Annotated in this window: 50 protein-coding genes and 4 pseudogenes (2 of these 54 only partly in view); 33 read left to right on the forward strand and 21 right to left on the reverse strand. The window is 61.6% G+C overall.

Translation table 11 applies throughout. The features are described 5' to 3' along the window. Both tesB and LMH93_RS23795 read right to left on the reverse strand, forming a co-directional pair. Positions 1-437, reverse strand: partial view of an acyl-CoA thioesterase II gene (gene tesB / locus LMH93_RS23790; protein WP_014859384.1) — the 5' portion only. The gene continues 433 nt to the left of window position 1, outside the view; the window shows 437 of its 870 coding nt (coding positions 1-437); it begins with the start codon at positions 435-437; its stop codon lies off the left edge, out of view. Positions 438-586: 149 nt separating this feature from the next. Beyond that, positions 587-1,156, reverse strand: a complete 570-nt coding sequence (locus LMH93_RS23795; protein WP_003249850.1) for a GNAT family N-acetyltransferase — start codon at positions 1,154-1,156, stop codon at positions 587-589. Positions 1,157-1,335: 179 nt separating this feature from the next. On the opposite strand from LMH93_RS23795, the gene LMH93_RS23800 reads away from it, so the two are divergent. Then, complete coding sequence (locus LMH93_RS23800) at positions 1,336-2,022, forward strand: histidine phosphatase family protein (RefSeq protein WP_003249848.1); 687 nt, start codon at positions 1,336-1,338, stop codon at positions 2,020-2,022. A 337-nt stretch (positions 2,023-2,359) separates the two neighbouring features. Here LMH93_RS23800 and LMH93_RS23805 read toward each other — a convergent pair. After that, a pseudogene (locus LMH93_RS23805) lies at positions 2,360-2,769 on the reverse strand (DDE-type integrase/transposase/recombinase); the annotation flags it as partial. Between the two features lie 133 nt (positions 2,770-2,902). Here LMH93_RS23805 and LMH93_RS23810 point away from each other — a divergent pair. From LMH93_RS23810 to LMH93_RS23850, 9 genes are all read left to right on the forward strand, one after another. Beyond that, positions 2,903-5,734: an ATP-binding protein gene (locus LMH93_RS23810; protein WP_033725392.1), complete on the forward strand. Its 2,832-nt coding sequence runs from the start codon at positions 2,903-2,905 to the stop codon at positions 5,732-5,734. After that, entirely contained in the window at positions 5,721-6,917 is a 1,197-nt protein-coding gene (locus LMH93_RS23815; RefSeq protein ID WP_003249842.1) for an EAL domain-containing response regulator, read from the forward strand. The genes LMH93_RS23810 and LMH93_RS23815 overlap by 14 nt, the downstream gene beginning before the upstream one ends. A gap of 79 nt (positions 6,918-6,996) precedes the next feature. After that, the gene (locus tag LMH93_RS23820) at positions 6,997-10,218 is read left to right on the forward strand and encodes a hybrid sensor histidine kinase/response regulator (RefSeq protein ID WP_185279952.1); all 3,222 of its coding nucleotides are present in this window, start codon (positions 6,997-6,999) and stop codon (positions 10,216-10,218) included. 64 nt (positions 10,219-10,282) lie between these two features. Next, positions 10,283-10,930, forward strand: a complete 648-nt coding sequence (locus tag LMH93_RS23825) for a response regulator (protein ID WP_003249839.1) — start codon at positions 10,283-10,285, stop codon at positions 10,928-10,930. Between the two features lie 662 nt (positions 10,931-11,592). Then, a complete protein-coding gene (locus LMH93_RS23830; RefSeq protein ID WP_185279951.1) occupies positions 11,593-12,177 on the forward strand; it encodes a fimbrial protein in 585 nt (194 codons plus the stop codon). 57 nt (positions 12,178-12,234) lie between these two features. Beyond that, positions 12,235-12,957, forward strand: a complete 723-nt coding sequence (locus LMH93_RS23835; protein ID WP_185279950.1) for a fimbrial biogenesis chaperone — start codon at positions 12,235-12,237, stop codon at positions 12,955-12,957. Between the two features lie 113 nt (positions 12,958-13,070). Continuing rightward, the gene (locus LMH93_RS23840) at positions 13,071-15,581 is read left to right on the forward strand and encodes a fimbria/pilus outer membrane usher protein (protein WP_268256892.1); all 2,511 of its coding nucleotides are present in this window, start codon (positions 13,071-13,073) and stop codon (positions 15,579-15,581) included. Positions 15,582-15,748: 167 nt separating this feature from the next. Beyond that, entirely contained in the window at positions 15,749-16,606 is an 858-nt protein-coding gene (locus tag LMH93_RS23845) for a fimbrial protein (RefSeq protein WP_230064677.1), read from the forward strand. Positions 16,607-16,620: 14 nt separating this feature from the next. Further along, a complete protein-coding gene (locus LMH93_RS23850; RefSeq protein ID WP_268256909.1) occupies positions 16,621-16,860 on the forward strand; it encodes a DUF2076 family protein in 240 nt (79 codons plus the stop codon). A gap of 94 nt (positions 16,861-16,954) precedes the next feature. On the opposite strand, the pseudogene LMH93_RS23855 reads toward LMH93_RS23850, so the two are convergent. Further along, positions 16,955-17,190: pseudogene (locus tag LMH93_RS23855) on the reverse strand (chromate efflux transporter); the annotation flags it as partial. A 230-nt stretch (positions 17,191-17,420) separates the two neighbouring features. On the opposite strand from LMH93_RS23855, the pseudogene LMH93_RS23860 reads away from it, so the two are divergent. The 4 genes and pseudogenes from LMH93_RS23860 to LMH93_RS23875 form a co-directional block, all read left to right on the forward strand. Continuing rightward, a pseudogene (locus LMH93_RS23860) lies at positions 17,421-17,945 on the forward strand (histone deacetylase family protein); the annotation flags it as partial. A gap of 148 nt (positions 17,946-18,093) precedes the next feature. Further along, positions 18,094-18,480, forward strand: a pseudogene (locus LMH93_RS23865) (NAD(P)/FAD-dependent oxidoreductase); the annotation flags it as partial. A gap of 182 nt (positions 18,481-18,662) precedes the next feature. Next, positions 18,663-19,577 carry a histone deacetylase family protein gene (locus LMH93_RS23870; protein WP_088513249.1) on the forward strand — a complete coding sequence of 305 codons (915 nt, stop codon included), beginning with the start codon at positions 18,663-18,665 and terminating at the stop codon, positions 19,575-19,577. 148 nt (positions 19,578-19,725) lie between these two features. Then, positions 19,726-20,964: a TIGR03862 family flavoprotein gene (locus LMH93_RS23875; protein WP_003249822.1), complete on the forward strand. Its 1,239-nt coding sequence runs from the start codon at positions 19,726-19,728 to the stop codon at positions 20,962-20,964. A gap of 234 nt (positions 20,965-21,198) precedes the next feature. Here the strand turns inward: LMH93_RS23875 and LMH93_RS29685 are convergent, their stop codons facing one another. The 6 genes from LMH93_RS29685 to LMH93_RS23900 all read right to left on the reverse strand — a co-directional run bounded on the left by LMH93_RS29685 (position 21,199) and on the right by LMH93_RS23900 (position 25,866). Then, positions 21,199-21,327, reverse strand: coding sequence for a hypothetical protein (locus LMH93_RS29685; RefSeq protein WP_256873205.1), 129 nt, complete (start codon positions 21,325-21,327; stop codon positions 21,199-21,201). A gap of 72 nt (positions 21,328-21,399) precedes the next feature. Further along, positions 21,400-22,731, reverse strand: coding sequence for a DEAD/DEAH box helicase (locus LMH93_RS23880; protein WP_003249817.1), 1,332 nt, complete (start codon positions 22,729-22,731; stop codon positions 21,400-21,402). A 55-nt stretch (positions 22,732-22,786) separates the two neighbouring features. Then, positions 22,787-23,707 (reverse strand): drug/metabolite exporter YedA, encoded by a 921-nt coding sequence (gene yedA / locus LMH93_RS23885; RefSeq protein ID WP_004576856.1) that lies wholly within the window; start codon positions 23,705-23,707, stop codon positions 22,787-22,789. A 139-nt stretch (positions 23,708-23,846) separates the two neighbouring features. Continuing rightward, positions 23,847-24,458: a 3'-5' exonuclease gene (locus tag LMH93_RS23890; RefSeq protein WP_070096800.1), complete on the reverse strand. Its 612-nt coding sequence runs from the start codon at positions 24,456-24,458 to the stop codon at positions 23,847-23,849. 9 nt (positions 24,459-24,467) lie between these two features. Then, on the reverse strand, positions 24,468-24,947 hold the full coding sequence (locus LMH93_RS23895; RefSeq protein ID WP_010955394.1) for a LabA-like NYN domain-containing protein: 480 nt from the start codon (positions 24,945-24,947) through the stop codon (positions 24,468-24,470). 160 nt (positions 24,948-25,107) lie between these two features. Next, positions 25,108-25,866 carry a DUF2076 domain-containing protein gene (locus tag LMH93_RS23900; protein ID WP_003249808.1) on the reverse strand — a complete coding sequence of 253 codons (759 nt, stop codon included), beginning with the start codon at positions 25,864-25,866 and terminating at the stop codon, positions 25,108-25,110. Positions 25,867-26,033: 167 nt separating this feature from the next. On the opposite strand from LMH93_RS23900, the gene LMH93_RS23905 reads away from it, so the two are divergent. After that, positions 26,034-26,690: a YciC family protein gene (locus tag LMH93_RS23905; RefSeq protein ID WP_004576859.1), complete on the forward strand. Its 657-nt coding sequence runs from the start codon at positions 26,034-26,036 to the stop codon at positions 26,688-26,690. A gap of 86 nt (positions 26,691-26,776) precedes the next feature. Beyond that, positions 26,777-27,295: a hypothetical protein gene (locus LMH93_RS23910; RefSeq protein WP_143495095.1), complete on the forward strand. Its 519-nt coding sequence runs from the start codon at positions 26,777-26,779 to the stop codon at positions 27,293-27,295. Between the two features lie 69 nt (positions 27,296-27,364). On the opposite strand, the gene hrpB is transcribed toward LMH93_RS23910, so the two are convergent. Further along, positions 27,365-29,893, reverse strand: a complete 2,529-nt coding sequence (gene hrpB, locus LMH93_RS23915) for an ATP-dependent helicase HrpB (RefSeq protein WP_230064679.1) — start codon at positions 29,891-29,893, stop codon at positions 27,365-27,367. A 115-nt stretch (positions 29,894-30,008) separates the two neighbouring features. Between hrpB and LMH93_RS23920 the strand changes: the two genes are divergently transcribed. Both LMH93_RS23920 and LMH93_RS23925 read left to right on the forward strand, forming a co-directional pair. Continuing rightward, positions 30,009-30,428 (forward strand): hypothetical protein, encoded by a 420-nt coding sequence (locus tag LMH93_RS23920; RefSeq protein ID WP_003249801.1) that lies wholly within the window; start codon positions 30,009-30,011, stop codon positions 30,426-30,428. A 22-nt stretch (positions 30,429-30,450) separates the two neighbouring features. After that, positions 30,451-31,323 carry a cation diffusion facilitator family transporter gene (locus tag LMH93_RS23925; RefSeq protein ID WP_279914138.1) on the forward strand — a complete coding sequence of 291 codons (873 nt, stop codon included), beginning with the start codon at positions 30,451-30,453 and terminating at the stop codon, positions 31,321-31,323. Between the two features lie 27 nt (positions 31,324-31,350). On the opposite strand, the gene LMH93_RS23930 is transcribed toward LMH93_RS23925, so the two are convergent. Then, entirely contained in the window at positions 31,351-32,187 is an 837-nt protein-coding gene (locus LMH93_RS23930) for a DUF6515 family protein (RefSeq protein WP_004576861.1), read from the reverse strand. A 395-nt stretch (positions 32,188-32,582) separates the two neighbouring features. On the opposite strand from LMH93_RS23930, the gene LMH93_RS23935 reads away from it, so the two are divergent. Then, complete coding sequence (locus tag LMH93_RS23935; protein WP_003249795.1) at positions 32,583-33,059, forward strand: Lrp/AsnC family transcriptional regulator; 477 nt, start codon at positions 32,583-32,585, stop codon at positions 33,057-33,059. Between the two features lie 54 nt (positions 33,060-33,113). Further along, positions 33,114-33,317 carry a DUF2788 domain-containing protein gene (locus LMH93_RS23940; protein WP_003249787.1) on the forward strand — a complete coding sequence of 68 codons (204 nt, stop codon included), beginning with the start codon at positions 33,114-33,116 and terminating at the stop codon, positions 33,315-33,317. A 114-nt stretch (positions 33,318-33,431) separates the two neighbouring features. Here LMH93_RS23940 and LMH93_RS23945 read toward each other — a convergent pair whose 3' ends face one another. From LMH93_RS23945 to LMH93_RS23960, 4 genes are all read right to left on the reverse strand, one after another. Then, the gene (locus tag LMH93_RS23945) at positions 33,432-34,064 is read right to left on the reverse strand and encodes a pseudouridine synthase (RefSeq protein ID WP_003249785.1); all 633 of its coding nucleotides are present in this window, start codon (positions 34,062-34,064) and stop codon (positions 33,432-33,434) included. Between the two features lie 6 nt (positions 34,065-34,070). Further along, positions 34,071-35,534, reverse strand: a complete 1,464-nt coding sequence (amn, locus tag LMH93_RS23950; protein WP_003249782.1) for an AMP nucleosidase — start codon at positions 35,532-35,534, stop codon at positions 34,071-34,073. 105 nt (positions 35,535-35,639) lie between these two features. After that, positions 35,640-37,292, reverse strand: coding sequence for an acyl-CoA dehydrogenase family protein (locus LMH93_RS23955; RefSeq protein ID WP_047604691.1), 1,653 nt, complete (start codon positions 37,290-37,292; stop codon positions 35,640-35,642). 211 nt (positions 37,293-37,503) lie between these two features. Further along, the gene (locus tag LMH93_RS23960) at positions 37,504-39,492 is read right to left on the reverse strand and encodes a sensor histidine kinase (protein ID WP_230064680.1); all 1,989 of its coding nucleotides are present in this window, start codon (positions 39,490-39,492) and stop codon (positions 37,504-37,506) included. 265 nt (positions 39,493-39,757) lie between these two features. On the opposite strand from LMH93_RS23960, the gene LMH93_RS23965 reads away from it, so the two are divergent. The 4 genes from LMH93_RS23965 to LMH93_RS23980 all read left to right on the forward strand — a co-directional run bounded on the left by LMH93_RS23965 (position 39,758) and on the right by LMH93_RS23980 (position 43,282). Beyond that, positions 39,758-40,555, forward strand: coding sequence for a hydroxymethylpyrimidine/phosphomethylpyrimidine kinase (locus tag LMH93_RS23965; RefSeq protein ID WP_003249777.1), 798 nt, complete (start codon positions 39,758-39,760; stop codon positions 40,553-40,555). A gap of 13 nt (positions 40,556-40,568) precedes the next feature. After that, a complete protein-coding gene (gene thiE / locus LMH93_RS23970; RefSeq protein ID WP_004576913.1) occupies positions 40,569-41,192 on the forward strand; it encodes a thiamine phosphate synthase in 624 nt (207 codons plus the stop codon). 16 nt (positions 41,193-41,208) lie between these two features. After that, positions 41,209-42,492 carry a glutamate-1-semialdehyde 2,1-aminomutase gene (gene hemL / locus LMH93_RS23975; RefSeq protein WP_003249773.1) on the forward strand — a complete coding sequence of 428 codons (1,284 nt, stop codon included), beginning with the start codon at positions 41,209-41,211 and terminating at the stop codon, positions 42,490-42,492. A gap of 244 nt (positions 42,493-42,736) precedes the next feature. After that, the gene (locus LMH93_RS23980) at positions 42,737-43,282 is read left to right on the forward strand and encodes a tetratricopeptide repeat protein (protein WP_004576914.1); all 546 of its coding nucleotides are present in this window, start codon (positions 42,737-42,739) and stop codon (positions 43,280-43,282) included. A 3-nt stretch (positions 43,283-43,285) separates the two neighbouring features. On the opposite strand, the gene LMH93_RS23985 is transcribed toward LMH93_RS23980, so the two are convergent. Next, positions 43,286-43,612, reverse strand: coding sequence for a DUF1820 family protein (locus LMH93_RS23985; protein WP_003249769.1), 327 nt, complete (start codon positions 43,610-43,612; stop codon positions 43,286-43,288). A 232-nt stretch (positions 43,613-43,844) separates the two neighbouring features. Between LMH93_RS23985 and LMH93_RS23990 the strand changes: the two genes are divergently transcribed. Genes LMH93_RS23990 through lnt form a run of 4 tightly spaced genes read left to right on the forward strand, consistent with a single transcriptional unit; the run spans position 43,845 to position 47,700 of the window. Next, positions 43,845-44,843, forward strand: a complete 999-nt coding sequence (locus LMH93_RS23990; RefSeq protein WP_230064681.1) for a PhoH family protein — start codon at positions 43,845-43,847, stop codon at positions 44,841-44,843. Next, positions 44,836-45,309, forward strand: a complete 474-nt coding sequence (gene ybeY, locus LMH93_RS23995) for an rRNA maturation RNase YbeY (RefSeq protein ID WP_003249763.1) — start codon at positions 44,836-44,838, stop codon at positions 45,307-45,309. Before LMH93_RS23990 ends, ybeY begins: the two co-directional genes overlap by 8 nt. Positions 45,310-45,334: 25 nt before the next feature. Further along, on the forward strand, positions 45,335-46,174 hold the full coding sequence (locus LMH93_RS24000) for an HlyC/CorC family transporter (protein ID WP_003249762.1): 840 nt from the start codon (positions 45,335-45,337) through the stop codon (positions 46,172-46,174). 8 nt (positions 46,175-46,182) lie between these two features. Further along, a complete protein-coding gene (gene lnt / locus LMH93_RS24005) occupies positions 46,183-47,700 on the forward strand; it encodes an apolipoprotein N-acyltransferase (RefSeq protein WP_003249759.1) in 1,518 nt (505 codons plus the stop codon). Between the two features lie 146 nt (positions 47,701-47,846). Here lnt and LMH93_RS24010 read toward each other — a convergent pair whose 3' ends face one another. Then, on the reverse strand, positions 47,847-48,608 hold the full coding sequence (locus LMH93_RS24010) for a YdcF family protein (RefSeq protein WP_185279944.1): 762 nt from the start codon (positions 48,606-48,608) through the stop codon (positions 47,847-47,849). Positions 48,609-48,742: 134 nt separating this feature from the next. Then, entirely contained in the window at positions 48,743-49,057 is a 315-nt protein-coding gene (locus tag LMH93_RS24015) for a hypothetical protein (RefSeq protein ID WP_003249755.1), read from the reverse strand. A 227-nt stretch (positions 49,058-49,284) separates the two neighbouring features. Between LMH93_RS24015 and leuS the strand changes: the two genes are divergently transcribed. The 5 genes from leuS to LMH93_RS24040 all read left to right on the forward strand — a co-directional run bounded on the left by leuS (position 49,285) and on the right by LMH93_RS24040 (position 55,528). Next, entirely contained in the window at positions 49,285-51,891 is a 2,607-nt protein-coding gene (gene leuS / locus LMH93_RS24020) for a leucine--tRNA ligase (protein WP_004576918.1), read from the forward strand. A gap of 61 nt (positions 51,892-51,952) precedes the next feature. Beyond that, complete coding sequence (locus LMH93_RS24025; RefSeq protein WP_230064682.1) at positions 51,953-52,558, forward strand: LPS-assembly lipoprotein LptE; 606 nt, start codon at positions 51,953-51,955, stop codon at positions 52,556-52,558. Positions 52,559-52,597: 39 nt separating this feature from the next. Further along, a complete protein-coding gene (gene holA, locus LMH93_RS24030; protein ID WP_230064683.1) occupies positions 52,598-53,635 on the forward strand; it encodes a DNA polymerase III subunit delta in 1,038 nt (345 codons plus the stop codon). A 351-nt stretch (positions 53,636-53,986) separates the two neighbouring features. Beyond that, positions 53,987-54,151, forward strand: a complete 165-nt coding sequence (gene arfA / locus LMH93_RS24035) for an alternative ribosome rescue factor ArfA (RefSeq protein WP_003249747.1) — start codon at positions 53,987-53,989, stop codon at positions 54,149-54,151. A gap of 60 nt (positions 54,152-54,211) precedes the next feature. Next, positions 54,212-55,528 carry a lytic murein transglycosylase gene (locus LMH93_RS24040; protein ID WP_003249746.1) on the forward strand — a complete coding sequence of 439 codons (1,317 nt, stop codon included), beginning with the start codon at positions 54,212-54,214 and terminating at the stop codon, positions 55,526-55,528. A 33-nt stretch (positions 55,529-55,561) separates the two neighbouring features. On the opposite strand, the gene LMH93_RS24045 is transcribed toward LMH93_RS24040, so the two are convergent. Continuing rightward, entirely contained in the window at positions 55,562-56,500 is a 939-nt protein-coding gene (locus tag LMH93_RS24045) for a S66 peptidase family protein (protein WP_070096421.1), read from the reverse strand. Positions 56,501-56,598: 98 nt separating this feature from the next. Beyond that, on the reverse strand, positions 56,599-57,400 hold the 3' portion of the coding sequence (gene lipA / locus LMH93_RS24050) for a lipoyl synthase (RefSeq protein WP_003249742.1). The gene runs 215 nt beyond the window's last position; only the last 802 of its 1,017 coding nucleotides appear in the window; its start codon lies beyond the right edge, outside the window — the gene reads right to left on this strand; its stop codon occupies positions 56,599-56,601.

Here is a 57,400-nt window from a genome sequence, read left to right on the forward strand (position 1 = left end):
TCGGGCAACTGGTCGGCCATGGCACGGGCCAGTTCGACTTCGGTAGGCAGGTTTTCCGGGCCGACCACGTCAGGCATCTGCGCCTGGTGCTCGAAGCCTTCCTCGTCGTACTGGAACGACGCGCTGCAGGTGAAGATGGTCTGGCCTTTCTGGATCGCCGTCACCCGCCGTGTACTGAAGCTGCCGCCATCGCGCACGCGGTCTACCGAGTACACCACTGGAAGGCTGGCATCGCCCGGGCGCAGGAAGTAGCCGTGCAACGAATGCACATGGCGCGCGTCCTCGACTGTCTGGCTGGCAGCCGACAACGACTGGCCCAGCACTTGGCCACCGTAAAGCTGGCGGAAGCCCAGGTCCTGGCTACGTCCACGGAACAGGTTCTCCTCGATGGATTCGAGGCTCAACAGGTCGACCAGGTCGTCCAACACATGACTCATCGGCGGTTCTCCGTAGGAGCGAGCCTAGCTCGCGATGCGCCGCCCGAGCGGCGCTCGATTTCACAGGCGCTGAACGTGTTACGGGCAAGCGCCTTCCAAGTAGGCAAATGATACAGCGTTTGTCATTCGCGCCGGGCATGGCAGTGCATTCAGGCGCGCAGGGTGCGCTCCCAATGCGCGCGATCGATCCGGTACAGCACATGCGGGCGCAGCGGGTGGCCGATGGGCAGGCGGGGGTGCTCGAAGCTGCCGTGCAGGTCCTGCTGCATGCCGATGGCTTGCATCACCTTTTGCGACGGCAGGTTGCATTCGCTGGTGAACGACACGACCTCCTCCAGGCGCAACTGGGCAAAAGCACAACGTAGGCAGGTCCACGCCGCTTCGCTGGCAAAGCCCAGGCCCCAGTGGCGACGTGCCAGGCGCCAGCCGATCTCCACCGCCGGGGCAAAAGGCGCGTCGAAGTTGACATTGAGCAACCCGGTCATGCCGATGAACGCGCCACTGTCCTTGCGCTCCAGGGCCCACAAACCAAAACCGTATTCATTGAAATGCCCACGCACGCGGCCGATCAACGCAGCCGCCTCAACGCGCGTCAGCGGCGCCGGAAAGTAGCGCATCACCTGTGGGTCGGCGCACAGTGCGGCGAACTCGCGCAAGTCATCGTCATGCCATTGGCGCAGCACCAGCCGTGCGCTTTCCAGTTCGAGGATGGGGGTCATCGGGCCTGCTCCGGTTTACCGCCTTGCAGTTTACAGCGTAGGCGCGGGCGCGGGTTTCACCCAGCCGGCAGCCGCCAAATGCAATTTTCACACGCCCTTCACCGGCCCCCGACAGGCCGCTTGGCAGGATGCCGCCATCCACCACCCCGCCAGCCGCGGCACTGCCAACGGAGCAACGCATGCTATCGAGCAACACCCTGGGGCACCCCGCCATTCATGCCCGGCGCAAGCGACGCCTGACTCGCAACGCCGTCGGAGCCGCCCTGGGCCTGTGCATGGTCGTGGCGGCGTTGACCACCTGGCTGGCGACGAGGACGCATATCGTGGACCTTGGCAACGAGCAACAACTGAGTGACAGCGGCCTGCTGCAGGACTGGGCCGACGGTGCGGTGATCGTGATGATCCGCCACGCCGAACGCTGCGACAGCGCCCCCGGCCCCTGCCTGGACGACCCCACGGGGATCACCCTGAGCGGCAGCCAGGCCGCTGCCCGCGTGGGCCAAGGGCTGCACCAGCTGGGCCTGAACAAAGCCGACCTGCTCAGCAGCCCGAAACTGCGCACCCGGCAAACCGCACACTTCATACTGGGTCAGGCGGTGGCCAGCGAGGACTGGCTCGAAAGCTGCGACAGCCAGTTCGCCAACGAAGCGCTTGCACACAAACGCGCGGGCCACAACCTGGTGCTGGTGACTCACAACGGCTGCATCGACCACTTTGCCCGCCAGCAGCACGTTGCTGGCGGCGAACGTCAAAGCAACTATGCCAGCGCCCTGTTCGTATCGGTGGATGGCAATGGCAAGGCACGCATCCTGGGGCGCTTGAACGAACCGGACTGGCAACGGGTATTGGCCAGCGCCGCAAAGTAATTCAGGCCACCGCAATCCTGTGCAGGCGATTGAGCAGCAAAGCTGGCCCGGCCATGGCAAGATCAGTACCGGGCCCTGATTACGACCTCGACCATGCCGTCTGAACCGCTCCAACCGGACACCTGGACAAGACAGTAAAGTGACGTGGCGTCAGGCCCTTCTTGGGTCACACGTATCGGCAAGGCGGTCACCTTGACGTGCAGTGTTCCCGGATGGTCGACAGGCCCAGGGAAAGACACAAGGGTCGATCGAAGTGTGGGTCAGGCCACCCGGGACACTCCACGTCCAGATCATCCATCATCGGTCTATCGCTGTGTGAGTCAGACCCTATGGAAACACTGGCCAGTACATTCTTACTGTCTGAATAAATCATCACTTGCTGCTGTGGCTTGCGTCGCCAAACGGCCATCAACATCGCGTCGATAGCCAGGTCGCTGCACACCCTTGGCTTCATTGACCAACCAATTACTTGGTGTGAGAACAGATCCAGTACTACCGCTAGGTAGAGCCACCCTTCATAGGTGCGGATGTAAGTGATTTCTGTCACCCAGACCGTGTTCGGCTCACTGACCTTGCACTGCCGCGCGAGGCGGTAGCCGTACACACCTCCGCTTTCCAGCCAAGCATGTTTGATCAAGCCAAGCAGACGTTGATCTTCTTTTGCTCGGGCAGATTGAGGCTCGGTCAGCCAGTGTAGTAGCCGCTGGGGTGCACCTTGAGGGTTTGGCAAAGGCGCCGCACCGGGTAGCCATTTACGCGCCTAGCGCGGTAGATCTGCTAGCAAGAGTTTTTGGGTCGGTTGGAACACGTTCACTGGGGCCATTCAACGATTAAGAATTGTCTGATGTCCGATTGCCGGCTATCCGCACAAAGTTGGCTAATGCGATTAAAACGTTACCTTCTGCACATCAACCCCTTACTGTCCAACCCCGAAGCGGCCCGGCGGTTGCTGCGATTGTTCGCCATCGTTTTATCGATCGGTATCTTGAGTGGTGTCTACAACTTTTTGCTGTTCACCTTTAACAACGACATCTCCCAACGTCGTGGCTACATGAGCAGCGCGATTGCCGAAGCCCATGCATTCTTCACCAACCGCGAAGCCTTGCTGGAAAGCCTGAGCCTGTCGGCTGTACGCAAGGAGCAACAAGCCAAGCCATTGGTCTACCTGCCTTCGAGCGAAGAAATCCACCTGCAGCTGGGTAGCAGCCCCAACAACCTGTGGAGTATCTGGCTGACCAAACGCATGCGCAGCTATATGCAAGACAAGCAAGTCAGCCTGCTATACGTAGGCACCGGTGCACAAGCCCAGGTCAGGCGGCTCTTTAATGCAACAGCTGAGGTGCCCGAACTCTCTGCCGCCATGCTTGAACAACTGCATGTACTCAAGAATCGTGCAGCCGCGCCACTGAGCGAGTTGTGGTTGACTGACCACAATGAGCAACGCTCGCACCTGTACATCTTCATTCGCCTGGACGAACGCGCCCCCGAGTCCGGCTGGCTGGGCCTGGAAATGGATACGCGTGAGGTATCCAGAGCCTTGAGTGATCATAGCGCCGGTGCGTTCATGATGCTCAATGCCGATGGCATGCACGTGTTCAGCAACAATCCGCAGGAGAGCCTGAACCAGAGACTGCTCAGCCCCCAAGGCGAAAACTTCTTTGGCTTTATCGGCAACGGCCTGATGCCCGATCACCTGGTGATCCGCAAACACCTGAAGTCTTCGGACTGGCAACTAGTGTACTCGATCGACCTGCTGGCAGTGCTGGGGGGCTTGTGGAAACAATTGCTCGGATCACTGCTGTTCTGCCTGTTCAGCATCACCCTGATAGTGCTGTTGATGCGCCGTTTCGAACAGCGCTTGATCGCCCCGGCAGTCCATCGCATTGAAGCCTTGATAGAAAGCGAAGCGTTCAGCCGTGACGTCATCGAGACCGCCCCGGTCGCGTTGTGCGTTCTGCGTCGCAGTGACGGCAAGGTGGTGCTGGAAAATCATCTGGCCCAACAATGGTTAGGTGAAGGCCTTGAGCGTGATGTGCTGTGTGCCGGCTGGATCCGCGACGCCTTCGACTCGGTCGATGCCAACTGCAGCGATTACTTTGAAACGGCCGATGGCCGCCACTTGCACCTAAGCAGTGCGCCCACCCGCTACAAGGGCGAAGACGTGTTGTTCTGCGCCTTCAGCGACATCAGCACCCGCAAGCAGGTGGAAGCTGCGCTGGAGGAAGCGCGGCAATCGGCCGACGCGGCCAACGAAGCCAAGACCCTGTTCCTGGCCACCATGAGCCACGAAATCCGCACGCCCCTGTACGGCGTCCTGGGCACCCTCGAGCTTCTGTCCCGCACCCGTCTCGACGGCCAGCAGAAAGACTACCTGCATGCCATCGAAGGCTCTTCGGCAACACTCTTGCAACTGATCTGCGACGTCCTGGACGTATCGAAGATCGAGGCTGGCCAGTTGATTCTGGAAGTGAGCGAATTTTCACCACTGGAACTGGTGCACGAAGTCGTCCAGAACTATAGCGCCGCAGCAACCAGCAAAGGCCTGCAACTTTATGCCTGTCTCGACCCACACCTGCCTGAACGACTGATTGGTGATGTCTCGCGAATCCGCCAGATCCTCAACAACCTGCTAAGCAACGCGGTGAAGTTTACCGATTGCGGGCGTGTGGTACTCAGGGTCCGCTTGCTGAATTGCGAAGGCGAACGATCAGGCCTGTTGTGGCAAGTTTCGGATACTGGCAAAGGTATTGCCGAGAAGGATCAAGCCTACATTTTCGAGCCCTTCTACCAGATCGAAGGCAATACTCATGTAGTCGCAGGAACCGGGTTGGGACTGCCCATCTGCCAACGCCTGACGCAATTGATGAACGGTCATATGCGCATGGTCAGTGAACCCGGCCTGGGCAGCAGCTTCACCTTGACCTTACCGCTGGAAGTCGCCTTCGGCACGAGTGACACAACCGTGCCGCACAGCTTGTTGGCCGAAATCATCTACATCGTTTCACCGATTCGCGAACTGGCAGAGTCTATCGCTGGCTGGCTGCGCCGCTGGGGGGCCCGAGCGCAGATCGGCTGCCCTGCCGAGACCTGCGCAACCCGTACTCAGGTATTACTTGAGCTGCACCCAGGCCGCGTCGAGCAACACCTGCAGCCGGACTGGCCAGGTCCACGGATCCTGATCAGCAGCAATGGCTGCAGCGAACCCCGGCATGAAGACGGTATCTGGTGCGTGAATCTCAACCACCTGAATGCTATTTACCAGGCTGTCAGCCAGGCCCAGGGACTGAGGGCTACCACAGGCGATGAACACACAAAGCCGCAGGAGATGCGACAGCTTGACCTGCGCGTGCTGGTCGCCGAAGACAACATCATCAATCAGCTGATTCTCAAGGGTCAGCTCGAAGAACTCGGATGTACCGTCGTGCTGGCCAGCGATGGCGATGAAGCGCTGCAGCACTGGAGGCCTGGCCGGTTCGACGTCGTCCTGAGTGATGTGAACATGCCCCGTATGAATGGCTATGCCTTGGCCAGAGAACTGCGTCGACAAGGCTGCCTGGCGCCGATCATCGGTGCGACGGCCAATGCAATGCGCGGCGAAGAAGAATTATGTCTGGCCGCCGGCATGAACCGTTGTCTGGTCAAACCTTTTGCATTGCAAGCCCTGTTCAACTGCCTGGCGCCCTATCAAGGAATCACCCGTGAAGCCCTATAACATTCTGATTGTCGAAGATCACCCGTTTCAGCGTATGTACCTGCAGCACCTGTTAAGCGAACTGGGTGAATTCAATCTGGAGTGCGCACGGGACGGCAACGAGGCGCTGCAGCGCCTGCAACAACGTGACTTCGACTTTGTGCTGACCGACCTGTTGATGCCCGGCATGGATGGTGTGCAGTTCATCCAGCGTCTGGCCGGGCTGCGTTGTAAACCTGACCTGGCAATCATGAGCGCCGCCTCTCGACGTATGCTGATGGCGGCCAGCCTGGTCGCCAAAAATCTCGGCGTCGATGTGATCGGACTGATCTCCAAGCCCGTGTCGCCTGGCGCCCTGCGTAGCGTGACCGAGCAACTGCGGCGCAAGCATCAAGTCGCTGCGCAAGCCGCTGCTGCCCCGATCGCCGAGTTTGACCGCCAGACCCTGCTCCAGGCCCTTAACAGCCGTGCTTTTCAGGCCTGGTTCCAACCCAAGAAATCTTTGCACAGCGGTCGTATCGTCGCTGCCGAAGCCTTGGTGCGCTGGATGCATCCTGAACAGGGGGTGTTATTGCCCGGCTCGTTCCTGCCTGCACTGAAAGCGTTTGGCATGGAGGAGCGCTTGCTATGGCTGATGCTCAAACAGGCCATGGATGCCCAGGCCCGCTGGCGCGAACAGGGCTATGACATTCCGGTGTCGATCAACCTGCCCACCCACCTGCTCAATAGCCACGACCTGGCGGACCGTCTGCTGGAGTTTGTCCTCCATCATCAGGGTATACCCGGCAAGCTCTGCTTCGAACTGATGGAGAGCTCTACGCCAGAAGACCTCAGCAACTTCTACGCCGGGGCCTGTCGCTTGCGCATTAAAGGTTTCGGCCTGTCTCAGGATGATTTCGGCCAGGGTTACAGCTCCTACCTGAGCCTGGTGTCGGCGCCGTTCACCGAGCTGAAGATCGACCGCGCACTGGTCCAGGGATGTCATCAAAACGAGAACATGGCCTCAGCCCTGGCCAGCATTGTCGCCCTGGGGCGCAAGCTCGGCCTGACCGTGGTGGCCGAAGGGGTGGAAACCTCCCAGGAGCTTGCCCTGTTGCGCAAAATCGACTGCCATCAGGCCCAGGGCTTTCTGATTTCCCACGCTGTGTCACCAGATCAGTTTCAGCAACTCTTGAACCTTGATGGGGCGGCGACTCTTTATTGATCTGCCCCCAACCCTCGACCACTATTCAGAGATAACATTCATCGGATATCGGTATTTTAAGGCCCTGCGGACACTGTTCATGAAGCAAAACAACGCCTCACTGGAAAACCTCACCCGCAGTTCATTACGCCTGAACAAAGGGGTGATGATTCTGCTGGTATTGGCGTTGCTGCTGGTCGGCACCAGCTTCTGGTCGATCCAGCGCCTGGTCGAAGAACACCATGACACGGTGCGCTTTCATTTTGCCCGCCTGCTGGAAAACATTCAGGAGCAGGAAGCCTTTTTGAAAACGCTGGCTGCGCAGGGGACACAGCTGTCTGACGAAAGCCCACAGGTGCATTTGCTTTCACCCTTGCCGAACGAGGGACCAAACATTTACCAAGGACAGGCGTTCTCGTTCTCATTACCCTTCAGCGTCAAACTCGACAAGGACAAAGTTGTTGCTCATGAACACCCCAAGATCTTTGGCCTGGGGGCAAACCTGGCAGACCTCTACAGTACGTTCTGGTCAGCTTCGCACTTCCCTTCACCGCAAGTGTTTCTGTTCGGGCCACACGATAGCTACGACATTACCGTGCCTGCGACCGGACGTTCACGCGGCAAGATGATGAACATCAACGAAAGTTTCGTCGATGTGTTCAACACCGTCCGGGCTCGCACACCGCAAGACAGCCAATACTTGATGAACAACGGGATCGATTGGCGAAGCTATGTCGAAGTGCCCGACCGCACAACACCTGCGCGCTTGTTGGCGTATGTCAATCTCCAGTCCAAATCCGAACAGGCGCAGGTCAAGGGGAGCGACGCCCGCCGTATTGCGGCCTCGCTGCTCGACCTGTCACAGATCAACGACTTTGAACGCATCATGGACTGGATGGTGTATGACCGCTTCACCCTGATTGCTCCGGCCGGTGAAGTACTGATTGGCATTCAGCGCCCGGAATCACATCTGCACGAGGGCGTGAACCTCAAGCCAGAAGGTCTGGTGTTCAAGCTGGTCAACCACGACGGTCCCGGCTGGGCGGCCATCTACACCATCAGCTTCAAAAGTTTTTTCCGCTACGCATTCTGGTCACTGACCACCTTGCTGCTCTCGCTCCTGGCCATCATCGGCCTGGGCTGGCTGGCCAGCCGCTGGTACAAGAAACAGGTTATCCTCCCCGCGCGCCAGGCCCACGCAAGCATCGCCGAGAGCGAGGCTTTCAGCCGCGTGGTGATCGACACCGCGCCGACCGGACTGTGCGTGGTGCGCTGCGCGGACCAGCAGATACTGCTGGAAAACCAGCGGGCCCAGCAATGGCAAGGCACCGCCGCACTGGTCAAAGCCCTGAATCTTCAACAGGACAACGCTAATACCGCAGAGCACGATCTGGAAATCGACGGACGTCACCTGCAAGTCGGCTTCGTCGCTACCCGTTATCAGGGCCAGGACGTGCGGCTGTATGCCTTCAACGACGTCACACGGCATGTCGAAGATGCCCATGCCCTGGAACACGCCCGGCGCGCCGCCGATGCCGCCAACGAAGCCAAGACCCTGTTCCTGGCCACCATGAGCCATGAAATCCGCACACCGCTGTACGGCGTGTTGGGCACTTTGGAACTGCTTGGCCTGACCCCGTTGGAGCCACGCCAGCTGGCTTACCTCAATACCATCCAGCGTTCTTCGGCCACCCTGTTCCAACTCATCAGCGATGTGCTGGATGTCTCCAAGATTGAATCCGGCCAGATGGCCATCGAGCCGGTTGAATTCTGCCCGCTGGACATGCTCGAAGACACCTTGCATACCTACGCCGCCTTCGCCGAGCGCAAGGGATTGCAGCTCTACGCCTGCACCGACGCGCGGCTGCCTGGCAGGGTGCTCGGAGATCCGATGCGGATTCGCCAGATCCTCAACAATCTGCTGAGCAATGCCATCAAATTCACCGACACCGGCCGGGTGGTGTTACGTACCCGTGTGCTGGAGCTCACGGAGGGAAAGGTCAGCCTTGAATGGCAAGTCACCGATACCGGTATCGGCATCGGCGAACCACAGCAGGCGAAACTGTTCGAGCTGTTCTATCAGGTCAAGGATGCATCCAGCGAAGGCGGTGCGGGGTTGGGCCTGCCAATCTGCGGCTGGCTCAGCGAGTTAATGGGCGGGCAGATGAGAGTGGTCAGTGAGCCGGGGCTGGGCAGTAGCTTTTCCCTGAAAATGAATTTGTCGGTGTTGCCTGGCGAGCTGCCCGACTGCCCCGCCATCGAACGCGACCCGACACCTGTGTATGTGCGCGCGCCACTCCCGGAACTGGGGCAAAGTTACTGCGACTGGCTTGAGCGCCTGGGCGTGGATGCGACCCTGACAATTCCCCCACAAGCGCCAGACAACCCACAGGCGCTGCTGGTTGAAGTCCTTGCAACCACACCTGAACTGCCCTGGAACGGGCCACGGATCTGCTGTATCAGCGGTGGACGCAACCCCGCCCAATACAGTGATGGCCACTGGGACGTCGACATGCATGATCTGCGAGCAGTAGCTCAGGCCATCGTGCTGGCCCGTCAAGGGACTTGCCGACCAGCCGGTGAAGCACCCGAACAACGTAGCGTGAACCTGCAGTTGCATATCCTCGTAGCCGAAGACAACCCGATCAACCAGGCCATCCTCAAGGAGCAGCTCGAGGCCTTAGGGTGCAGCGCCGTGGTCGTAGCCAATGGCGAACAGGCCTTGCACCTGTGGCAACCCGAGGTCTTCGACCTGGTGCTCACCGACGTCAATATGCCGGTCATGAACGGTTATGAACTGGCCAAGGCCCTCCGCGCGCACGACAGCCGCTTGCCGATCATCGGCGTGACTGCCAACGCTATGCGCGAGGAAGGCTTACGCTGCATGGAAGTGGGGATGAACGCCTGGCTTGTCAAACCGCTGAGCCTGAAAACCTTGCGGGCACAGCTGATCAAACTGTGCAAACCCATGCTGCACAGTGCTCCTTCACGGCTCGACGCCGAAACCCTGAGCACTTCGCACACCGCAACGCCCACTGATAGCGTAAAACTGTCACCGACAATGCGGCCGCTGTTTATCAATACCATGCGACAGGACATCGAGCTCATCAGCAGCGCGCTCGCACAGCAAGATGCCAGAGCCATCGCCGAGCGCCTGCATAGCATGGCCGGCGCACTCGGTGCGGTCCAGGCCAGCCGCCTGGCCAGCCAGTGCGTCGACCTGGAGGATCAGTTGCACAACGCGAAGCTCGATGCCCCCATTACGCAGAAAGTACAGCAGGTACTAGAACGTCTTGCGACAATCCTGGACACCCTCGCGTAAACTCACCACACCACTACGTGCAACCGTATGGACCCCCTTCGCACCGGTATAACGGGCCGTATTTATGGAAAAACTCAAGGTCATCATCGCTGACGATCATCCCATCGTCCTTCTCGGTGTTCGCGAGCTGGTCGAGCGCGACCCACGCTTCTGTGTGGTTGGCGAGGCCGTGTGCTCCAGGGGCCTGATCGAACTGCTTGAACAACAAACGGTCGACATCGTTATCAGCGACTACAATATGCCCGCTGATTCACCCTATGGCGACGGGCTCAAACTGGTCGACTACCTGAAACGTCGTTACCCTCACGTCCAGGTTCTAATATTGACGATGATCTCCAACCACCTGATTCTTACCCGCCTACAGGAGCTGGGAGTCGTTGGTGTCATTCAGAAAAATCAACTCCATACGGAAATCGAACTGGCACTCAATGCCATCGCCCGTCAAAGCACGTATCAAAGCCTGGAACCTGCGAAAACTTCAGTAATTGATTCCAATACCGCTATCGATGAGCGTGTGGCCAGCCTATCGCCGAAAGAGTTTGAAATACTGCGATTATTCGTTGCCGGGAAAAGCGTAAGCGATATAGCGCGCAGCCAGAGCAGAAGTGCAAAGACCATCAGCGCACAAAAAATATCTGCCATGCGCAAACTCGAAGTCAGCAGTGATCAGGATTTGTTGACCTATTGCCTGGCGCGTAGCATTTTCAACTAAACCCTCCATTAGAAAATTGCATTGACTGGTGCCATCGACAACGATGCCTAGTCCTATGATGTCACCATTGCCGAGCGCATGATCGTCATGGACATAGGCATCACCGAAAGCCTGCCTAAGGACGCGTTAAAGGCAAGTTCTGTAACCTCGACATCCACTGCAACCTGGCGCACCAGAAGTTGGTGGGCATCCCTTGCTCTTTGCTTAGCGTGCAATGCTTTCGGCTGACGTTCACGGTACCGCCTTATCGAAAGCATCCGAATTAAGAATCGTCTGATGTCCGCAAATAGCTATAGCCGTTATTGTTCACGGGCGTTTCCACAAATGCCCTTATCCGACCAATAGCAATGGACATGACATGAAGAACATTTTTCTATAATTGCAACCACTTCCTCGTTCATCCGAGCGCTCCACAGCCAGCAGAAGTTCCAACTTCACCGGCCTACCCAATACGCCGCCTGATCAGAAAATAGTGCAACCCTGGCTGCGTGATCGCTGCAGTTGTGGGCATTAATTACAGGTGTACTTTCGAAAGCCCTAACGCCGACCACATGGCCTGCAAGACTTTCAATCTCAGCACCCATCACTTAAGCAGCCCGCGCTCGCAAACAACCTAATCTGAAGAATATAGCATTTCAAATTTGCATTAAGGAGTTAAAACTGTGTGTAAACCCATTAAAGCACTCCTGGCCATCACTGCCACAGGTTTTATTGCCAGCAACGCCATCGCAGCCGACGGCACCGTGAACTTCTCCGGTGAAATTATCGCGGCGTCCTGCAGCATCAGTGGCGGTGCGGGCACAAGCGTCAGTGGCGCGGCCGGAGATCAGGTTATTGACGTCAAGCTCGGCAAAATCAGCTCCAATTCGCTCAAGGGGGTAGCCGGTGGCGGAATCACGGCAGGCCAGGCTATCAACCTCAACCTCGATTGTGGCACGACCGCTGCCGACTTGACCGCAGTGACCATGCAATTTGATCCAAGTAGTGGTTCGGGCATCGACGGCAAGAATCCTAGCTTGCTGAGAACCGCCGGCACCGCTGCCGGTGTTGGCATCGGCATCTACAACACCGCCAACAAGCTACTGAACCTGTCGTCGAACGAAAGCATCAGAGGCGCTCTGTCAGGCGATGCGACAGCTGGCTACAAAGCCAGACTAAGTCTGCGTGCGGCCTATGTGGCCAATGGCTGGACAGTCAAGCCAGGTACTGCCACCGGTACTCTGCCGTTCACCCTGAGCTACGAATAATCCCGTCGAGTAACAAAGGGGTGTAGTTACACCCCTTAGCTATCTACAGAGTTGTCGATGAAAACGATGATGTTTGCAAAAGTGGCACTGCTCGGGGCGCTGACCTGCTTCAACTCGCTGGCCAATGCGGGAATCATGCTGGGCGGAACGCGGGTGCTGTACACCGAGCCTAGCAAGGAAACCTCCATCTTGGTGATGAACCAGGGCGCGCAAGACATCATGATCCAGTCCTGGATCGAACCTGAGGTCAAAGATGGTGCGCAAAATGTGCCATTCGTGATAACACCAGCGCTCAGTCGTCTGGGAGGTAACAAACAGCAGTTGTTGCGAATTTTTTACTCCGGCGAGCATTTGCCAGGCGATAAAGAATCGCTGTTCAGGCTGAATGTTCAGGAAATCCCGCAAAAATCCAAAGACGACAACAGCCTGCAGATTGCGGTGCGCCAGCGACTGAAGCTGTTCTATCGGCCAGCCAGCCTGGTGGGCAAGCCCGATGAAGCCCCACAACAACTGCACTGGCGCCTAGTCGAACAGTCAGGCAAAGCGGCCGTTGAAATACGCAACCCTTCGGCGTTCCACGTCTCTTTCGCGAGCGTCACGCTGAACAACGGCTCTGCTAGCTACCCCGTCTCCGTCGGCATGATTGCCCCGGGCAAGACGCAAGTCTTCAACGTGCAAGGACTCCCCGCCGGTAAAACGGTCAAGCCCACGACCGTAGAATTCAGCAGCATTAATGATTACGGCGGTCATGACACTCACTCAATCAAACTGAGCCACTAGCACGCGTCGAACGCCACCTCTGGCTGAAACTAAGCACGGGCAAAGTCTAGACAGTTTATTAATGAAAATCTTGATTTCTGGAACTTTCAGAAGTCAGGCTGACGGGTGGGCACATGCCAACTTTAACGAAATTTAGGAAAGCCAGGAAATTTAACGCCGCCTTCCTTCCCGGAGTTTCGTGCGTCATAACCTTGGGGGTTACAGCACAAGCAGCGGCAACAGAGGTACAATTCAACGAACTGTTTTTGAACAAAGCAGGCACTTCGATTGACCTTAAATATTTTGAACAGGGCAATACGGTGCAACCCGGCACCTACAATGTTGATATCTATTTTAACCAGTCACTGTCGAAGCGTCAGGATATCAGCTTCATCCTCGACAGCAGCTCTGGTAAGGTAAAGCCGATCATCCGACTGGCACTGCTCGAAGAGTTAGGGGTCGATATCCAGCGCCTGAAGAAAGATGGCGTTATTCCGACTAACGCCAACCCTTCACAGATCGTCGATCTGATGGCGTTGATCAAGGGCGCGACACTAGAGTTCGAGGTGACTCGCCTGGCCTTGGAAATCAGCGTGCCGCAGATTTACGTAAAACGTCAGGTGCACGGCTATGTTGACCCTTCCCTGTGGGATCAGGGCCTTACCGCCTTCTATACCGATTACCAGGCCAATTTCAGTCGTAACGACTCGAACGGCAATCGTAGCGACTATCGCTACCTTGGTCTGCGCAGCGGTTTCAACATCTCGGGCTGGCGCCTGCGCAACGAGTCTGCATGGACCGGCGGCACCGGCAGCAAAAGTACCTTTCGCAGCAACCGCAACTATGCCGAGCACGACCTGTCGAGTCTCAAGAGCAAGTTTGCCATTGGCGAACTCTACAGTCAGGGCGAGATATTCGATAGCGTGCGTTTTCGCGGCGCTCAGATCAATTCCGATATCGGCATGTTACCGGATAACGAGATCGGCTATGCGCCTGTAGTGCGTGGTATCGCGGAGACCAACGCGACCGTTGAGGTGCGGCAAAACGGCTATGTGATCTACTCCACGAGCGTGCCACCAGGAGCGTTTGAAATTGCCGACATCTACCCCAGTGGTTCCAGTGGTGATCTGACGATCAAGATCATCGAGGCTGATGGGCTGGTGAGAGAGTATTCGCAGGCCTACTCTTACCTGCCGGTAATGACCCGTCAAGGTAACTTCCGTTACAGCCTGGCTGCTGGTGAGTACGCCTATGACGGCCAGCCATCGCCCAGATTCATCCAAGGCACAGTGGTATATGGATTATCGAACAACCTAACGACTTATGGCGGTGGATTAGCGGCACAGGATTACAAAGCCGCAAACGTTGGCTTCGGGGTCAACTCGGGGATAGGCGGCTTTTCTTTTGATGTAACCAACAGTCAGTCAAAAGGCTTACAGGGCAACACTGATGAAGGTCAGAGCGCGCGGTTTCTCTACTCCAAGACTTTCAACGCGACCGATACGAGCTTCACGATGGCCGGTTACCGCTACTCAACCGCTGGCTATCGGACCTTCAGCCAGCACATCGATGACCTGACGTACTTCAACGAACAATCGTCCGGACGGCAAAAAAGCCGGTTAGACATGAACATCAACCAATCGCTGGGACAACGTGGCTCGATGTACGCCAGCCTGGGCGAGAGCAGCTATTGGAACCGTCAGGGCCGAACGCGCAACTGGCAGTTCGGCTACAGCGGCACCCTGGCCTATGCCAGCTACAGCCTCTCCATCGCCCATACCGAAGGCTCTGGCGGACCGAACTCGGATACTCAGTTCACCGCGTCGCTGAGTATTCCATTGGGACGTAGCGACAGATCGCATCGTTTGTATGCCAATGCCCTGGCCTCACAGCACGGCGACTCCAGTGTGCAAAGTGGTGTTTCGGGATTTCTCAATGAGGGCAGTACGCTCAGCTATTCCGTCCAGACCGGGCACAGCAAGCAGAGCGGTAACTCCAGTGGCATCGGCCTGGGATGGGACACCCCTACTTCGCGGATCAATGGCAACTACAATCAGAGTCGCGACAACAAACACATGGACCTGAGTGCCGGTGGATCTGTGGTGGTGCACCAAGACGGCATCACCTTCGGCCAACCGCTGGGGGAAACCTTTGCGTTGATCGAGGTTCCTGACGTCTCTGGGGCCGGCGTGGACAGTTCAGCTTCCATTCGCACCGACCGTAAGGGATACGCCGTAGTGCCCTACGTTCAGCCCTATCGCTACAACTGGATCAACCTGGATACCACCACGCTGGGCAACAACACTGAAGTGAGCGAGAGCAGTGCCATGCTTGTGCCGACCCGTGGCGCCATCGTCAAAGCGCGCTACGCCTCCGTGCAAGGTCGGCGCGTACAATTTGACCTGAAGCAGGACAGTGGCCAGCCAATTCCCTTCGGTGCCCAAGCTCGTGACTCACAGGGCAAAGTGCTAGGCATCGTCGACAATCTGTCGAGACTTTTGGTGTTCGGCATTCATGATCAAGGCGTACTGGAGCTCAACTGGAGCTCAGGCAGTTGCAAGGCCGAATATCATCTAACTCCTGTGAAAAGAGATAGGGCCTATGAGCGCTTTGAGCTGCGCTGCCGCACGTCGTCAGCACAGTAATTAACTTTCACTGCTAGGAGATTAGAATGCGGCTATTGGTTGGGTTGATCGGAATTTTTGTGCTAGTTGAAAGTAGCTCATTATGGGCCGCTTGCAAATGGGATCAGGTGATGTCGGGATTTCGACCTGATCCGTACAATAGTGTTGTTGTTCCCCCGAGCATCACAATGAGCCTCACTCCAATCGGCGGTGTACTGGCCAGCTTTTCTGGGGGAGGGGCTAGGCTTGGTGTTGTTAATTGTGACCGGCTTGATAAGCTAGAAGCCATCTTGGACATCAAGGGGTTGGAGCCTGCAGGTATCATGGATGTCTATAAAACAAACGTTCAGGGTGTGGGTATCCGCATCACTGGATACGCCAACTCAAGGCTGGTGTGGACCCCGCCGCAGAAGACAATTGTCTATGACGAACCCAGATATGAAGCGAGCCCGACAAGCATAAAAGTCGAGTACATACGTACAGGCTTCGTGGTCGGGTCAGGAAAAGTAACCTCTGATTTCCGTGTCTTATTTAAAGCTCCCGGTATAAGTCCAAGCACAATAGAATTTGCCTCTTCGGCACAATCTAGCGAACTAATCAATGAGACGTATTTTACTAGTTGCGCGTCAACTACTAGCAACCTTAATGTATCAATGGGAAAGCAGCAAATTAAAATGATTGGCGCTAACACCTCGCCCAAGAAAGATTTTTCTTTTGAGGTGCGATGCCTTGGCTTAAAGCCAAATAAACCAGTTCCTATTAAGATATATTTTGAGGGCGATTCTCCAGGCGCCGGCAAACTAAATCTATCTGGGGCTGGGCAGGAGGGTGTAGCCAGTGGCGTTCATATAGCGCTCACCACAAACAAGGGGAAAGTGCTACCCTTTAATAAAAACAACTCAATTGAGCTCGAGTGGTTACGCAGCGAAGCCATGGCAGAGGTCTACCGGTTTTCCGGCGTAGCACAGTATGCTCCGAGCCAGACGGGAAAGTTGAAACCAGGTCGGGGAGACGCGACCATGACCTACGTACTGGAATACAACTGATATTCCAAGAACTTATTACTTTAGAGCAAGGTGGCGGCTTCCTTTCGGGCGCCTTGCAAACGACCGCCGGTGTGGCGGGTGGCATGGTGCTTGGTAACATGCTGATGGGGATGTTCCAGGACGATGGTGCTGATCAACTCGCGAACCAGGCACCTGCAAAAGAACCACCTGTGGCACAGGAAGAGCCGGTATCAGATGCCCACTATGCTGACGAGGGCTTCTTCGGTGGAGGAGACGACGAAGCGTTCGTTTAACTTTCTCAAGTGAGCACAACATGCAGGTCGTCAAAACCGGCATGTTGTGCCTGCTGACGACTGCTTCCCGTCAAAACAGGCAGGACGTTCAGCATTATTTAATGATTTGGATAATAAGTCTGGCCAACGCAGAGGCGTACAATACCTAGTCACACTCCGTTTGAATCGAAAGAGCGCTAGCGCAGCACCGACTGCAATCAGCGCAGGTGACCAATCGAAAACGTCTTCAAATCCATTGGGCCAACGCATGTGGTAGCCGAAGGACAGCGCCAAGTTGAGGATCACGCCAACCGTACCCGCTGTGATTCTGGTCAGAGGGGCGGTGTACTTCCCACTGAGCACGGGCATACCGTCTCGCCTTGTACAAAGGACAGGAAACCGTTCGCCACTTTCGAATCGCACGAGCTTGATTTTATAAGGGTTCATTGTTTACAGAACCAATAGGTAAATAATAATTACCCCTGGATCACAATTCATCATTTCGCAAAAAACGCAATAATCCTATGTTTTTATTGGCTTTTTACTAAATAAGTTTACATGTCAGAAATGGTCATGCTGACTGCATTTTCAACGACCTGGCGGTCATCAGCCGCTACCTGCTGGAAGCAGGCCGAGTACACCGGGTGCTGATCTTCGACTGCGACGTGCACCAGGGTGACGGCACCGCGCGCATCCTGCACGACACGCCCGAGGCCATCACCGTGTCGCTGCACTTCGAGCAGAACTTCCCCGCCCGCAAGGCACCAAGCGATTGGGACATCCCCCTGCCCCGAGGCATGGGCGACGCGGCCTACCTGAAGGTGGTGGACGACGCTCTCAACTACCTGCTGCCGCTTTATCAACCCGACCTGGTGCTGTATGACGCCGGTGTCGATGTGCACAAGGACGACGCCCTGGGCTACCTGCAGCTGACCGACGCAGGCGTTGCCGCCCGTGACGAAGCCGTGCTGCGCCACTGCCTGGGCCGCGACATCCCGGTGATGGGCGTGATCGGCGGAGGCTACAGCAAGGACCGCACAGCCTTGGCCAGACGCCACGGCATCCTTCACCACAGCGCGGCACGTGTCATAGGTTGTTCACAATGACTGTGGAACCGCTTGTGGATAACCTGCGCGAAAGGCGCTGTAGCCCTTTACTGGCAAGGCCTGCATAACACTGGCTATTTTTTGATCAGTGCTTCCATGGGCAGCGCTGCGGTAGAATGCGCCTCTTTTCCACAGCCTGCTGCCCACCATGCCCGATCTGACCCCCGCATCCCCTCCCCCCGCTGTCGTCATCGGTGGCGGCCCCGCCGGCCTGATGGCTGCCGAAGCACTGGCCAAGGCAGGCCTGGCGGTCGAGGTGTTCGATGCCATGCCTTCAGTGGGCCGCAAGTTCCTGCTGGCGGGCGTCGGCGGCATGAACATCACCCATTCCGAGCCCTACCCGGCGTTCGTAGCACGCTATGCCGAACGCCAAGGCGAAATCGAGGCCCTGCTACGCGACTTCGATGCTGACGCGTTGCGCCAGTGGATTCATGGTTTGGGCATCGAAACCTTCGTCGGCACCTCGGGCCGGGTGTTCCCCACCGACATGAAAGCCGCACCGTTGCTGCGTGCCTGGCTCAAGCGCCTGCGCGATTGGGCTGCGCAGCAGCCCCAAAATTTCAGCGCAGATGCACACATTGCTGGGGCTGCTGCGCAGCCCAATCGCGACACAAGGCCGCTCCCACAAAGGGCCGGTACCGGCGCAAGAAACAGGTACTCCCATTGCAGTCACCCGTCATGGCAAGATCAGCACTGGCCCTGATTGCGACCCCATCCATGCCGTTGCCGTTGATCTACCACGAAGATTACAGCCCGGAGTTCCCCGCTGAACACCGCTTCCCGATGGACAAGTTCCGCCTGCTGCACGACCACCTGGTCGGCAGCGGGCTGACCACCGACCAGGCCCTGCTGCGCCCGGACATCTGCCCCAACGACATCCTCGCCCTGGCCCATGACCGCAGCTACATTGAGCGCTACATGAACGGCGAACTGTCGCGCGAGGACCAGCGCCGCCTCGGCCTGCCCTGGAGCGAGGCCCTGGCCCGGCGGACCGTGCGCGCTGTCGGGGGCTCACTGCTGACTGCCGAGATGGCACTTCAGCACGGCATCGCCTGCCACCTCGCCGGTGGCACCCACCACGCCCATTACGACCACCCCGCCGGCTTCTGCATTTTCAACGACCTGGCGGTCATCAGCCGCTACCTGCTGGAAGCAGGCCGGGTACACCGGGTGCTGATCTTCGACTGCGACGTGCACCAGGGTGACGGCACCGCGCGCATCCTGCACGACACGCCCGAGGCCATCACCGTGTCGCTGCACTGCGAGCAGAACTTCCCCGCCCGCAAGGCACAAAGCGACTGGGACATCCCCCTGCCCCGAGGCATGGGCGACGCGGCCTACCTGAAGGTGGTGGACGACGCTCTCAACTACCTGCTGCCGCTTTATCAACCCGACCTGGTGCTGTATGACGCCGGTGTCGATGTGCACAAGGACGACGCCCTGGGCTACCTGCAGCTGACCGACGCAGGCGTTGCCGCCCGTGACGAAGCCGTGCTGCGCCACTGCCTGGGCCGCGACATCCCGGTGATGGGCGTGATCGGCGGAGGCTACAGCAAGGACCGCACAGCCTTGGCCAGACGCCACGGCATCCTTCACCACAGCGCGGCACGTGTCATAGGTTGTTCACAATGACTGTGGAACCGCTTGTGGATAACCTGCGCGAAAGGCGCTGTAGCCCTTTACTGGCAAGGCCTGCATAACACTGGCTATTTTTTGATCAGTGCTTCCATGGGCAGCGCTGCGGTAGAATGCGCCTCTTTTCCACAGCCTGCTGCCCACCATGCCCGATCTGACCCCCGCATCCCCTCCCCCCGCTGTCGTCATCGGTGGCGGCCCCGCCGGCCTGATGGCTGCCGAAGCACTGGCCAAGGCAGGCCTGGCGGTCGAGGTGTTCGATGCCATGCCTTCAGTGGGCCGCAAGTTCCTGCTGGCGGGCGTCGGCGGCATGAACATCACCCATTCCGAGCCCTACCCGGCGTTCGTAGCACGCTATGCCGAACGCCAAGGCGAAATCGAGGCCCTGCTACGCGACTTCGATGCTGACGCGTTGCGCCAGTGGATTCATGGTTTGGGCATCGAAACCTTCGTCGGCACCTCGGGCCGGGTGTTCCCCACCGACATGAAAGCCGCACCGTTGCTGCGTGCCTGGCTCAAGCGCCTGCGCGACAACGGGGTAGTTATCCACACCCGCCATCGCTGGTTGGGCTGGAACACCGATGGCAGCTTGCGAATTGCTTATCCACAGGGCGAACGTCAGGTGAAAGCCTCGGTCGTGGTGCTGGCGCTGGGTGGCGCCAGCTGGGCGCGCCTGGGTTCTGACGGCAGCTGGCAACCGCTGCTGGCAGAACGGGCTGTGGATATCTCGCCTTTGCAGCCGAGCAACTGCGGTTTTGAAGTAGAGGGCTGGAGCGCGCTGCTCAAGGACAAGTTCGCGGGCGCACCGCTGAAGAACATCGCCCTCAGCGTCCCGGGCAGCGCACCGCGCAAGGGCGAGTTCATCCTCACCGCTCAAGGTGTGGAAGGCAGCCTGGTGTATGCCTGGTCGGCACCGGTACGCGAGGCCATTCATCGTGAAGGCCGCGGGGTGTTGTTGCTCGACCTGCTGCCGGACAAGCCTGTGGACAAGATTGCCCAGGCATTGGCCAAACCACGCGGTTCACGCTCCATGGCCAAGCACCTGCACAGCCAGCTGGGGATTGATGGGGTCAAGGCCGCACTGCTGCGCGAACTGACCGATCAGGCGACCTTTGCCGACGTTGATGCTTTGGCCCGGGCCATCAAGGCATTGCCTATCACCCTGGTACGCACGCGGCCGCTGGATGAAGCGATCAGCAGTGCCGGCGGGGTCCGCTTCGAGGGGCTGGATAAGGGGTTGATGGTCAAGGCCGTGCCGGGGGTGTTCTGTGCCGGCGAGATGCTGGACTGGGAGGCGCCGACCGGGGGTTATCTGCTCACGGCGTGCTTTGCCAGCGGCTTGCGCGCCGGGCGGGCAGCGGCGGACTGGGTGCGGGCTTCCTGACAGCTTGCCAGGGCGGCTTCCACAAGTACTGCGTCAATCCAGATTGCGCAGCCCATGTGGGAGCAACTGTCTTGCTCAATTTCTGGAAGCTAGCGCGATCCGTGTGGGAGCGGCCTTGCGTCGCGAAAGGGCTGCACAGCAGCCCCGGGGTTTCAGCGTCGATGCAAATAATGCCGGGGCCGCTTCGCGGCCCTTTCGCGACACAAGGCCGCTCCCACAGGCCGGTGTTCAGCCTCAGCCCAGCGCAGTGTAGAGAAACATCATCACCGCAAACCCGCCCATCAACCCTGGGTAATGGAGCTGGGTGCAGCGCTGGGCATCAAGGTCGAGCCGGCGCTGGAAGCCCTGAAAGTCGCCGTACACATCTAAAGCCTGGCGCAGTCCTTGTGGGAGCGGCCTTGCGTCGCGAAAGGGCCGCAAAGCGACCCCAAAGCCTCAAGGCTTGCGCTTGCGCGGCCCACCATTGAAGCTCGGCACCTTGCGTACAGCCTTCACCGCCGGTTCCGCACTGCCAGCTTCACTGCTGTCCATCCAGCGCCCCAGCCCGCGCTTGGCGCTGTTTTCTTTCGGCTTCTTGGGTTTCTTCGGTTTCTTGATAACCTGCCCACTGGCATCGGTCATCGGTACTCGGTGCTCGGGGATGAAATCCGGCTCTTCATGACGCGGCAGGGTCTGCCGGGTCAGCACCTCGATAGCCGCCAGCAGTTGCACTTCATCCGCACACACCAGCGAAATCGCCTCGCCCTTGTTGCCCGCCCGCCCGGTACGCCCGATGCGGTGCACGTAGTCTTCGGCAACGATCGGCAGGTCAAGGTTGACGACCAGCGGCAAGTCATCGATATCCAGGCCACGGGCCGCCACATCGGTCGCCACCAGCACTTGCACCTCACGGGCCTTGAAGCTGTCCAGCGCACGCTGGCGGGTCGCCTGTGGGCGGTCACCGTGGATGCCGTCGGCATTCACGCCTTCGGCCAGCAAGCGCTCCACCAGCTGATCGACGCCATTGCGGGTCTTGGCGAACACCAGCACCTGCTTCCAGCGCTGCTTGCGCAGCAGGTGGCAGAACAGGTCGGCCTTACGCTTCTTGTCCACAGGCACCAGCCACTGCTTGACGCTGGTGGCCGTGGCGTTGCGCGGGCTCACTTCGATACTGAGCGGGTCATTCAGCGCCAGCCCCGCCAGCATGCGAATCTGATCGGAGAAGGTGGCGGAAAACAGCAGCGTCTGGCGCTTGCGCGGCAGTGCCGCATACACCGACTGCAGCTCTTCGGCAAAGCCCAGGTCAAGCATGCGGTCGGCTTCATCCAGCACCAGGGTCTGCACCTGGTTGAACTTCACGGCGTTCTGCCGGAACAGGTCGAGCAAGCGGCCAGGGGTAGCCACCAGCAGGTCGACACCCCGGCGCAGGCGCATCATCTGTGGGTTGATACTGACCCCGCCATACACCGCGTAAGTACTCAGCGGCAGGTTCTCGGCGTATTCGCGCACGTTGTTGTGCACCTGCTCGGCCAGCTCGCGAGTGGGTACCAGCACCAAGGCGCGGATCGAGTTGCTGGCCACCTTCTCGCCCTCCAGCGCCAGGCGCTGCAGCACAGGCAGGGCAAAGCCTGCGGTCTTGCCGGTACCGGTCTGGGCTGCGGCCATCAGGTCGCGGCCGGCCAGCACGGCGGGGATGGCTTTGGCCTGCACCGGGGTCGGGGTGGTGTAGTCCAGTTGCTGCAGCGTGCGCAGCAGCGGTTCGATCAGGCCGAGTTTGGCGAAATTCATGGCAATACCGTCAGGGGGTTCAGCGAAGGCGGCAAGTTTACCGCATCGCCCCTGCCTACTTGCAGATTTCACCTTTCAACGGTTGCACAGGTTCAGGCGCCTTGCGCCACTGCGGCAGGCCGATCAGCACCACCGCGCCGATGATCACTGCCATCGCCACACACTCTTCAGCGCCAATCTGCTCACCGGCAAAGACGATCCCCAGCAGCACCGCCACCGCCGGGTTGACGTAGGCGTAGCTGGTGGCCGCTGCCGGGCGCACGTGCTTGAGCAGGTACATGTAGGCACTGAACGCCAGGATCGAACCGAAGAACACCAGGTAGGCCAGCGCCCCCCAGCCAGCGGCGGTCGGCAGCTGTGTCATGCGTTCGCCCGATAGCACACTGCCCAGCAACAGCACCGCACCCCCGACCAGCATTTCCGCTGCGCTGGCCATCGGCCCCTGGGGCAGCGGCAAGGTCTTGCTCCACACCGAGCCGAACGCCCAGGACGCTGCCGCGAAGATGATCAGCGCCGCACCTATCGGGCTTGCCTGCAGGTTGGAGCCCAGGTTCAGCAGGCCGATGCCCACCAGCCCAAGGGCTATCCCCGCCCATTCCAGCTTCGAATTGCGGTGCCCGAACAACAGGCCGAACAGCAAGGTGAACAGCGGCACCGTCGCCACCGCCAAAGCCGCCACGCCCGAAGCCACGCCGGCATGCTCGGCCACGGTCACCCCGCCGTTGCCACAGCTGAGCAACAAGAAACCGATCGCCCCTGCCGCCCGCCATTGTGGCCAGGTAGGTGCCGGCACGCCGCGCCAACGCAGGAAGCCGTACAGCAGGCCACCGGCGATCAGGAAGCGCACACCGGCCATGAGCATCGGAGGCCAGCTCTCGACGCCGATGCGAATGAACAGGTAAGTAGAACCCCAGACCAGATACAGGGCCAGGAAGGCGCCAATCAGCAGCAGCGGGAAACGACGGGAGGCAGGCATGGGGAAAACTCGAAATCCGTTTACGGGTGCCTCAGTTTAACGGCCTGCCTGGGTGAAGGGACGTTACAGAACGGGTGCAAATGAGCGGCACAATTCTGGTGCGTTCGACGTAGGCGACACTCCCCCAGACGTTCACTGGCTAATCCCTGCAGTACTTGGCCAGCGCTTCGCGCACTTTCGCAGCCGGGGTCTTCTGCAGCCGGCAAAGCAGCTCGTGCGACAGTTGCTGAACCCCGTGGTCCTGGTGCAACACACCCGCCAGATGCTGCAGCAGGTTGGCGGCCATTTCGGCATCGGCCATGGCCCGGTGCGCGGTCCCCGTGTCTGGCAACCCAGCCCAGCGTGTCAAAGTGCCCAGCTTGTGGTTCGGCGCGGCGGGCAGCAGGCGCCGTGACAGCAACAGGGAACACGCGAAGGGCTGGCTGCGGCTGCGGCCAATACGGCTCAGCTCGTAATCCCAGAACTTCTGGTCGAAAGCAGCGTTGTGCGCCAACAATGGGGTGCCACCGACGAACTCGGCCACCTCGTTCATCACTTTCTCCACCGGCGGCGCACTGCGCAGCATGGCGGTGGTGATGCCGGTCAGCCCTGCGACGAAAGCCGGCACCGGCACGCCTGCATTCATCAGACTCTGGTAGCGCTCGACAATGCGCCCACCCTCGAGCATTACCACCGCCACCTCGGTGGCACGGCAGCCGGTACCGGGGGAAATGCCGGTGGTTTCAAAGTCGATGACAGCGATACGTTCCATGAAAAGACCTTAGTGTTTGAGCAACAGCGCGCCTTCGATGGGCACGTAGCGGGTGGCAGCACGGATCAGTGACAACGCCGTCAGCCCCGGCACGCCATACACCACCGCTTCGGTGCCATGGCGCTGGATTACCCGCTCCAGCAGCAGGTCGAAGTCACCGTCACCGGAGGCCAGCACCACCTGGTCGACCCGGCTGGCCGCGTCGATCACATCCAGGGTAATGCCCACATCCCAGTCACCTTTGGCCGAGCCATCACTGCGCTGGATGAACGGTTTGAGGCGCACCTCGAAACCGAGGTTGCGCAAGATCTGCTGGAACTGCTGTTGTTTGCTGTCGCCACGGTCGATGGCATAGGCCACCGCCTCGACGATCTGGCCTTCGCGGCTGACATCGGCCCACAGGGCGGTGTAATTGAAATGGCAGCCGTGGGCCTGGCGCACGGTGTAGTAGAGGTTCTGCACATCGGCGAACAGCGCGATCTTTTTCACCTGGGAACCTCATTTTTGGCCTGGAGTGCTGGGGGGCTGCTGCGCAGACCTTCGCGGACACGCCCGCCCCCACAGGTATCGCGCGTACACCTGTGGGAGCGGGCGTGCCCGCGAAGGGGCGCAAAGCGCCCCCGGAAATGCCAGCAGTATGCCAGACCTGTCAGACGTAAGAATCGTCGTCCGAGAAGAACCCACCGTCATCGCTGCCAAAACCACCGTCGGCGTATCCGCCCTGGTCACTGCCCCAGCCACCGTTGTCAGCCACTTGCTGCTGCCCGCCCTGGTCGTTCCAGCCACCACTGTCGCTGGCTGGCGCCGGCTCTTCCTTGATGACCTCGACCACTTCTTCCGGTTGCGAGTTGTGGTTGAACAGGCTGCTGATACCCTGCGCCAGCAGCACACCACCGGCCACACCGGCGGCGGTCTGCATGGCCCCGCCAAGGAAGCTGCTGGCCCCGCTGCGCGCAGGCGCGGCGCCATAGCCAGGCTGCGGCGCCTGAGGTTGGCCAAAACCAGGGGCCGACGGCTCGCGCCAGCCACCACCGGACGCTACAGGGGGCGCCGAAGGGCGCTGTGGCTGCACCGCCGGCGCTGCGTTGCGCCCACCCGAACCAAAAATGCTGGACAAGAAACCACCCCCGCCATTGCTCGGCGCACTGCTGGTGGCTTGTGCCGCCTGAGCCTGGGCACGGGCTTGCTGCAGCTCGGCTTCCAGCTGCTTGTTCTGTTCGTCGAGGCGCTTGATTGCGGCCTCCTGCACCAAAATCGCCTGGGCCATGTAGTAAGGCGCCGCCGGTTGCTGACGCACGTGCTGCTCGATGCACGCCTGGGCTTGCGCGTCACGCGGCTGGCTCGGGTCTTCGGCTTGCTTGAGGCGGCCGAACAGGCCGTCAATCAGGGTTTGTTCTTCAGTGTTCATGGGGCGACCTCGTGGGGTAGCGGGACATCGGACAGCGTCAAAGATGGGGCGTACAGGCGCGGGATTCAATCACTGCTGCGGTGAAACTTTTTTCAGCAAGTGACAGCCCCAGGCCTGCTTTGGGCTAAAGTTAGGCCCCTGTTTTTACTGCCATGCGATGTTGACTGATGAATCCGCTGAGCGTTTTGCGCGACTCCTTGTACTTCTTCCGCCGTCACCTGCCAAACATCCTGCAGCTGTGCCTGCCGCTGGTGGTGGTGGAAGCCCTGGTTACCCAATTGCTGTACCGGCAGCTGGGCGACCAGGCATCACCGGCCTACGGCATGCTGGTCAGCCTGTTGTTCTACCCGCTGTACAGCGCAGCCCTGATCCTGTACCTGGACACGCGCAGCAACGGCCAGGAAATCGCCAAGCGCGACCTGTTCGCCCGCGCCCTGCAGCTGTGGCCGCAACTGGCCCTGCTGATCCTGATCAGCTCGCTACTGATCATGGCCGGCCTTGCGCTGTTCATCTTCCCGGGGGTGTGGATCATGATCAACCTGGTGTTCGCCGAGTACCTGCTGGTGCTGCGCGGCCGGCCGGTGGTACAGGCGATGCGCGACAGCGCAAGCATGACCACCGGGCATTTCATGCGCATCATGATCTGCGTGGTAGGCGTGCTAGCGCCGATCTGGCTGATCGACGGGCTGCTGCTGATGGCCTTCCCCGAGCCATCACCCGGGATGGAACTGGCCATGGACAGCCTCAGCGGCTTCCTGCAACTGTTCAGCACCGTGGTGCTGTATCGCCTGTTCATGTTGCTGGAAGGCGAAGCCAGCACCTGAGGCCACCGGGGAATGTTTTCGGCCTGCCGGGCTGCCCAGCCTTGGCGCCAGAGTGCACATCCTCAATGCTGTTCTAGGAGTGCACCATGAACGAAACCATTCAGGCCGGGTACGCCAGGTCTTTTCGCGGCAAGCTGTACATGCGCGCCGTCGACCGGGACATCCCACTACGCCTCAGCCGCAGTTCAGACAAGTTCAGCTGGGGCATTACCCCAGAGGATGACTGGTTGCAGGCGGGGGGAAGGCAGGACTCGCCGGTGATGGACTTTCATTACCACTCGCGGACCAACGATCGCCTGCACTACCGCATCAGCATGCCTGGGCGCCCGGAGACCAAGAAACTAGGGGTCAGCCGCAATGGTTATCTGGGCTTTTACTGGCATGCAGACGTTAGCGAATACTGGAAAATCGAGCCGCTGGCGCTGACAGATGAAGGCCTTGTCTGCCATCTGCGCGACCAGCGGGGCTACAGGGTCGGCGCCCTCACGGATACGCCGCACAGGAGTGGGGAGTGGGTAGCCTTGCTCAACGTCGAGGAAGGCGAAGTGATCACTTTCCTATTGAGGCAAGCAGATCAAGCTTCACTGGCGGGTGCAATACGATGAATGGCACGACCACTGACACGTCGTGCCCAGCACATGATTTTTTCGGCCTGCCGCACTCGGTGTTGTGCATCAGCGCCCTCTCGGCTTGGCCCGCGCCGTAGCCTCGGCCACCAGAGGGTCGTCCGGCCAGTAATGCTTCGGATAGCGCCCTTTCAGGTCTTTCTTCACCTCGGCATAGGTCGTGCGCCAGAAGCTGGCCAGGTCCTGGGTCACCTGCACCGGCCGACGTGCCGGTGACAGCAGGTGCAGCTTGACCTGCTGCCGGCCGTTGGCGATGCGCGGGGTATCGGCAAGGCCGAACAGTTCTTGCAGACGCACGGCGAGAATCGGCGGGGTTTCGCTGTAATCCAGGCGGATGTTCGAGCCGGACGGCACGGCCAGATGCACCGGGGCCTGTTCTTCCAGGCGTTGCGGCAGCGGCCAGGGCAGCAGGTTGCGCAGCATCGACGGCAAGTCCAGCGCGGCAAAGTGGCTGAGGCGCGATACTTTGCTCAGGTAAGGCTGTAACCAGTCTTCCAGGCTGGCCAGCAGGGCTTCGTCCCCCAGGTCAGGCCATTCGCTGTGGCCATCCTTCTGCAGGTCGAGCTGACGCAACAGCGCCACACGTGCCTGCCATTGCCGCAGTTCCGGCGTCCAGGTCAGCAGGTTCAAACCTTTGCGCCGGACCAGGCCAAGCAGCGCTCGGGCCCTGGCTTCATCATCCAGCCCGGGCAGCGGCTCGCGGCTGAGGACCAGTTCGCCAACCTTCACCTGGCGCTCGGCGCGCAACACCTGCTCGCATTCGTCCCAATCGAGGATATCGACCCGCTCGACCTGCTCGGCCAGCACACCCTCGAGCAACGCCGGATCGAATTCGGCGGCCAGATAGATCCGCTCCTCACGCTGCCCCTGGCGGCTACCCAGGTCGGCGATCACCAGCCATGGGCACTTCATCAATGCATCGACTTCGCCAAACAGGGCCGCACGGCCGTTGGCGAGCCGATACTCCGCCCCGCCCGCCCGGCGCTGCTGGGCGACCCGGTCAGGGTAGGCCAGCGCCAACAGGGCGCCCAGCCAGCGTGGGTGGTCCGGGTCGGCAACCGGTGCACCGACCTTGCCACGCAACAGGCCACGGTATTGCCGGGCCAGCTGACGAGCACGCTGCACACCCCCCTGGCCGCCACGCGCAGCCTTGCTCTCACCGCTGACCAGCGCAAGCCGGCTGTGCAAGTCGGCACCACCGCCACGCTGGATGTCCCGCTCCCCCAGCAGTGCAGCCACATCGCAGGCCATCTGTGCCAGGCCCAGGTCCTGACCCCGCAGCAACAAGTGCGCGATGCGTGGGTGAGCCGGCAGTTCGGCCATGGCCTGGCCATGTTCGCTGAGGGTGTCGCGGCTGCCCGGCCGGAAGGCGCTGAGTCGCGCCAACAGGTCCTGGGCCTGGGCGAACGCTGCAGCCGGTGGCAGATCGAGCCAGCGCAACTGCTCGGGGGTTACACCCCAGCGCGCCAGCTGCAGGGCCAGCCCGGCCAGGTCGGCCTGGAGAATCTCGGCACTGCCATGGGCGGCCAGCTGGTCATGCTGGGCCTCGGACCAAAGGCGGTAGCACACGCCGGGCTCCAGGCGGCCGGCACGCCCAGCGCGCTGGGTGGCACTGGCGCGGGAAATGCGCTGGGTGTCCAGGCGGGTCATGCCGCTGCCGGGGTCGAAGCGCGGCACCCGGGCCAGGCCTGCGTCGATCACCACGCGCACGCCATCGATGGTCAGGCTGGTCTCAGCGATGTTGGTGGCCAGCACCACCTTGCGCAGGCCCTTGGCCGGCGGGTCGATAGCGGCGCGCTGGGCATTGAGGTCGAGTTCGCCATGCAGCGGGCACAGCAGAATCTCGGGTCGCGCCCCCAGGGCGTCCTGAAGGCTTTGGTGAACCCGGCGGATCTCGGCTTGCCCAGGCAGGAACACCAGCACGCTGCCGGCCTGGTCAGCCAGCGCATGCAACACGCTGTCCACCACCCGTGGCTCGATGAACTCGCCTGGCTGGAACGGCCGCCCCCAGCGGATATCCACCGGATGCATGCGCCCTTCGCTGCTGACCACCGGGGCGTCGTCCAACAGCCGCGACAGGCGCTCACCTTCCAGCGTCGCCGACATCAGCAGAATCTTCAGGGGCGGGTCGTCACGCAGCAACTCGCGGCCGTTAAGGCTCAGCGCAAGCGCGAGATCGGCATCCAGGCTGCGTTCGTGATATTCGTCGAAAATCAGCAGGCCCACCCCTTCCAGCGCCGGGTCGGCTTGCAGGCGGCGTGTGAGGATGCCTTCGGTCACCACTTCAATACGGGTTTTCGGGCCGACCTTGCTGTCCAGACGGATGCGGTAACCCACCGTTTCCCCAACCTGCTCGCCCAGCTCACTGGCCAGCCGTTCGGCCGCTGCCCGCGCAGCCAGGCGCCGTGGCTCGAGCATGAGGATGCTCTGCCCGGCCAGCCACGGTTCGTGCAGCAGCGCCAGTGGCACGCGGGTGGTCTTGCCAGCGCCAGGCGGCGCTTCAAGCACCACTTCGTCACGGTTTTCCAGAGCCTGGCGCAGGGCGGGCAAGGCAGCATCAATGGGTAATGAAATCATGGTGGTCCTCGAACAGTCTCGCGAGTATAACGGCGAACCCAGCCTGCTCTATCATGGTCTTAGCATCAGGCGCAGGCGCTTCGCTTGCCCTGCTGAATACTTTTCGGAGATTTACATGCGTATCTCGACCCGCGTCATCGGTGGCGCCCTCATCGCCACCCTGCTGACCCAACTGACGGCCTGCGGCACCATTTTCTACCCGGACCGGCGCGGCCAAATCGGCGGCAAGATCGACCCTGTGGTTGCCGCCATGGATGCCATTGGCATCCTGTTCTATGTAATCCCGGGGCTGATTGCCTTCGGTATCGACTTTGCCACCGGCGCCATCTACTACCCAGGTGGCCGCACTGCCCAGGTTGACCCGGCCAAACTGCAAGAAGCCGTCAGCCCGGATGGCAAGGTCGACAACCTGAAGCTGCAAGCCATTCTGGAAAGCGAACTGGGCCAGCGCCTGCCGCTGAACGACCCACGGCTGATCCAGCACCGCGGCAGCATCGAACAACTGGCCAGTATGGGCCTGGTTCCGGCAGCCTGAGCCACACGGACACTGACCACGGATGATCACTACTCCGGCTGAACACCAGCGCCTACTCCGCCTGGCCACGCGCGCGTCATTGGCGGTGGCCAGCATCTTGGTGCTGAGCAAGGCGCTGGCCTGGTGGCTGAGCGGTTCGGTGAGCCTGCTGGCCGGGCTGACTGACTCGGCACTGGACGCCGTGGCCTCGTTCCTCAACCTGCTGGCGGTGCACTACGCCCTGCGCCCGGCAGACGACGATCACCGGTTCGGCCATGGCAAGGCCGAGGCCTTGGCCGGTATGGCTCAGGCGCTGTTCATCGGTGGCAGTGCGGTGCTGATCGGGGTGCAGGCGGTCGAGCGCCTGTCCACCCCGCAACCGCTGGGTGATACCTCAATCGGAATCGCGATGATGCTGCTGTCGCTGGTGCTGACGGTCGCCCTGCTGGCGCTGCAGTACAAGGTCATCCGGCTCACCGGCTCTACTGCGGTACGGGCAGATTCCCTGCACTACCGTTCTGACTTGTTGCTCAACGGCAGCATTCTGCTGGCCCTGTTGCTGGCGCGTTTTGGCTGGCCGCAGCTGGATGCGCTGTTCGGCCTTGGCATCGCCTTTTACATCCTTTGGAGCGCGCTGCAAATTGCCCGCGAAAGTACGGCGATCCTGATGGACAAAGCGTTACCCGGCGACGTTGGCGAGGACATGGCCGCGCTGGTGCTGGCCGTTGCAGGCGTGAAAGGCGTGCATGACCTGCGCACGCGCGTGTCGGGCAACCAGTGGTTTGTGCAACTGCACCTGGAGCTGCCGGGGCAACTGCCGCTGCATGAGGCGCACAGCTTGTGCGTGGAGGCCTCGCGGGTGATCCGCCAGCGTTACCCACAGGCAGACGTGATGGTGCACGCCGACCCGGTATGAGGTAATTAATCCCTACCCCTGCAGGGTTCAGTTGATGCTGTAACCCCGACCACTGAAACAGGCCCCCAGCGCCCGCTGGTAGTGGCTGAGCACAGTGGCCGCCGGTGCGTACGTCGCCGTCGCCGGGTCGAAGCCTGACTGGCTCACCGCCCAGCGATGGCACTGGTAGCGGTCCTGCTCCTGCTGTTCCTGACCCTGGCCATACATCGGATAGGCCACCACGTCATACCCACCATTTGCCGGGGCCACCGGCACGGGCGACGGCACGCCGACCGGCGGATTGACCACCACATATTCCTGGCTGTCTGCCAGGTACTGGTAATAGGTATCGGCCACCAGAAAGAACAGCGCGCCCCCCAACCACACTTCCCGCGCATAAGGCGGCAGGTAATTGACCCGCACGCCGTACGGCGGGGTCACCACAATGTAACTGCCCCCGTGCGGGCGGTACCAGTAACCCCCCGAGTAGAAATAATCAGCCCCCCGGTAGGGTACTTTCCAGTAGCGGTCAGAAAAATGGTCCACCGTGTGCCCCGGGCGATACTGCGGCCCAGGCCCCCAGCCATTGCCGTGGCCATCCGGGCGCCCGTGCCAGTCGCCACCGGGCCGTTGCCCCGGGCCACCGGCTTGCCAGTGGTGATCATCACCGTGGCGGCGGGGAATGTCCTGGTAATACCCCTGGCGCGGCGGTTGGGTCTGGCGCACTTCGTCGCGCGAGTTGAGCGAGCGCCCCGGCCCACCCTCACCTTGCACCTGCTGGCCACGTTCACCAGGCCCTTCGCCGGGCCCTTCAGCCAAGGCCCCAAGGCTGATGCTCAAACCCAGCAAACCAACACCTGCCAACTGCCAGATGCGCGACGTCATGGTGTTCCTCTCGGTAGAAAAAACTGCAACCAACGCCAGTCTACCGCGCCCACCACACAGGCCAATTAAAATTCCCGACATGAAAAAAGGGAGGCCACAGGGCCTCCCTTCAGGAATTGTCGTCCGTGCTCGGCACTTGTGGCGCCGGCTCACCTCACACCGTCTTCTGGAAGGTGTGTAGCCCGGGGGCCTGCAGATCCTGTTGGATGGCTGGCCGCAACCGCCCGCCTAGGGCGCGTCGCCGTGGACTGATGTCCGGGCAGTGATTCTGGTGATAAAGATACCGGACGGGTTGCGACAGAGGATTGCGAAGATTGCTCAGATAAATAGCACTTGCGCAATTTTTCACCCTGGATTGATAATTCGCAGCAATCCGAACAGAAAAGGCAAATGCCATGAGCAAACTTGACCGCTACGACCTGAGCATCCTCGCCGAATTGCAGCGCGATGCGCGCATTTCCAACCAGGAATTGGCCGAACGCATCGGCCTGTCGCCATCGCCATGCTCGCGTCGGGTCAAGCAACTGGAGGATGACGGCTACATTTCGCGCCAGGTGGCCCTGCTCGACCGCAAGAAGCTGGGCCTGAGCCTGACCGCCTATGTGTTGATAGGCATGGACCGCCACACCCCGGAACGCTTTGAAACATTCGAGGCCGCCATCCGCAACCTGCCACAGGTGCTCGAATGCAGCCTGGTCACCGGCATGGATGCGGACTATCAGTTGAAAGTGGTGGTGCCGGACATGGACCACTACCAGAAACTGCTTCTAGGCAGCCTGACGCGTATCGAAGGCGTCACCAGCGTGCGATCGAGCTTCGTGCTCAACCAGGTGTTGGCCAGCACCGAGCTGCCATTGACCCACCTGCGTTAAATGCTCACGCCAGCCGGCGTATAATCGGACGTTCAACCCGCCTGGAGAACATCGATGGATCCCGCCGTATTCGAAGAATGGATGATGATCATCCTGGTCACCGTGTTGATCGGGTTCATGGGCTTCATCGTCTGGGACCTGGCGAAAAAGTCCAAGGCAGGCAAGTTCGGCACGCTGATCCTGTTCTTTGTGCTGGGGCTTGGGGTGTTGGCCTTTATCATCAAGAGCGTGGTGGTGGGGTTTCTGGAAGGCGTATAAAAAATGCTGGGGACATTCGCGGTCACGCCCACTCCAACAGCGTTGGCGCTGCCTTCAAGTACTGCGCCGTCCCTGTGGGAGCGGGCGTGCCCGCGAACAGGCCCCTGACCTGAACTAAAGCTTGGCAGGGACCTCCCGCCAGCAACCCTGCTCCAGCCCATCCAGCGCCCAGTCACCAATGCGCACGCGCACCAGGCGCAAGGTCGGCAGCCCCACCGCCGCCGTCATGCGCCGCACCTGGCGGTTACGCCCTTCGCGAATCACCAGCTCCAGCCAGCTGGTCGGCACACTTTTGCGAAACCGTACCGGCGGGTTGCGCGGCCACAGTTCGGGTTCTTCCAGGCGCCGCGCCTCAGCCGGCAAGGTCGGCCCATCATTCAGCGCCACACCATCGCGCAAACGCTGCAACTGCTCGTCACTCGGTTCGCCTTCTACCTGGACCCAGTAGGTCTTGGCCAGCTTGTGCTTCGGGTCGGCAATCCGCGCCTGCAACCCGCCATCGTTGGTCAACAACAGCAAGCCTTCACTGTCACGGTCCAGCCGCCCGGCCGGGTACACGCCCGGGATGTCGATGAAGTCCTTGAGCGTCGCGCGCCCTTCACCGTCGCTGAACTGGGTCAGCACGTCGAACGGTTTGTTGAACAGGATCAGGCGAGGCTCGGCAGGTGGCGCCTTGGCCTGGCGACGCGGGCCGGCGGCAGGCCGCGCCTGGGGGCGGCGCGGCTTGTTACGGGGTGGCAGTGACATGGATCCTCAGCGGAACGGCGGCTCATCGAAGCTGCGCAGTTTACGCGAGTGCAGCGAGTTCAGCTCGGTGCGCAGCAGGTCGAGGGCAGCAATGCCGATCTTCAGGTGCTGGCTGACCGCTCGGTTGTAGAAGGCGTTGGCCGAACCTGGCAGTTTGATCTCGCTGTGCAGCGGCTTGTCGGACACACACAGCAAGGTGCCGTAAGGCACGCGCAAACGGTAGCCCTGGGCAGCAATGGTGCCGCTTTCCATGTCCACCGCCACGGCACGCGACAGGTTGATCAGCGGGCGTTCCTGGGCCCAGCGCAACTCCCAGTTACGGTCGTCGTAGGTCAACACGGTGCCGGTGCGCAGGCGCTTTTTCAACTGCTCGCCACGCTCGCCAGTGACCTGTGCGGCAGCCTCCTGCAAGGCCATCTGCACTTCGGCCAGGGCCGGGATCGGGATATTCGGCGGCACGACCCGGTCGAGAATGCCGTCACGGCGCATATAGGCGTGTGCCAGCACGTAGTCGCCGATGGTCTGCGACTGCCGCAGGCCGCCGCAGTGGCCGATCATCAGCCAGCAATGCGGGCGCAGCACGGCCAGGTGATCGGTGATGTTCTTGGCGTTGGACGGGCCGACACCAATGTTGACCAAGGTAACGCCATTGCCGTCGGCGGCGATCAGGTGGTAGGCCGGCATCTGGAAGCGGTGCCAGACCACGCTGGCCACCAGAGCCTGGGTTTCGCCATGGTCCATGCCCTTTTCGATCACGACGTTGCCCGGCAGCACCATACGCACGAAGCGCGAGTCGTCACGCAGCTGTTCCAGGCCATGGCTGATGAACTGGTCGACATAGCGGTGGTAGTTGGTCAGCAGGATCCACGGCTGTACATGGCGCCAGTCGCTGCCGGTGTAGTGCACCAGGCGGCGCAGCGAGAAGTCGACCCGCGCGGCATCGAACAATGCCAGTGGCATGATTTCAGCATGGTCCCAGTCGTACAGGCCATCAGCGATGTTGTCGGTGGCCGCCGACAGGTCGGTGCTGGGGAACACCCGCGCCAACTGCGCAGCGGTAATGCCGCTGCCAGCCAATTCGTCGCCCTGGTCGACCACATAGGGATAAGGGATGTTCTGCTCGCTGACGCCAACTTCTACCGTAACGGTGTAGTCATGCATCAGCGGGCGCAGTTGCTCCAGCAGGTAGCCACGGAATGCAGCGGGCTGGGTGACGGTGACGCTGTAGGTGCCGGCAACCTGGACCTTGGCATAAGCGCGGGTGGTGGCGGCGACTTCGCCATGGCTGTAGTAGGTCAGGCGCAGTGCCGGGTAGCGGAACAGGTCGCGCTCATCGGTATCGGGCTCGGTACGGTCCTTCAGGTAACGCTTCAGGGCCTGACTCAGGGCACCTGTGGCCTGTTCATGCAAGGCCGCCAGACGGTCGACGGCCTGTTCGGGGGTATCAACGACTACAAAAGCGTGGCTCACACTGTGCTTCCTGTCTGGACATGCATGTGATCCATCTTGCCTGCCTTCTTGGTTAAATACACCCCCATTGATCGGTGTTGGGTGCATTCGCGGGTAAGCCCGCTGCTACAGCGGCCAGACAGGCGTAGCCCTGGTTACCAATGCCATCACATCCACACCTCGCGGCAGCGCCCCGTACACCCGGCCGCCACCGGCCAAGCGGCTACCGATAAACGCATCACTGACCTCCGTATTCCCCGCCTCCAGCAGCAGCTTGGCCTGCAACGCCAGGGCAATATCCTCGGTCAGTTGCCGCGCGCGGTACTGCATGTCACCGGTGTCGGCAAACGCCCCCTTGAGGTTGCCGATATGCGCTGCCAGGCGCGGGTCGCCATGCCCGTCACCCAGCTCGACAAACAGTGCATCAAGTACGCCCGGCTCCTTGGACAAGGCCCGCAGCACATCCAGGCACTGCACGTTGCCCGAGCCCTCCCAGGTCGAGTTGACCGGTGCCTCGCGGTACAGCCGTGGCAGAATGCTGTCTTCCACATAACCCGCGCCACCCAGGCATTCGGCGGCCTCGTTGATCATGGCCGGCGCACGTTTGCAGATCCAGTACTTGCCCACCGCCGTGACCAGCCGGGCGAAATGCGCCTGCTGCGGGTCGTCCAGTTGCTCCAGCGCCTGGCCCATGCGCAAGCTCAGGGCAAGCGCAGCCTCGCTTTCCAGGGCCAGGTCGGCCAGCACGTTCTGCATCAGAGGTTGCTCATTGAGCACCCGCCCGCCGACCTTGCGATGCGCGCAATGGTGGGCCGCCTGCGTCAACGCCTGGCGCATCAGTGCGCTGGAGCCGACCATGCAGTCGAACCGGGTCATGGCGACCATCTCGATGATGGTCGGCACGCCGCGTCCCTCTTCGCCAATCATCCATGCCAGCGCACCGCGGAACTCCACCTCGCTGGAGGCGTTGGAGCTGTTGCCCAGCTTGTTCTTCAGGCGCTGGATATAGAACTGGTTGCGGTTGTCATCGGGGCGGTGGCGCGGCAGTAGGAAGCAGCTCAGGCCTTTTTCGGTTTGCGCCAAGGTCAGAAAAGCGTCGCACATCGGCGCCGAGCAGAACCACTTGTGGCCAACCAGCTCATAAGCCTGCCCCGGGCCTGGCGCACCGACCGGATAGGCCCGGGTAGTGTTGGCGCGCACATCGGTGCCGCCCTGCTTTTCGGTCATGGCCATGCCCAGGGTGACCCCGGCCTTGTGCCGGTCGCCAATGTTGCGCGGGTCATATTCGCAGGCAAGGACCTTCGGCAGCCAGTATTCAGCCAGCTCAGGCTGCAGGCGCAATGCCGGCACGGCGGCAAAGGTCATGGTCAGCGGGCAACCGGTGCCGGCCTCGGCCTGGCTGTGCAGGTAGGTCATCGACGCCCGTGCAACATGGGCGCCAGCACGGGGTTCGGCCCATGGCAAAGAAGGCAGGCCATGTTCGACGGCGGTACGCATCAGCTCATGGTAGGCCGGGTGGAACTCGACCAGGTCGATGCGATGGCCATAGCGGTCGTGGCTGCTGAACTCGGGTTTGTGCGCGTTGGCCAGGAAGCCTGCTTGCATCAGCGGGCCGCCGGCCAGGGCACCATAGGCGTCGATCCGCGACTCGGCCCAGCCCGCGCCAAAACGCCTTGACCATTCTTGCAATGGCAGGTCGAGGCGGTACAGGTTGGCACCGTCGAGCGGCGGCGGCTGGTTGGTGACTTCGTGGGTTTCAGCGTACTGGTGCAGGCTCATCGGGGGGCTCCTGGATCCGGGTAGGCTTGAGAGACCCAGTGAAGCACTGCTTGCGGGGTAGTCAAAGGGGTATTAATGACTAAACGTGTGGTTGCAGGCGTGCGCGCGCGCGTAGGAGCGGGTTTACCCGCGAATACGGTGGCGGCGGCAACGGTGAACGGCGGGTGGATATCGGCCAGCAGACCCGGCCCTTTCGCGGGTGAACCCGCTCCTACAGCGAGCGCCGCACCTGCAGCAGGTCCGGGCTCATCTGCACCTGCGAAATCGCTACATTCAAACTCAACTCGAAGCGGCTGCCCAACCCGCGCGTCGATTCATGCGCCAATCTCGCCCCCAGCAACTCTCCCATCTGCCGGCAAATCGACAACCCAATCCCCAAACCGCCATACCGCCGGGTCATCGAACCGTCGACCTGGAAGAACCGCTGGTACAGGGTCGACTGCTCCAGATCATCGAAACCGATACCGCTGTCGCTGACGGTAAAGGTCAACGCCAGATCATCCGGCCCCACCCGGCGGCCGCGCACCTGGATCATCACACCGCCCTGATGGGTGAACTTCAAACCGTTGTCCACCAGGCAACCCAGGCAGTGCGCCAGCTTCTGCCCGTCACCGAGCAACCCGTCCGGCAGGTCGGCCGGAATGTCCAGGCTCAGGTACAGGCCTTTGCCCAGCGCCTGCCCCGCATAACCGGCGCGCAAGCCCTGCAACAGGGTGCGTAGGCTGAACGGTGCCGGCTGCGCCCGCAGGCGGCCGGCCTGCAGTTCGGACAGGGTAAGAATGGCATTGACCATATCCATCATGCCTTGGGCAGACCCCACTGCCGTGTGATGGTACTGAGCCATTTCGGTATCCATCGGCAGGGTGTGCATCAGCTCGAGCGAGCCAATCACCCCATTCATCGGGGTGCGCAGTTCATGCGTCACGCTGGCCAGGAACTCGTCCTTCAGGCGATTGCTCCTGGCCAGTTGCAGGTTCAGTTGCTCCAGCGTACGCCCAGTGTCACGCAAGGTCTGCGCCTGCTGCTCGCGCAGGCTGTTGATGCGGTCGGCCAGCGCCAGCGACAGCAAAGCCACTTCCAAGGCCGAACCGAGCTGGCTGGCATACATGGTGATGAACACGTTCGGCAGGTAGCCCAGCACCATCAAGGTGTTGACCAGTCCGCCAAGCAGGAACGCCGTCCAGGCGATGATGAACCAGCGCGCCACTCGCAAGCCGCGCCACCAGGCATAAAGGCCGGCGCTGAAGACGCTTATGGTGAACAGCAGTGCCAGCAGCGTCGCCATGCGCAGCGCAATGCCGTAGGGCATGCTCACCGCCAGTACCATGACCAGCGCGCCACCCAGCATCAGCAGTTGCAACAGGCGATCGAAGCCACGGTTGATGCTGCCCAATTGCAGGAAGTGGCGGGCGAACTGGCAACCGAACAGGCCGGCAGCACCGATGAACAATGGCGTGGAGGCATTCGCCCACCAAGGGCTGTCTGGCCAGAAATAGGCTACACCGGCGCCATTCACCGAGACCTGGTAAAGGCCGAACGAAGCGATGTAAAGGATGTAATAGAGGTAGCTGACGTCACGCACGCTGAGGTAGATGAACAGGTTGTACACCAGCATCACCAGCAACACGCCGTAGATCATCCCCAGCACATACAGGCGCGTGGGCTGCTCTTCCAGATAGGCTTCAGGGGACCACAGCGCCAGCGGCGCTTGCACCGAACCCTGGCTTTGCAGCCGCAGGTACGCAGTGGTCACCTTGCCAGGTGGCAGTTGTAGTTCGAACAAGTAGTTGTTCTGCCGGATCTGCCGGCTGTCGTAGGGCAAGGCATCGCCCGTGCGCTGCGCCAGGCGGTACAAGCCGCTGCTGTCAGGCAAATACAGTTCGAGGTGATCCAGTGGCGGATAGGCCAGCTCCAGCAGCCATTGCCGCGGGGCAGCGCTGGGCGCGGCAACGGGGCGCAGCTCGACCTTGAGCCAGAACACCGAGGTGGAGTAACCGGCGTTCAGCACATCCTCACGGTGGGGCTGAAAGTATTTGGCAAACCCGGGGGCACTGACCTGAGCGATGCTGGCATTGCCATCGGGGTCTTCATAAACCTGCATGGCCTTGCCCAGTGGGAGATGCCGGGTAGCGACGTCGAAATCGACCGCTCCGGCCAGCACGGGCAGCAAACCCATAAGCACAATCAGCAAATAGCGCATACAGCCCCAGCATGGCCTGCCCGGTCGCGTCGCGGTAGCCTCCCATCCGTTTGAGACGACGTGATCCTGCAGCACCCGTTTGTCGAGTTATCCGAGCACTCTAGCATAGCCTCACAACCTGGCAATCGGCCACATAAAAACACAAAGAAAAGGCTCTAAATCAATGCTTTCAATAGAAAAACAAACGACAACCTGACCGAACGATCAGTAAAACTCGTTTGTCGGACGATCCGCCCAAACAGGTTTGGTGGTAAGCTCGCCGACCATGAATACCTACAGCTCCCGCCCCGTTGTCCTCTGTCTCTCCGGCCACGACCCCAGTGGCGGCGCCGGCTTGCAGGCAGATATCGAAGCCCTGATCGCCCAAGGCTGCCACGCTGCACCTGCAGTGACCGCCCTGACCGTGCAGGATACCGTCAACGTTTCCGACTTCCGCGTGCTCGACCGCGAGTGGGTGCTGGCCCAGGCCAACGCCGTGCTGGCCGACTCCACGGTGGCCGCCGTCAAGTTGGGCATGCTCGGCTCGATCGAGATGGTCGACACCGTCGCCGAACTGCTGGCCGCCCACCCCCACCTGCCGCTGGTCTGCGACCCGGTGCTGCGTGCCGGTGGCGGTGGCCGCCTGGGCAAGGACGAAGTGGGCTATGCCCTGCGCGAACGCCTGCTGCCGCTGGCGACCATCGCCACGCCGAACCTGCCCGAAGCACGCATCCTCGCCGAACTGCCCGAAGGCAGCGCTGACGAATGTGCCGAGAAACTGTTGCCGTTCTGTAGACACCTGCTGATTACCGGCGGTCACGGCGACGAAGACGAAATCCACAACCGCCTGTACACCCAGGACGGCCAGCACTTCACCTGGACTTGCCAGCGCCTGCCAGGCAGCTACCACGGCTCGGGCTGCACCCTGGCCAGCGCCCTGGCCGGCCGCCTGGCGCTCGGCGAGCAGCTGGAAAGCGCCGTGCGCACCGCCCTGGACTACACCTGGCGCACCCTGCGTGACGCCGAGCAACTGGGCAAGGGCCAATACGTGCCGCGCCGCCTGCCCCTGGACTTCTGCTCCTGATACGAGGCCTTCAATGAAGCTACGCGGTCTGTACGCCATCACCGACAGCCAGCTGCTCGCCGGCCGTTTCCTGTCCCATGTCGAGGCGGCCCTGGAAGGCGGCGTGTGCCTGCTGCAGTACCGCGACAAGAGCGACGATGCAGCGCGCCGCCTGCGTGAAGCCGAAGGGCTGATGAAGCTCTGCGAGCGTTACGGCACCCAGTTGCTGATCAACGATGACGCCGAACTGGCCGCCCGCCTGGGTGTCGGCGTGCACCTGGGCCAGACCGACGGCCCGCTGACCCCGGCCCGCGCACTGCTCGGCCGTCAGGCAATCATCGGCTCCACCTGCCACGCCAGCCTCGAACTGGCCGCCCAGGCTGCCAGCGAAGGCGCCAGCTACGTGGCCTTTGGCCGCTTCTTCAATTCTGTCACCAAGCCGGGCGCGCCGGCTGCCAACGTCGGCCTGCTTGAGCAGGCCCGCGCCCAGGTGAAACTGCCGATCGCCGTGATCGGCGGCATCACCCTCGACAACGCCGCCCCGTTGGTCGCCCACGGCGCCGACCTGCTGGCGGTGATCCACGGCTTGTTCGGTGCCGACAGCGCGCAGGAAGTCACCCGCCGCGCCCGCGCCTTCAACGCCTTGTTCGCATCCTGATTCGAGAGATACTTCCATGTCCCGTTCCGAAGCCCTGTTCGCCCAAGCCCAGAAGCACATCCCTGGCGGCGTCAACTCGCCAGTCCGCGCTTTCAAGAGCGTTGGCGGCACGCCGCTGTTCTTCAAGCATGCCGAAGGCGCCTATGTCGTTGACGAGGACGACAAACGCTACGTCGACTACGTCGGCTCCTGGGGCCCGATGATCCTTGGCCACGGCCACCCGGACGTGCTGGACTCGGTACGCAAGCAGCTGGAGCACGGCCTGTCCTACGGCGCGCCGACCGCCATGGAAACCGAGATGGCCGACCTGGTCTGCTCGATCGTACCGTCGATGGAAATGGTGCGCATGGTCAGCTCGGGCACTGAAGCCACCATGAGTGCCATCCGCCTGGCCCGTGGCTACACTGGCCGTGATGCCATCATCAAGTTCGAAGGCTGCTACCACGGCCACTCCGACAGCCTGCTGGTAAAAGCCGGCTCCGGCTTGCTGACCCAAGGCGTGCCAAGTTCGGCAGGCGTGCCAGCGGACTTCGCCAAGCACACCCTGACCCTGCCGTTCAACGACATCGCCGCCGTCGAGAAGACCCTGGCCGAAGTTGGCCAGACCGTGGCCTGCATCATCGTGGAGCCAGTGGCCGGCAACATGAACTGCGTACCACCGGCACCGGGTTTCCTCGAGGGCCTGCGCGAGCAATGCGACAAGCATGGCGTGGTGCTGATCTTCGACGAAGTGATGACCGGTTTCCGCGTCTCGCTCGGCGGCGCCCAGGGCCATTACGGCATCAAGCCGGACCTGTCGACCTTCGGCAAGATCGTCGGTGGCGGCATGCCGGTCGGCTGTTTCGGCGGCAAGCGTGAAATCATGGGCTGCATCGCCCCGCTCGGCCCGGTCTACCAGGCCGGCACCCTGTCGGGCAATCCGCTGGCCATGGCCGCCGGCCTGACCACCCTCAAGCTGATCAGCCGCCCAGGCTTCCACGCCGAGCTGACCGACTACACCAGCCGCATGCTTGACGGCCTGCAGCAACGCGCCGATGCCGCTGGCGTGCCATTCGTCACCACCCAGGCCGGTGCCATGTTCGGCCTGTACTTCAGCGGCGCCGACGATATCGTCACCTTCGAAGACGTGATGGCCAGCGATGCCGAGCGCTTCAAGCGCTTCTTCCACCTGATGCTCGACGGTGGCGTGTACCTGGCACCGAGCGCATTCGAGGCGGGCTTCACCTCCATCGCCCATGGCGACAAGGAGCTGCAGATCACCCTGGATGCGGCTGAGAAAGCCTTTGCTGCCCTGAAGTGATGGCCAGCCTGTACCGGCTTCTTCGCGAGCAAACCCACGCCTACACTCATGAAAGCGACGCCCCCTTGTAGGCGCGGGCTCACCCGCGAAGAGGCCGGTACAGGCAATAATTACGCACGCACAATCAGCTGACTTCCCCAACCAAGCAGAAATTCGAGTAAAACTTTGTAAGGTTGGCGCTGCTTATCCCATAATGTGCCACCAGAGACATTGGCCGCAGCTTTGCAGAGGTAAGTCGATCCCCATGAACCGCACCGGCCGCGCCCTGACCCTGGGCTGCCTGTTGCTTCTTCAGCCCCTGCTGGCCCTGGCGGAGGGCGGTAACTCGTTGCTGATTCCGGCGACGGGCCGCTGCACCTTGAACGTTCAGCCTGAAGACCTGGCAAACGCCCTCAAGGCCTGCGAGCAGACGGCGACTGCGGGGGATGCCCAGGCGCAATTCGAACTGGGCGAGTATTACTACACGCAAACGCCAAAAAACCTGGGCAAAGCCCTGGACTGGTTCCAGAAGGCATCGCTGCAAGGCCAAGCCGACGCCCAATACCGTCTGGGTGCCATGTTCTTCCATGGCGAAGGGGTCAAGGCCAACAACGTACAGGCCTACATCCTGCTGAAAATGGCTGCGGTCAATGGCGCCGAAGATGCGCTGGACATGGCCGACGAAGTAACCGAGCAAATGCCCCGTGACGAACTGGAGCATGCCACCCAGGTGCTCGGCCAGATTTTCCGCAAGTACCTGCTCGAACTGCAGAACGCCGAAGGGCGCACGCCGTTCTCGCCGCTTCCCTGAAGGTCACTTTTCCGGCATTGGCATCGGGAACGGCATCACATTGCCGCCGCCCTTGGCCTCGCTGATCTTCGCCGTGCCCAGGCGCTCCACCTCATCGATGCGCACAATCGAGTGCATCGGCACGAAACTGCGGACCACTCCGTCGAACTGGCTCTTGAGCTTCTCCTCACTCGGGTCCACGACCAGTTGCGAGCGCTCTCCGAACACGAACTCCTCGATTTCCAGAAAGCCCCACAGGTCACTCTGGTAGATCTGCTTGGCGTACATCTCGAAGACCTGGCCCTGGTTCAGGAAGATCACTTTATAGATGGCGGGTTCGCGTTTGCTCATGTTCGACCAGATAACACATGCGTAAGAAAAGGTGGGCATGATACCTGTTCTGGCCTGTTCACGGGTGAACCCGCGCCCATAGGATCCCCACCGGCCTTGCCGGAGTGGGTTGACCCGCGGGAAGGCCAGAACAGCCCGTACATACCGTTGAACGTTTCAGTGCTTTCGCCACTGCCATTCAAGGGTTATTCTTGAGTTCAACTCCATCGCCGTCGAGCGGCTAAAAACGACCTTGAACGCACCCATAGAACCCCATCGTTTCATCCTCGAACCCTTCGAGGCCCACCGTTTCGCCAACTTGTGCGGCCAGTTCGACGAGCACCTGCGCCTGATCGAACAGCGCCTGGCCATCGAGATCCGCAACCGCGGCAATCAGTTCGAACTGATCGGCGAACCCAGGACCACCTCCGCTGCCGAACAGCTGCTGCGCCGTCTCTATCGCGAGACCAAGGCCACCGGCCTGTCACCGGAAACCGTGCACCTGTACCTGCAGGAATCGGCTGTCGAAAACATCGACAACCCGGCCGTCAACGAGGTCAGCGTGTCGCTGCGCACGCGCAAGGGCAATATCCGCCCGCGCGGGCTCAACCAGCAGCGCTACGTCAAGGAAATCCTGGCCAACGACATCAATTTCGGCATCGGCCCGGCCGGTACCGGCAAGACCTACCTGGCCGTAGCCTGCGCCGTGGACGCGCTGGAGCGCGAACAGGTGCGCCGCATCCTGCTGGTGCGCCCGGCGGTCGAGGCGGGTGAAAAGCTTGGTTTCCTGCCTGGCGATCTGGCACAGAAAATCGACCCGTACCTGCGCCCGCTGTACGACGCCCTGTACGAAATGCTCGGCTTCGAACACGTGGCCAAGCTGATCGAACGCCAGGTGATCGAAATCGCCCCTCTGGCCTACATGCGTGGCCGCACCCTGAACAACAGCTTCATCATCCTCGACGAAAGCCAGAACACCACGCTCGAGCAGATGAAGATGTTCCTGACCCGCATCGGCTTCGGCTCCACCGCGGTGATCACCGGTGACATCACCCAGGTCGACCTGCCCCGTGGCACCAAGTCGGGCCTGGCGCACGTCATCGAGGTGCTGAAGGACGTTCCGGGGATCAGCTTTACCCATTTCCAACCCAAGGATGTGGTTCGTCACCCACTGGTGCAGCGTATCGTCGAAGCCTACGACCGCTTCGAAGCCCGCCAGTCCAAGCCCGAGGCGCCCGGCAAAGATGCTTGAACTTGATATCCAACGGGCCACGGATGCTGCCACTCCAGAAGACGCCGCCTTGCGCCGCTGGTGTGAATTGGCGTTGCGCCAGCGCAGCGCCGACTCGGAAATGACCATTCGCCTGGTCGACGAAGCCGAAGGCCGGGAGCTGAACCACACCTACCGGCACAAGGACTACGCGACCAATGTGTTGTCGTTCCCGGCCGATGTGCCCGATGAGCTGCTCGATATCCCGCTGCTGGGCGACCTGGTGATCTGTGTAGCGGTGGTCGAGCGCGAAGCGGCCGAACAAGGCAAATCGCTGGAAGCGCACTGGGCGCACCTGGTCATCCACGGTTGCCTGCACTTGCTCGGCTATGACCACATCGAAGATGAGGAGGCCGAGGAAATGGAAAGCCTGGAACGGGAATTGCTGGCAGAACTGGGTCACCCTGACCCGTATGCCGATGATGAAACCGACTCAATCACACACTGATACACGAAGGATCACGAGAACCGCCATGAGCGAAGATCGATCGAGCAACGGGCAGAAGTCCTGGCTGGGTAAACTGACCCAGGCTTTTGCCCATGAGCCGAAAAACCGCCAGGAGCTGCTTGAGCTGCTGCGCGAAGCCCATCAGAACAAATTGCTGGACAGCGAAGCGCTGACCATCGTCGAAGGCGCCATTCAGGTCGCCGACCTGCAGGTTCGCGACATCATGGTGCCGCGCTCGCAGATGAACAGCATCAAGGCCGGCCAGTCGCCTCGCGAGTTCCTGCCGGCGGTGATCGATGCCGCGCACTCGCGCTACCCGGTAATCGGCGAAAGCCATGACGATGTGCTCGGGATCCTGCTCGCCAAAGACTTGCTGCCGTTGATCCTCAAGGAGAACGGCGACAGCTTCAACATCAAGGACCTGCTGCGTCCGGCCACCTTCGTACCCGAGTCCAAGCGCCTGAACGTGTTGCTGCGTGAATTCCGCGCCAACCACAACCACATGGCCATCGTCATCGACGAATATGGCGGCGTGGCGGGCCTGGTCACCATCGAGGACGTGCTGGAACAGATCGTCGGCGATATCGAAGACGAGCACGACGTCGAGGAAGACAGCTACATCAAACCACTGCCCAGCGGTGATTTCCTGGTCAAAGCGCTTACCCCGATCGAGAACTTCAACGAGTTCTTCGACAGCGAGTTCTCCGATGACGAGTTCGACACGGTCGGCGGCCTGGTGATGAGCGCCTTTGGCCACCTGCCCAAGCGCAACGAAACCACTGAGATCGGGTCTTACAAGTTCCGTATTCTCAACGCCGACAGCCGGCGGATACACTTGCTGCGCCTGACCCCGATCACCCGTTAAGGATAAACATGCGTTGGATCACCCGCCCCGGCTGGCCCGGTAACCTGCTGGCCCTGGCGGCCGGTGCTTCCACCCTCCTGGCCCTGGCGCCGTTCGACATCTGGCCGTTGGCGGTGTTGTCCATCGCGGTGCTCTACCTTGGCCTGCGCGAGCTCAGCCCGCGTCAGGCCATGTGGCGTGGCTGGTGGTTTGGGTTTGGCCTATATGGTGCCGGCACCTGGTGGATCTACGTCAGCATGAACACCTACGGCGGCGCCTCGCCGCTGCTGGCAATCGTGTTGCTGCTGGCGTTCTTCGCCGCACTGGCCTGGTTCTTCGCCCTGCCCACCTGGCTATGGGCGCGCTGGCTACGCCGCAACGAAGCACCACTGGCCGACGCCTTGTGCTTCGCCGCCCTCTGGTTACTGCAAGAGGCCTTCCGCGGCTGGTTCCTGACCGGCTTCCCCTGGCTCTACGCCGGCTATAGCCAACTGGACGGCCCGTTGGCCGGCCTTGCGCCGCTGGGCGGCGTCTGGCTGATTTCCTTCACCCTCGCCCTCACCGCCGCCCTGCTGTGCAACCTGCACCGCCTGCGCACCCGCCCCTCGTTCCTGGCCGTGGCCAGTGTGCTGTTGCTGGCCCCCTGGGGGCTGGGCCTGGCGCTCAAGGGCCATGCCTGGACCATTCCGGCAGGCGAGCCGCTGAAAGTGGCAGCGATCCAGGGCAACGTCGAGCAGGACCTGAAATGGGACCCCGCGCACATCGACGCGCAACTGGCGCTATACCGCGACCTGAGCTTCAGTTCCAGGCCGGTGGACCTGCTGGTGTGGCCGGAAACCGCCGTTCCGGTGCTCAAGGACCAGGCCCAGGGCTACATCGACGTGATGGGCCGCTTCGCCGCCGAGCGCCATTCGGCACTGATCACGGGCGTACCGGTGCGTGAAGAAGTGCACCACCAGCGCCGCTACTACAACGGCATCACCGTCACTGGCGAAGGCGATGGCACCTACCTCAAGCAGAAGCTGGTGCCATTTGGCGAGTATGTGCCGCTGCAAGACGTGCTGCGTGGGGCCATCGAGTTCTTCAACCTGCCCATGTCGGACTTCGCCCGCGGCCCGGAAGATCAGCCGCTGCTGCAGGCCAAGGGCTACCAGATTGCGCCTTACATCTGCTACGAGGTGGTCTACCCCGAGTTCGCCGCCGGCCTGGCTGCGCGTAGCGACCTGCTGCTGACCATCAGCAACGACACCTGGTTCGGCAAATCGATCGGCCCCTTGCAGCACCTGCAGATGGCGCAGATGCGCGCGCTGGAAGCGGGCCGCTGGATGATCCGCGCCACCAACAACGGCGTGACCGCGCTGATCGACCCGTTTGGCCGCATTACCACGCAGGTTCCGCAGTTCCAGCAGGCCGTGCTGTATGGCGAGGTGGTGCCGATGCAGCAGCTGACGCCTTACCTGCAATGGCGCTCATGGCCGCTGGCAATTGTCTGTGCGTTGCTGCTGGGCTGGGCGTTGCTGGCAGGGCGTATTGCAAAAACCGTCTGATTGGCGATACGCGGCCACTGTAGGAGCGGGTTTACCCGCGAATACGGTAGTCGCCGCAACGGTGAACGGCGGGTAGAGATTGGCCGGCAGGGCAGGCCCTTTCGCGGGCAAGCCCGCTCCTACAGGGGATTATGTAAGCCGGTGAATCAGTAAAACACCCGATACCCCACCAACCCCACCACTTCATTGAACAACTGCCCGCTCTGCCACATCGCCCGGCTCTCTGGCAGCAGACCGCCAAACGGCCGCGCATGATCGCGCCCAAGGAACCCCACCGGCGCCGGCACCACCTCAAAACCCGCCTTTTCAAAACTCCAGCGGGAACGCTGCATATGCCAGGCCTGGGTCACCAGCACCACCCGGCGAAATCCCAGAGGCTCCAGCACTTTGGCCGTGAGCTGAGCATTTTCCCAGGTCGTGCGGCTGGCCTCTTCGCGCCATTTCACCTCGACCGCGAAATCTTCATGCAAGCGTTCCGCCATCAGCCTCGCCTCGCTGGGCGGCGTGCCGTAATGCAACCCACCACTGGTCAACACTGGCAGGCCCGAGGCCTTGGCCAGCCGCGCGGCAAAGCGCATACGTTCCAGTGCCGTGGCCGTGGGCTGGTCACTGCCACCCCAGGCCGGGTCCCCGCGCTCGCGCCCGGCGCCCAGCACCACAATGGCATCCGCCCGGCTCGCCAGGCCGGCCCAGTCGCTTACGGCCAGCGGCGGCTCACTTTCCAGCACACGGGCGGTTTCCTGCACCACCAGCGGCAGGCTCATCAACCACAGGCCACCCAGCCCTACGCTAAAGCAAAGCGCCGCCAACCGTGGCCGCCGCGTACGCAGCCACCATGCCGCAAGCAGCAGCAAGAACAGCACGCCCGGCGGCATCAGCCATTGTTTGATGAAGAATCGGATCGGCATCGGCCACACCTCCTTGGCAGGCGTGCAGCCTAGAAGGATCGACGCCGGTCAACAAGTGTGTACCGGCGTCGATCTTGAGTTGTGTGATAGTGAAGAACCGGCGCGCGATAGCCTGCGCCTGGCGTCCTGAACGGCTAGCGATGTGGCAGCGTCCTGGATCTCGCCGTACTGGCGGGGCGTTTCTTGTCCTTGAGCCAGATGATCTTGGCCGATGTCGGCTCCGCTTGTGGGTAACTGCCGACAGCGGCATTGTGGCGCTCCGGGAGGGAATCCAGGTAGGCCTTGATCACTTCGAACTCTGCGTGGCTCAAGCCACGCAACTCAAGCTCAGCTGGCATCTCGTCGCGCAATCGCACCGAGGTCCTGGCCGTTTCCAGTGCCAGGCCAAGCCGGTCGATCAGGCGCTCGTAAAGCTCCGGTCTGATTGCGGGTAGCTGCGTCTCTCCCATCCGTTCACCTCATTGAAGGTAAGAATATCTCCCCCCACACCTGAGCTTAGCGTCGCTGCAAAAAGCAGCCGTGCGCCGCGACCAGCGGCCATTCGCAACGAAGGTTTCCCACGATGCGCGGCGCTGCTGTATGCTACGGCGTTCACTCTAAACGACACCGGAGTGCCGGACGCAGCGAGGTTCCGCTGCCTGGAACAAGGTCTCTTCTCTCTCAGCCAAAAGTAGCCATGCACGAACAATACACGCCCCGTGATATCGAAGCCGCCGCCCAGAAGTTCTGGGACGAGCAACAATCGTTCGCTGTTACCGAACAGCCAGGCAAAGACACCTACTATTGCCTATCGATGTTCCCGTACCCGAGCGGCAAGCTACACATGGGCCACGTGCGCAACTACACCATCGGTGACGTGATTGCCCGCTACCAGCGCATGCTGGGCAAGAACGTCCTGCAACCGATGGGCTGGGACGCTTTCGGCATGCCCGCGGAAAACGCGGCGATGAAAAACAACGTCGCCCCGGCCAAGTGGACGTACGAAAACATCGACTACATGAAGACCCAGCTCAAGAGCCTGGGCCTGGCCATCGACTGGGCACGTGAAGTCACCACCTGCAAACCCGACTACTACCGTTGGGAGCAGTGGCTGTTCACCCGCCTGTTCGAAAAAGGCATCATCTACCGCAAGAACGGTACCGTGAACTGGGACCCGGCGGACCAGACCGTACTGGCCAACGAACAAGTCATCGACGGCCGTGGCTGGCGTTCGGGCGCGCTGATCGAAAAGCGCGAAATCCCGATGTACTACTTCCGCATCACCGATTACGCCGACGAGTTGCTGGAGAGCCTCGACGAGCTGCCGGGCTGGCCTGAGCAGGTCAAGACCATGCAGCGCAACTGGATCGGCAAATCGCGCGGCATGGAAGTCCAGTTCCCGTACGACCAGGCCAGCATCGGCCACGAAGGCACCCTCAAGGTCTTCACCACCCGTCCGGACACGCTGATGGGCGCCACCTATGTCGCCGTCGCCGCCGAGCACCCGCTGGCCACCCAGGCTGCGCAGGGCAACCCGGCGCTGCAGGCGTTCATCGATGAGTGCAAGAGCGGCAGCGTTGCCGAAGCCGACATGGCCACCCAGGAGAAGAAAGGCATGGCCACTTCCCTGCTGGTCGAGCACCCGCTGACTGGCGAGAAGCTGCCAGTATGGGTCGCCAACTACGTGCTGATGCACTACGGTGATGGCGCGGTCATGGCCGTGCCGGCCCACGACGAGCGCGACTTCGAGTTCGCCCACAAGTACAACCTGCCGGTCAAGGCCGTGGTGCGCACCAGCGCTGGCGATGAAGTCGGCAGCGAGTGGCAGGCCGCCTATGGCGAGCACGGCCAGCTGATCAACTCCGCCGAGTTCGACGGCCTGGACTTTGCTGGCGCCTTCGACGCCATCGAAGCGGCCCTGATCCGCAAGGAACTGGGCAAATCGCGTACCCAGTTCCGCTTGCGCGACTGGGGTATCAGCCGCCAGCGCTACTGGGGCTGCCCGATCCCGATCATCCACTGCCCGTCCTGCGGCGACGTCCCGGTGCCGGAAGACCAGCTGCCGGTCACCCTGCCGGAGAACGTGGTGCCGGACGGCGCCGGTTCGCCACTGGCGCGCATGCCTGAATTCTACGAATGCAGCTGCCCGAAATGCGGTGCTGCGGCCAAGCGCGAAACCGACACCATGGACACCTTCGTCGAGTCGTCCTGGTACTTCGCCCGCTACGCCTCGCCAAACTACGACAAAGGCCTGGTCGACCCCAAAGCCGCCAACCACTGGCTGCCGGTAGATCAGTACATCGGTGGTATCGAACACGCGATCCTGCACCTGCTGTACGCGCGCTTCTTCCACAAGCTGATGCGTGACGAAGGCCTGGTCACCTCGAACGAGCCATTCAAGAACCTGCTGACCCAGGGCATGGTGGTCGCCGAGACCTACTACCGCGTTGCCAGCAACGGCGGCAAGGACTGGTTCAACCCGGCCGATGTCGAAATCGAGCGTGATGCCAAAGCCAAGATCATTGGTGCCCGCCTGAAGACCGACGGCCTGCCGGTGGAAATCGGTGGCACCGAGAAGATGTCGAAGTCGAAAAACAACGGCGTCGACCCGCAGTCCATGATCGAAGCCTACGGTGCCGACACCTGCCGCCTGTTCATGATGTTCGCCTCGCCGCCCGACATGAGCCTGGAATGGTCCGACTCCGGCGTCGAAGGTGCCAGCCGCTTCCTGCGCCGTGTCTGGCGCCTGGCTCAGGCTCACGTCAGCCAGGGCCTGCCAGGCAAGCTGGATGTTGCCGCCCTGGACGACGCGCAAAAGGTCATCCGCCGCGCCATTCACGCTGCCATCAAGCAAGCCAGCACCGACGTGGGCCAGTTCCACAAGTTCAATACCGCCATCGCCCAGGTGATGACCGTGATGAACGTGCTGGAAAAGGCCCCGCAAGCCACCGAACAGGATCGCGCCCTGCTGCAGGAAGGCCTGGAAGCCGTCACCCTGCTGCTGGCGCCAATCACTCCGCACATCTCTCACGCGCTGTGGCAGCACCTGGGCCACGCAGGCTCGGTGATCGATGCCGCCTGGCCAAGCGTCGACGAACAGGCGCTGGTGCAGGACTCCATTACCTTGGTGGTTCAGGTCAACGGTAAGCTGCGCGGCCAGGTCGAGATGCCTGCCGCTGCCAGCCGCGAAGAAGTCGAAGCCGCTGCCCGCAGCAACGAGAATGTCCTGCGCTTCATCGATGGCCTGACCATCCGCAAGGTCATCGTGGTACCGGGCAAGCTGGTCAACATCGTCGCCAACTGATGAAAACGCCCACCCGCATTGGCTGCGGGTGGGCGGAACAGGCCCAAAAGGGAGCAACAACATGATCAAACGCAATTTGCTGGTAATCGGCCTGGCGGTCATGCTCAGCGCCTGCGGTTTCCAGCTGCGCGGCACCGGCTCCACCGAGCTGAGCGTAAAGGAAATGGACGTCAGCGCGCGCAATGCCTATGGCCCGACCGTGGTCCAGCTGCGTGAAGTGCTGGAACGTAGCGGCGTCAACGTGCACGCCGGCGCACCGTATCGCCTGGTGCTGACCAACGAACAGGAGCGCGAGCGCTCGGCTACCTACAACAGCGGCAACCGTACCGCCGAGTACGAGCTGACCACCAAGCTGGATTACAGCATCCTGAGCCTGAACAACCTGGAGCTGATGAGCGACAAGCTGGAGGTGCGCAAGGTCTACGTGCGTGACGGCTCGAACATCACCGGCTCCGAGCAGGAAGCCAAACGCGCCCGCGAAGAAATGCGCCGCGACCTGATCAACGCCATGGTCGTACGTTTGCAAATGCTGTCCCCATCCCAGCTGGATGAGCTGCAGCGTAAAGCCGACGAGCGCGCCAAAGCCGAAGCTGCCGCGCTGGAGGCTGCCCGCCGCCAGCAAGCCGAGACGCCTCAGCAATCGCCACTGGAAGTACCGGGCAACTAAGCCCGCGAGGGGCGCCCTCGGGCGCCCCACCTGTTCCCCATGAAACTTGCCCCCGCCCAACTCAACAAGCACCTGCAAGGCGCCTTGGCACCGGTCTACGTGGTCAGCGGCGACGACCCGCTGCTGTGCCAGGAAGCCGCCGACGCCATCCGCAATGCTGCGCGTCAGCAAGGTTTCGATGAACGCCAGGTATTCAGTGCCGACGCCAACTTCGACTGGGGCACCCTGCTCCAGGCCGGTGCAAGCCTGTCACTGTTCGCCCAGCGTCGCCTACTGGAACTGCGCCTGCCCTCGGGCAAGCCCGGTGACAAGGGTGCCGCCGCCCTGATGGAATACTGCGCCAACCCCGCCGAAGACACGCTGCTGCTGATCAGCCTGCCCAAGCTCGACAGCAGTGCGCAGAAGACCAAGTGGGGCAAGGCATTGATAGAAGGCGCCCATTGCCAGTTCATCCAGATCTGGCCGGTGGATGTGCACCAGCTCCCGCAGTGGATCAACCAGCGCCTGCAACAGGCCGGCCTGTCAGCCCAGCGTGACGCCGTCGACCTGATTGCCGCGCGCGTGGAAGGCAACCTGCTGGCAGCCGCGCAGGAAATCGAAAAACTCAAGCTACTGGCCGAAGGCAGCCAGATCACCGTGGAAACCGTGCAGACTGCCGTCGCCGACAGCGCTCGCTTCGATGTCTTCGGCCTGGTCGATGCCATTCTCAACGGCGAGGCTGCGCATGCCCTGCGCATGCTCGAAGGCTTGCGCGGTGAAGGTGTGGAGCCGCCAGTCATCCTCTGGGCCTTGGCCCGTGAGCTGCGCCAACTGGCGGGGCTAGCCCAGCAGTTCAGCCAAGGCGTGCCATTGGACAAAGCGTTCAGCCAGGCCCGCCCGCCCATCTGGGACAAACGCCGACCGCTGGTCAGCAAGGCCCTGCAGCGCCTCTCGGCGCAGCGTTGGGCGCAACTGCTGCAGGATGCCCAGCGAATCGATGCGCAGATCAAAGGGCAGGCTGAAGGTTCGCCGTGGATTGGCCTGGCGCGGCTGTCGCTGTTGATGGCTGGCCAGCGCCTGGCCCTCCCTCCCGAGTAACTGCGGCCACTGGTAGGAGCGGGTTTACCCGCGAAGAGGCCGGACCTGCTAACCAATCTCCACCCGCCGTTCACCGTTGCCGCCGCCACCGTATTCGCGGGTAAACCCGCTCCTACACACGCATCGAAGGTTGGGCGCAGGCCGTCGTAGGAGCGGGTTTACCCGCGAAAGGGCCGGGCCTGCTGGCCAATCTCCACCCGCCGTTCACCGTTGCAGCCGCCACCGTATTCGCGGGTAAACCCGCTCCTACACATAGGCACCAGCGCCTCGACCATATACACAATCAATTGGCCCCCACCCTTCGGGGAGCCTACAGTGCGCCCGAAACTCACCCAACCCGGGAAGCCCACCATGAGCAAAAAGCCGAAAAAGCACGGCCCCAACAAGGCCAAGTCCATCGTTGCCCAGCCACTGTTCCGCTGCCGCCAGGAACAACCGAACAAGGGCAAAGGCAGCTACCGCCGCGAAGCCTTCCAATCGAGAGATTGGGAGGCTTCCTACTTTTTGGCTGCATGAAAGCATCGCAAGCGCAGGCATGATATGGTCGTCACCTGACCTGCAACTCTGGATCTGTGCATGCTCTTCCGTCTTATCCCCCGCTGGGAAACCCGCCAGCTGATCGCGGCCTCCAGCTTCATTCTGCTCGTGGCCTGTGCGGAAAAGCCCACCGCCGCCGACGCGCTGCCGCTGGCCCCTGCCCAACCCAATCCCGTGGTGACCGTGCCCGGCGCAACGCCCGACGTCAGCACTGACATCCAGCCCCTGCAAACCTTCGCCCAATGGCAAGCAGGCTTCCGCGAGCAGGCACTGCAAGCCGGCATTTCGCCGAGCACCTTCGACCGCGCCTTCCTCGGTGTCACCCCCGACCTGGACGTGATCAAGGCAGACCGCAGCCAGCCGGAGTTCACCCGCCCGGTGTGGGAATACCTCGAAGGCGCCCTGTCGCCCCTGCGTGTGCGCAACGGCAAGAAGCTGCTGGAGCAGAACGCCGAGCTGCTGACTCGCCTTGAGCAACGCTATGGCGTGGACCGCCAGGTGCTGGTCGCGGTGTGGGGCATGGAAAGCAACTTCGGCCAGTTCCAGGGCAACAAGTCGGTGATCCGCTCGCTGGCCACTTTGGCCTATGAGGGCCGCCGCCCACAGTTCGCCCAGGACCAGCTGATTGCCGCGCTGCAGATCATCCAGCACGGAGACATCCAGCCTGAAGCCATGCGTGGCTCGTGGGCCGGCGCCATGGGCCAGACCCAGTTCATTCCGACCACCTACAACACCCATGCCGTGGACTTCGACGGCGATGGCCGCCGCGACATCTGGAACAGCACACCAGACGCCCTGGCCTCAACAGCGCACTACCTGCAAAGTTCGGGCTGGAAACGCGGCCAACCGTGGGGCTTCGAGGTACAGGTGCCGGCCGGCTTCGACTTCTGGCAGGCCGATGGCGCACTGCGCAAACCGGTGAGTGAATGGCTGGCGATGGGCGTGAAACTGCCAGCGGGTACCCAGCTGCCGCCAGGTAGCAACCAGCTGTCTGCCGCCCTGCTGCTGCCGGCCGGTGCACGCGGCCCGGCGTTCCTGGTGCTGGACAACTTCCGCGCCATCCTCAAGTACAACAACTCGTCGTCCTATGCCCTGGCGGTGAGCCTGCTCGGGGATCGCTTCAGCGGCTGGGGCTTCATTGCCGGCAGCTGGCCGAAAGAGGACCTGCCGCTCAGCCGCAGCGAGCGCATGGAGTTGCAGAACTTGCTGAACAGCCGCGGGCATGATGCGGGTAATGCCGATGGCATTATCGGGGCCAATACCCGCAAGGCAATCCGCAATGCCCAGCAAGGGCTGGGATGGCCGGCGGATGGCTACCCGACCCATAAGCTGCTTGAGAGCCTGCGCCAGCAGTAAGCATTCCGGGGCCGCTGCGCGGCCCCGGTAATCTCACGCCCTGACCAGATCCTGCTCCAGCACCAGTGTTTGCTGAACACTGTCCAGCCTCACCCGAGCCCCCAGGGGCAAGCAGACATTCGGGTCACAGTGCCCGCTGCGCCAACCCGCCAGCACCGGCACACCCAGCGGTGCAAACGTATCCTCCAGCAACGGCGTCAGCGCCGCGGTGGTAATCCCGGCAAAGTCGCCCACCAACACGCCTTTGATCCCCTCCAGCTTGCCTGCCAGGCGTAACTGGGTCAGCAGCCGATCCACCCGGTACAACGGCTCGTTGACGTCCTCGATGAACAGGATGCAGCCCTGGGTATCCAGCTCGGCAAGGGTCCCCATGGTCGCCCCCAGCATCGACAGGTTGCCACCCAGCAGCGGTCCGCTGGCCACCCCCGGCAGCACGCAGTCCAATGCGAAGCCCGCCGGGTGCGCGACCTGCTCGCCTGCCCTCACATGCCCACCCAGTTGCGCCAGCAACGACGACTCGGTCGGTGGCAACTTGGCCCCCAACAGGTCGGCATTGAGCATCCCCCCATGGAAGGTCAGCAGCCCGGCATGCCGGTAGATCGCCGTATGCAGCGCGGTGATGTCGCTGTAGCCGATCAGCGGCTTGGGGTTGCGCCGGATCAGTTCAAAGTCGAGCTGGTCAAGCAGGCGCATGCTGCCGTAGCCCCCACGCATGCACAGGATGGCGTCCATGGCCGGATCGGCAAACGCTGCATGCAAGTCCTGCAGGCGCTGCTGGTCCGGCCCCGCCAGGTAGCCCTGCGCCTGCAGGGCACCCGGGTAGATACGGCACCGGTAGCCGCGGTCAACGAACCACTGGCTAACCTTCTGCGCATCAAGCCGCGCCGCGCCCGCCGGGGCGACAATGGCAAAACATGCGTTGGCCGGCAGCGCGGCTGGCAGGGTGGGTTGAAAGGTTTTGGCGCAATACATCGCGACTCCTTGCAGCGCATGGGACACAAACAAAAATGCCGATGCCGCCCTTGGGCGCGCATCGGCATCTGTGGCTCTGCTCTAGGCTAGCGCATAGCTCAGAGCTTGATCTTGGCTTCGTGGGCCTGCTGGTCGGCGTGGTACGAAGAACGCACCAGCGGGCCAGAGGCAACGTTCTTGAAGCCCATCTTGTAACCTTCCTCGGCGAACCAGGCAAAGGTGTCCGGGTGAACGAAACGCTGCACCGGCAAGTGGCTACGCGACGGCTGCAGGTACTGGCCAAGGGTGAGCATGTCGATGTCATGCTCGCGCATGCGATGCATCACTTCGATCACTTCCTCGTCGGTTTCGCCCAGGCCGAGCATCAGGCCGGACTTGGTCGGTACGTGTGGCACCAGCTGCTTGAATTTCTGCAGCAAGTCCAGCGACCAGTCATAGTCCGAGCCCGGGCGCGCGGCCTTGTACAGGCGCGGTACGGTCTCGAGGTTGTGGTTGAACACATCTGGTGGCTCTTGCGCGGTGATTTCCAGAGCAACGTCCATACGGCCACGGTAGTCCGGCACCAAGGTCTCCAACTGCACCCCCGGTGACAGCGCACGGATTTCCCGGATGCAGTCAGCAAAGTGCTGGGCACCGCCGTCACGCAGGTCGTCGCGGTCCACCGAGGTGATCACCACATACTTCAGGCGCAGGTCGGCAATGGCAACCGCCAGGTTTTTCGGCTCGTCCAGATCCAGCGGCTTCGGTCGGCCATGGCCAACGTCGCAGAACGGGCAACGACGGGTGCAGATGTCACCCATGATCATGAAGGTGGCGGTACCACCCGAGAAGCACTCGCCCAGGTTCGGGCAGGAGGCCTCTTCGCATACGCTGTGCAGTTTGTGCTTGCGCAGCAGTTGT

The organism is Pseudomonas sp. CIP-10 (assembly GCF_020911845.1).
GTDB lineage: Bacteria > Pseudomonadota > Gammaproteobacteria > Pseudomonadales > Pseudomonadaceae > Aquipseudomonas > Aquipseudomonas alloputida.

What these genes read in the sequence shown, in the direction of transcription:
- LMH93_RS23795 (WP_003249850.1), bottom strand. Translation starts at nt 1,156, where the DNA reads ATGACCCCCATCCTCGAACTGGAAAGCGCACGGCTGGTGCTGCGCCAA.
- LMH93_RS23800 (WP_003249848.1), top strand. Translation starts at nt 1,336, where the DNA reads ATGCTATCGAGCAACACCCTGGGGCACCCCGCCATTCATGCCCGGCGC.
- LMH93_RS23810 (WP_033725392.1), top strand. Translation starts at nt 2,903, where the DNA reads ATGCGATTAAAACGTTACCTTCTGCACATCAACCCCTTACTGTCCAAC.
- LMH93_RS23820 (WP_185279952.1), top strand. Translation starts at nt 6,997, where the DNA reads ATGAAGCAAAACAACGCCTCACTGGAAAACCTCACCCGCAGTTCATTA.
- LMH93_RS23825 (WP_003249839.1), top strand. Translation starts at nt 10,283, where the DNA reads ATGGAAAAACTCAAGGTCATCATCGCTGACGATCATCCCATCGTCCTT.
- LMH93_RS23835 (WP_185279950.1), top strand. Translation starts at nt 12,235, where the DNA reads ATGAAAACGATGATGTTTGCAAAAGTGGCACTGCTCGGGGCGCTGACC.
- LMH93_RS23840 (WP_268256892.1), top strand. Translation starts at nt 13,071, where the DNA reads ATGCCAACTTTAACGAAATTTAGGAAAGCCAGGAAATTTAACGCCGCC.
- LMH93_RS23845 (WP_230064677.1), top strand. Translation starts at nt 15,749, where the DNA reads ATGAGCCTCACTCCAATCGGCGGTGTACTGGCCAGCTTTTCTGGGGGA.
- LMH93_RS23870 (WP_088513249.1), top strand. Translation starts at nt 18,663, where the DNA reads ATGCCGTTGCCGTTGATCTACCACGAAGATTACAGCCCGGAGTTCCCC.
- LMH93_RS23875 (WP_003249822.1), top strand. Translation starts at nt 19,726, where the DNA reads ATGCCCGATCTGACCCCCGCATCCCCTCCCCCCGCTGTCGTCATCGGT.
- LMH93_RS23880 (WP_003249817.1), bottom strand. Translation starts at nt 22,731, where the DNA reads ATGAATTTCGCCAAACTCGGCCTGATCGAACCGCTGCTGCGCACGCTG.
- yedA (WP_004576856.1), bottom strand. Translation starts at nt 23,707, where the DNA reads ATGCCTGCCTCCCGTCGTTTCCCGCTGCTGCTGATTGGCGCCTTCCTG.
- LMH93_RS23890 (WP_070096800.1), bottom strand. Translation starts at nt 24,458, where the DNA reads ATGGAACGTATCGCTGTCATCGACTTTGAAACCACCGGCATTTCCCCC.
- LMH93_RS23900 (WP_003249808.1), bottom strand. Translation starts at nt 25,866, where the DNA reads ATGAACACTGAAGAACAAACCCTGATTGACGGCCTGTTCGGCCGCCTC.
- LMH93_RS23905 (WP_004576859.1), top strand. Translation starts at nt 26,034, where the DNA reads ATGAATCCGCTGAGCGTTTTGCGCGACTCCTTGTACTTCTTCCGCCGT.
- LMH93_RS23910 (WP_143495095.1), top strand. Translation starts at nt 26,777, where the DNA reads ATGAACGAAACCATTCAGGCCGGGTACGCCAGGTCTTTTCGCGGCAAG.
- hrpB (WP_230064679.1), bottom strand. Translation starts at nt 29,893, where the DNA reads ATGATTTCATTACCCATTGATGCTGCCTTGCCCGCCCTGCGCCAGGCT.
- LMH93_RS23920 (WP_003249801.1), top strand. Translation starts at nt 30,009, where the DNA reads ATGCGTATCTCGACCCGCGTCATCGGTGGCGCCCTCATCGCCACCCTG.
- LMH93_RS23925 (WP_279914138.1), top strand. Translation starts at nt 30,451, where the DNA reads ATGATCACTACTCCGGCTGAACACCAGCGCCTACTCCGCCTGGCCACG.
- LMH93_RS23930 (WP_004576861.1), bottom strand. Translation starts at nt 32,187, where the DNA reads ATGACGTCGCGCATCTGGCAGTTGGCAGGTGTTGGTTTGCTGGGTTTG.
- LMH93_RS23935 (WP_003249795.1), top strand. Translation starts at nt 32,583, where the DNA reads ATGAGCAAACTTGACCGCTACGACCTGAGCATCCTCGCCGAATTGCAG.
- LMH93_RS23940 (WP_003249787.1), top strand. Translation starts at nt 33,114, where the DNA reads ATGGATCCCGCCGTATTCGAAGAATGGATGATGATCATCCTGGTCACC.
- LMH93_RS23945 (WP_003249785.1), bottom strand. Translation starts at nt 34,064, where the DNA reads ATGTCACTGCCACCCCGTAACAAGCCGCGCCGCCCCCAGGCGCGGCCT.
- LMH93_RS23955 (WP_047604691.1), bottom strand. Translation starts at nt 37,292, where the DNA reads ATGAGCCTGCACCAGTACGCTGAAACCCACGAAGTCACCAACCAGCCG.
- LMH93_RS23960 (WP_230064680.1), bottom strand. Translation starts at nt 39,492, where the DNA reads ATGCGCTATTTGCTGATTGTGCTTATGGGTTTGCTGCCCGTGCTGGCC.
- LMH93_RS23965 (WP_003249777.1), top strand. Translation starts at nt 39,758, where the DNA reads ATGAATACCTACAGCTCCCGCCCCGTTGTCCTCTGTCTCTCCGGCCAC.
- thiE (WP_004576913.1), top strand. Translation starts at nt 40,569, where the DNA reads ATGAAGCTACGCGGTCTGTACGCCATCACCGACAGCCAGCTGCTCGCC.
- hemL (WP_003249773.1), top strand. Translation starts at nt 41,209, where the DNA reads ATGTCCCGTTCCGAAGCCCTGTTCGCCCAAGCCCAGAAGCACATCCCT.
- LMH93_RS23980 (WP_004576914.1), top strand. Translation starts at nt 42,737, where the DNA reads ATGAACCGCACCGGCCGCGCCCTGACCCTGGGCTGCCTGTTGCTTCTT.
- LMH93_RS23985 (WP_003249769.1), bottom strand. Translation starts at nt 43,612, where the DNA reads ATGAGCAAACGCGAACCCGCCATCTATAAAGTGATCTTCCTGAACCAG.
- ybeY (WP_003249763.1), top strand. Translation starts at nt 44,836, where the DNA reads ATGCTTGAACTTGATATCCAACGGGCCACGGATGCTGCCACTCCAGAA.
- LMH93_RS24000 (WP_003249762.1), top strand. Translation starts at nt 45,335, where the DNA reads ATGAGCGAAGATCGATCGAGCAACGGGCAGAAGTCCTGGCTGGGTAAA.
- lnt (WP_003249759.1), top strand. Translation starts at nt 46,183, where the DNA reads ATGCGTTGGATCACCCGCCCCGGCTGGCCCGGTAACCTGCTGGCCCTG.
- LMH93_RS24010 (WP_185279944.1), bottom strand. Translation starts at nt 48,608, where the DNA reads ATGCCGATCCGATTCTTCATCAAACAATGGCTGATGCCGCCGGGCGTG.
- LMH93_RS24015 (WP_003249755.1), bottom strand. Translation starts at nt 49,057, where the DNA reads ATGGGAGAGACGCAGCTACCCGCAATCAGACCGGAGCTTTACGAGCGC.
- leuS (WP_004576918.1), top strand. Translation starts at nt 49,285, where the DNA reads ATGCACGAACAATACACGCCCCGTGATATCGAAGCCGCCGCCCAGAAG.
- LMH93_RS24025 (WP_230064682.1), top strand. Translation starts at nt 51,953, where the DNA reads ATGATCAAACGCAATTTGCTGGTAATCGGCCTGGCGGTCATGCTCAGC.
- holA (WP_230064683.1), top strand. Translation starts at nt 52,598, where the DNA reads ATGAAACTTGCCCCCGCCCAACTCAACAAGCACCTGCAAGGCGCCTTG.
- arfA (WP_003249747.1), top strand. Translation starts at nt 53,987, where the DNA reads ATGAGCAAAAAGCCGAAAAAGCACGGCCCCAACAAGGCCAAGTCCATC.
- LMH93_RS24040 (WP_003249746.1), top strand. Translation starts at nt 54,212, where the DNA reads ATGCTCTTCCGTCTTATCCCCCGCTGGGAAACCCGCCAGCTGATCGCG.
- LMH93_RS24045 (WP_070096421.1), bottom strand. Translation starts at nt 56,500, where the DNA reads ATGTATTGCGCCAAAACCTTTCAACCCACCCTGCCAGCCGCGCTGCCG.